The 53,195-nt window shown below is 72.4% G+C and carries 60 protein-coding genes and 1 tRNA gene (2 of these 61 only partly in view); 25 read left to right on the top strand and 36 right to left on the bottom strand.

Annotated features, from left to right (window positions below):
* The 10 genes from ACZ51I_RS26420 to ACZ51I_RS26375 form a co-directional block, all read right to left on the bottom strand.
* On the bottom strand, positions 1-61 hold the start of the coding sequence (locus ACZ51I_RS26420) for a PDR/VanB family oxidoreductase (protein WP_468880383.1). The gene continues 860 nt to the left of window position 1, outside the view; 61 of the gene's 921 nt are visible here — the first part of the coding sequence; the start codon lies at positions 59-61; its stop codon lies beyond the left edge, outside the window.
* Between the two features lie 4 nt (positions 62-65).
* Entirely contained in the window at positions 66-1,526 is a 1,461-nt protein-coding gene (locus tag ACZ51I_RS26415; protein ID WP_468880382.1) for a purine-cytosine permease family protein, read from the bottom strand.
* Complete coding sequence (locus tag ACZ51I_RS26410; protein WP_468880380.1) at positions 1,523-1,834, bottom strand: Rieske (2Fe-2S) protein; 312 nt, start codon at positions 1,832-1,834, stop codon at positions 1,523-1,525. Before ACZ51I_RS26410 ends, ACZ51I_RS26415 begins: the two co-directional genes overlap by 4 nt.
* Complete coding sequence (locus tag ACZ51I_RS26405) at positions 1,831-2,724, bottom strand: iron-containing redox enzyme family protein (protein WP_468880378.1); 894 nt, start codon at positions 2,722-2,724, stop codon at positions 1,831-1,833. Before ACZ51I_RS26405 ends, ACZ51I_RS26410 begins: the two co-directional genes overlap by 4 nt.
* Positions 2,721-3,527: a dihydrodipicolinate synthase family protein gene (locus tag ACZ51I_RS26400; RefSeq protein WP_468880376.1), complete on the bottom strand. Its 807-nt coding sequence runs from the start codon at positions 3,525-3,527 to the stop codon at positions 2,721-2,723. The genes ACZ51I_RS26405 and ACZ51I_RS26400 overlap by 4 nt, the downstream gene beginning before the upstream one ends.
* A 25-nt stretch (positions 3,528-3,552) precedes the next feature.
* Positions 3,553-4,113 (bottom strand): DUF6190 family protein, encoded by a 561-nt coding sequence (locus tag ACZ51I_RS26395; protein ID WP_468880373.1) that lies wholly within the window; start codon positions 4,111-4,113, stop codon positions 3,553-3,555.
* Positions 4,103-5,281, bottom strand: coding sequence for an aminotransferase class I/II-fold pyridoxal phosphate-dependent enzyme (locus ACZ51I_RS26390; protein ID WP_468880370.1), 1,179 nt, complete (start codon positions 5,279-5,281; stop codon positions 4,103-4,105). The genes ACZ51I_RS26395 and ACZ51I_RS26390 overlap by 11 nt, the downstream gene beginning before the upstream one ends.
* A gap of 218 nt (positions 5,282-5,499) precedes the next feature.
* On the bottom strand, positions 5,500-6,201 hold the full coding sequence (locus ACZ51I_RS26385) for a DsbA family oxidoreductase (protein ID WP_468880368.1): 702 nt from the start codon (positions 6,199-6,201) through the stop codon (positions 5,500-5,502).
* A 37-nt stretch (positions 6,202-6,238) separates the two neighbouring features.
* A complete protein-coding gene (locus ACZ51I_RS26380) occupies positions 6,239-7,039 on the bottom strand; it encodes an MBL fold metallo-hydrolase (protein WP_468880365.1) in 801 nt (266 codons plus the stop codon).
* Positions 7,040-7,112: 73 nt separating this feature from the next.
* Positions 7,113-8,051: a DMT family transporter gene (locus tag ACZ51I_RS26375; RefSeq protein WP_468880363.1), complete on the bottom strand. Its 939-nt coding sequence runs from the start codon at positions 8,049-8,051 to the stop codon at positions 7,113-7,115.
* A 122-nt stretch (positions 8,052-8,173) separates the two neighbouring features.
* Between ACZ51I_RS26375 and ACZ51I_RS26370 the strand changes: the two genes are divergently transcribed.
* Positions 8,174-8,842, top strand: a complete 669-nt coding sequence (locus ACZ51I_RS26370) for a TetR/AcrR family transcriptional regulator (protein WP_468880360.1) — start codon at positions 8,174-8,176, stop codon at positions 8,840-8,842.
* On the opposite strand, the gene ACZ51I_RS26365 is transcribed toward ACZ51I_RS26370, so the two are convergent.
* The 4 genes from ACZ51I_RS26365 to ACZ51I_RS26350 form a co-directional block, all read right to left on the bottom strand.
* Positions 8,792-9,514, bottom strand: a complete 723-nt coding sequence (locus ACZ51I_RS26365) for a TetR family transcriptional regulator (protein ID WP_468880357.1) — start codon at positions 9,512-9,514, stop codon at positions 8,792-8,794. The two genes, ACZ51I_RS26370 and ACZ51I_RS26365, sit on opposite strands and share 51 nt — an antisense overlap.
* Before the next feature lie 214 nt (positions 9,515-9,728).
* Complete coding sequence (locus ACZ51I_RS26360; RefSeq protein ID WP_468880355.1) at positions 9,729-10,643, bottom strand: DMT family transporter; 915 nt, start codon at positions 10,641-10,643, stop codon at positions 9,729-9,731.
* A gap of 100 nt (positions 10,644-10,743) precedes the next feature.
* The gene (locus ACZ51I_RS26355; protein WP_468880352.1) at positions 10,744-11,439 is read right to left on the bottom strand and encodes an ArsR/SmtB family transcription factor; all 696 of its coding nucleotides are present in this window, start codon (positions 11,437-11,439) and stop codon (positions 10,744-10,746) included.
* Positions 11,440-11,457: 18 nt separating this feature from the next.
* Positions 11,458-12,153: a TetR/AcrR family transcriptional regulator gene (locus ACZ51I_RS26350; protein ID WP_468880349.1), complete on the bottom strand. Its 696-nt coding sequence runs from the start codon at positions 12,151-12,153 to the stop codon at positions 11,458-11,460.
* Between the two features lie 61 nt (positions 12,154-12,214).
* On the opposite strand from ACZ51I_RS26350, the gene ACZ51I_RS26345 reads away from it, so the two are divergent.
* From ACZ51I_RS26345 to ACZ51I_RS26335, 3 genes are all read left to right on the top strand, one after another.
* Entirely contained in the window at positions 12,215-13,366 is a 1,152-nt protein-coding gene (locus ACZ51I_RS26345) for an acyl-CoA dehydrogenase family protein (RefSeq protein WP_468880346.1), read from the top strand.
* 61 nt (positions 13,367-13,427) lie between these two features.
* The gene (locus ACZ51I_RS26340; protein WP_468880344.1) at positions 13,428-13,715 is read left to right on the top strand and encodes a YiaA/YiaB family inner membrane protein; all 288 of its coding nucleotides are present in this window, start codon (positions 13,428-13,430) and stop codon (positions 13,713-13,715) included.
* A gap of 72 nt (positions 13,716-13,787) precedes the next feature.
* The gene (locus tag ACZ51I_RS26335) at positions 13,788-14,414 is read left to right on the top strand and encodes a TetR/AcrR family transcriptional regulator (RefSeq protein ID WP_468880342.1); all 627 of its coding nucleotides are present in this window, start codon (positions 13,788-13,790) and stop codon (positions 14,412-14,414) included.
* Here the strand turns inward: ACZ51I_RS26335 and ACZ51I_RS26330 are convergent.
* The gene (locus ACZ51I_RS26330) at positions 14,405-14,866 is read right to left on the bottom strand and encodes a MaoC family dehydratase (RefSeq protein ID WP_150159851.1); all 462 of its coding nucleotides are present in this window, start codon (positions 14,864-14,866) and stop codon (positions 14,405-14,407) included. The two genes, ACZ51I_RS26335 and ACZ51I_RS26330, sit on opposite strands and share 10 nt — an antisense overlap.
* A 119-nt stretch (positions 14,867-14,985) precedes the next feature.
* On the opposite strand from ACZ51I_RS26330, the gene soxR reads away from it, so the two are divergent.
* On the top strand, positions 14,986-15,465 hold the full coding sequence (gene soxR / locus ACZ51I_RS26325) for a redox-sensitive transcriptional activator SoxR (protein ID WP_468880338.1): 480 nt from the start codon (positions 14,986-14,988) through the stop codon (positions 15,463-15,465).
* A gap of 6 nt (positions 15,466-15,471) precedes the next feature.
* Here the strand turns inward: soxR and ACZ51I_RS26320 are convergent, their stop codons facing one another.
* From ACZ51I_RS26320 to ACZ51I_RS26305, 4 genes are all read right to left on the bottom strand, one after another.
* The gene (locus tag ACZ51I_RS26320; RefSeq protein WP_468880544.1) at positions 15,472-16,200 is read right to left on the bottom strand and encodes a 3-keto-5-aminohexanoate cleavage protein; all 729 of its coding nucleotides are present in this window, start codon (positions 16,198-16,200) and stop codon (positions 15,472-15,474) included.
* 17 nt (positions 16,201-16,217) lie between these two features.
* Positions 16,218-16,832: a hypothetical protein gene (locus ACZ51I_RS26315; protein WP_468880336.1), complete on the bottom strand. Its 615-nt coding sequence runs from the start codon at positions 16,830-16,832 to the stop codon at positions 16,218-16,220.
* Positions 16,833-17,099: 267 nt separating this feature from the next.
* Positions 17,100-18,437, bottom strand: a complete 1,338-nt coding sequence (locus ACZ51I_RS26310; protein ID WP_468880333.1) for an erythromycin esterase family protein — start codon at positions 18,435-18,437, stop codon at positions 17,100-17,102.
* A 108-nt stretch (positions 18,438-18,545) separates the two neighbouring features.
* A complete protein-coding gene (locus tag ACZ51I_RS26305; RefSeq protein WP_468880330.1) occupies positions 18,546-19,790 on the bottom strand; it encodes an exo-beta-N-acetylmuramidase NamZ family protein in 1,245 nt (414 codons plus the stop codon).
* 155 nt (positions 19,791-19,945) lie between these two features.
* Between ACZ51I_RS26305 and ACZ51I_RS26300 the strand changes: the two genes are divergently transcribed.
* Entirely contained in the window at positions 19,946-20,728 is a 783-nt protein-coding gene (locus ACZ51I_RS26300; protein ID WP_468880328.1) for an SDR family oxidoreductase, read from the top strand.
* A gap of 79 nt (positions 20,729-20,807) precedes the next feature.
* A complete protein-coding gene (locus tag ACZ51I_RS26295; protein ID WP_468880326.1) occupies positions 20,808-21,401 on the top strand; it encodes a TetR/AcrR family transcriptional regulator in 594 nt (197 codons plus the stop codon).
* A 7-nt stretch (positions 21,402-21,408) separates the two neighbouring features.
* Here the strand turns inward: ACZ51I_RS26295 and ACZ51I_RS26290 are convergent, their stop codons facing one another.
* Entirely contained in the window at positions 21,409-22,623 is a 1,215-nt protein-coding gene (locus tag ACZ51I_RS26290; RefSeq protein WP_468880323.1) for an acyl-CoA dehydrogenase family protein, read from the bottom strand.
* A 6-nt stretch (positions 22,624-22,629) separates the two neighbouring features.
* On the bottom strand, positions 22,630-23,649 hold the full coding sequence (locus ACZ51I_RS26285; protein ID WP_468880321.1) for a phosphotransferase family protein: 1,020 nt from the start codon (positions 23,647-23,649) through the stop codon (positions 22,630-22,632).
* A 133-nt stretch (positions 23,650-23,782) separates the two neighbouring features.
* Here ACZ51I_RS26285 and ACZ51I_RS26280 point away from each other — a divergent pair, with 133 nt between their 5' ends.
* Positions 23,783-25,048: an enolase C-terminal domain-like protein gene (locus ACZ51I_RS26280; RefSeq protein ID WP_468880318.1), complete on the top strand. Its 1,266-nt coding sequence runs from the start codon at positions 23,783-23,785 to the stop codon at positions 25,046-25,048.
* A gap of 76 nt (positions 25,049-25,124) precedes the next feature.
* On the opposite strand, the gene ACZ51I_RS26275 is transcribed toward ACZ51I_RS26280, so the two are convergent.
* From ACZ51I_RS26275 to ACZ51I_RS26265, 3 genes are all read right to left on the bottom strand, one after another.
* On the bottom strand, positions 25,125-25,637 hold the full coding sequence (locus ACZ51I_RS26275; protein WP_468880316.1) for a hypothetical protein: 513 nt from the start codon (positions 25,635-25,637) through the stop codon (positions 25,125-25,127).
* 267 nt (positions 25,638-25,904) lie between these two features.
* Positions 25,905-26,816 (bottom strand): MBL fold metallo-hydrolase, encoded by a 912-nt coding sequence (locus ACZ51I_RS26270; RefSeq protein WP_468880314.1) that lies wholly within the window; start codon positions 26,814-26,816, stop codon positions 25,905-25,907.
* 79 nt (positions 26,817-26,895) lie between these two features.
* Positions 26,896-27,255 (bottom strand): winged helix-turn-helix transcriptional regulator, encoded by a 360-nt coding sequence (locus ACZ51I_RS26265; RefSeq protein ID WP_468880312.1) that lies wholly within the window; start codon positions 27,253-27,255, stop codon positions 26,896-26,898.
* Positions 27,256-27,325: 70 nt separating this feature from the next.
* Here ACZ51I_RS26265 and ACZ51I_RS26260 point away from each other — a divergent pair, with 70 nt between their 5' ends.
* Together ACZ51I_RS26260 and ACZ51I_RS26255 are read left to right on the top strand one after the other, a co-directional pair.
* A complete protein-coding gene (locus ACZ51I_RS26260) occupies positions 27,326-27,961 on the top strand; it encodes an NADPH-dependent F420 reductase (RefSeq protein ID WP_468880309.1) in 636 nt (211 codons plus the stop codon).
* 46 nt (positions 27,962-28,007) lie between these two features.
* Positions 28,008-28,943, top strand: coding sequence for an NADP-dependent oxidoreductase (locus ACZ51I_RS26255; protein ID WP_468880306.1), 936 nt, complete (start codon positions 28,008-28,010; stop codon positions 28,941-28,943).
* A gap of 7 nt (positions 28,944-28,950) precedes the next feature.
* Here the strand turns inward: ACZ51I_RS26255 and ACZ51I_RS26250 are convergent, their stop codons facing one another.
* The 3 genes from ACZ51I_RS26250 to ACZ51I_RS26240 all read right to left on the bottom strand — a co-directional run bounded on the left by ACZ51I_RS26250 (position 28,951) and on the right by ACZ51I_RS26240 (position 30,293).
* Complete coding sequence (locus ACZ51I_RS26250) at positions 28,951-29,268, bottom strand: DUF202 domain-containing protein (RefSeq protein WP_468880303.1); 318 nt, start codon at positions 29,266-29,268, stop codon at positions 28,951-28,953.
* Positions 29,265-29,660, bottom strand: coding sequence for a YidH family protein (locus ACZ51I_RS26245; RefSeq protein WP_468880301.1), 396 nt, complete (start codon positions 29,658-29,660; stop codon positions 29,265-29,267). Before ACZ51I_RS26245 ends, ACZ51I_RS26250 begins: the two co-directional genes overlap by 4 nt.
* 63 nt (positions 29,661-29,723) lie before the next feature.
* On the bottom strand, positions 29,724-30,293 hold the full coding sequence (locus ACZ51I_RS26240) for an NUDIX domain-containing protein (protein WP_468880299.1): 570 nt from the start codon (positions 30,291-30,293) through the stop codon (positions 29,724-29,726).
* A gap of 131 nt (positions 30,294-30,424) precedes the next feature.
* Here ACZ51I_RS26240 and ACZ51I_RS26235 point away from each other — a divergent pair, with 131 nt between their 5' ends.
* A complete protein-coding gene (locus ACZ51I_RS26235; protein WP_468880297.1) occupies positions 30,425-32,080 on the top strand; it encodes an FAD-binding dehydrogenase in 1,656 nt (551 codons plus the stop codon).
* Between the two features lie 58 nt (positions 32,081-32,138).
* On the opposite strand, the gene ACZ51I_RS26230 is transcribed toward ACZ51I_RS26235, so the two are convergent.
* The 3 genes from ACZ51I_RS26230 to ACZ51I_RS26220 are packed head-to-tail and all read right to left on the bottom strand — an operon-like array spanning position 32,139 to position 34,625.
* Positions 32,139-32,594, bottom strand: a complete 456-nt coding sequence (locus ACZ51I_RS26230) for an ASCH domain-containing protein (RefSeq protein WP_468880294.1) — start codon at positions 32,592-32,594, stop codon at positions 32,139-32,141.
* A gap of 49 nt (positions 32,595-32,643) precedes the next feature.
* Complete coding sequence (locus ACZ51I_RS26225) at positions 32,644-34,041, bottom strand: GntT/GntP/DsdX family permease (RefSeq protein ID WP_468880291.1); 1,398 nt, start codon at positions 34,039-34,041, stop codon at positions 32,644-32,646.
* A 59-nt stretch (positions 34,042-34,100) separates the two neighbouring features.
* A complete protein-coding gene (locus ACZ51I_RS26220) occupies positions 34,101-34,625 on the bottom strand; it encodes a gluconokinase (protein WP_468880290.1) in 525 nt (174 codons plus the stop codon).
* Positions 34,626-34,780: 155 nt separating this feature from the next.
* Between ACZ51I_RS26220 and ACZ51I_RS26215 the strand changes: the two genes are divergently transcribed.
* The 4 genes from ACZ51I_RS26215 (at position 34,781) to ACZ51I_RS26200 (ending at position 38,956) form a co-directional block, all read left to right on the top strand.
* Positions 34,781-35,482: a FadR/GntR family transcriptional regulator gene (locus ACZ51I_RS26215; protein ID WP_041128413.1), complete on the top strand. Its 702-nt coding sequence runs from the start codon at positions 34,781-34,783 to the stop codon at positions 35,480-35,482.
* A 175-nt stretch (positions 35,483-35,657) separates the two neighbouring features.
* Positions 35,658-37,118 (top strand): amino acid permease, encoded by a 1,461-nt coding sequence (locus ACZ51I_RS26210; protein ID WP_468880287.1) that lies wholly within the window; start codon positions 35,658-35,660, stop codon positions 37,116-37,118.
* Positions 37,119-37,241: 123 nt separating this feature from the next.
* Positions 37,242-38,327, top strand: a complete 1,086-nt coding sequence (locus ACZ51I_RS26205; RefSeq protein ID WP_468880284.1) for an S-(hydroxymethyl)mycothiol dehydrogenase — start codon at positions 37,242-37,244, stop codon at positions 38,325-38,327.
* Entirely contained in the window at positions 38,327-38,956 is a 630-nt protein-coding gene (locus ACZ51I_RS26200) for an MBL fold metallo-hydrolase (protein WP_468880282.1), read from the top strand. The genes ACZ51I_RS26205 and ACZ51I_RS26200 overlap by 1 nt, the downstream gene beginning before the upstream one ends.
* On the opposite strand, the gene ACZ51I_RS26195 is transcribed toward ACZ51I_RS26200, so the two are convergent.
* Positions 38,940-39,866: a pseudouridine synthase gene (locus ACZ51I_RS26195; RefSeq protein ID WP_468880279.1), complete on the bottom strand. Its 927-nt coding sequence runs from the start codon at positions 39,864-39,866 to the stop codon at positions 38,940-38,942. The two genes, ACZ51I_RS26200 and ACZ51I_RS26195, sit on opposite strands and share 17 nt — an antisense overlap.
* 53 nt (positions 39,867-39,919) lie before the next feature.
* Positions 39,920-40,007 (bottom strand) — tRNA-Leu (locus ACZ51I_RS26190).
* 207 nt (positions 40,008-40,214) lie between these two features.
* Between ACZ51I_RS26190 and ACZ51I_RS26185 the strand changes: the two genes are divergently transcribed.
* The 3 genes from ACZ51I_RS26185 to ACZ51I_RS26175 all read left to right on the top strand — a co-directional run bounded on the left by ACZ51I_RS26185 (position 40,215) and on the right by ACZ51I_RS26175 (position 42,845).
* Entirely contained in the window at positions 40,215-41,540 is a 1,326-nt protein-coding gene (locus tag ACZ51I_RS26185) for a M20/M25/M40 family metallo-hydrolase (protein ID WP_468880276.1), read from the top strand.
* 128 nt (positions 41,541-41,668) lie between these two features.
* The gene (locus ACZ51I_RS26180; RefSeq protein ID WP_468880274.1) at positions 41,669-41,902 is read left to right on the top strand and encodes a chaplin; all 234 of its coding nucleotides are present in this window, start codon (positions 41,669-41,671) and stop codon (positions 41,900-41,902) included.
* 139 nt (positions 41,903-42,041) lie between these two features.
* A complete protein-coding gene (locus ACZ51I_RS26175) occupies positions 42,042-42,845 on the top strand; it encodes a chaplin (RefSeq protein WP_468880272.1) in 804 nt (267 codons plus the stop codon).
* Between the two features lie 72 nt (positions 42,846-42,917).
* Here ACZ51I_RS26175 and ACZ51I_RS26170 read toward each other — a convergent pair whose 3' ends face one another.
* The gene (locus tag ACZ51I_RS26170) at positions 42,918-43,106 is read right to left on the bottom strand and encodes a DUF5703 family protein (RefSeq protein ID WP_468880270.1); all 189 of its coding nucleotides are present in this window, start codon (positions 43,104-43,106) and stop codon (positions 42,918-42,920) included.
* Between the two features lie 47 nt (positions 43,107-43,153).
* Between ACZ51I_RS26170 and ACZ51I_RS26165 the strand changes: the two genes are divergently transcribed.
* Complete coding sequence (locus tag ACZ51I_RS26165; RefSeq protein ID WP_468880268.1) at positions 43,154-43,807, top strand: hypothetical protein; 654 nt, start codon at positions 43,154-43,156, stop codon at positions 43,805-43,807.
* A 69-nt stretch (positions 43,808-43,876) separates the two neighbouring features.
* On the opposite strand, the gene ACZ51I_RS26160 is transcribed toward ACZ51I_RS26165, so the two are convergent.
* On the bottom strand, positions 43,877-46,207 hold the full coding sequence (locus tag ACZ51I_RS26160; RefSeq protein ID WP_468880266.1) for a helix-hairpin-helix domain-containing protein: 2,331 nt from the start codon (positions 46,205-46,207) through the stop codon (positions 43,877-43,879).
* A complete protein-coding gene (locus tag ACZ51I_RS26155) occupies positions 46,204-47,181 on the bottom strand; it encodes an aldo/keto reductase (RefSeq protein ID WP_468880263.1) in 978 nt (325 codons plus the stop codon). The genes ACZ51I_RS26160 and ACZ51I_RS26155 overlap by 4 nt, the downstream gene beginning before the upstream one ends.
* 128 nt (positions 47,182-47,309) lie before the next feature.
* On the opposite strand from ACZ51I_RS26155, the gene ACZ51I_RS26150 reads away from it, so the two are divergent.
* Both ACZ51I_RS26150 and ACZ51I_RS26145 read left to right on the top strand, forming a co-directional pair.
* Complete coding sequence (locus ACZ51I_RS26150; RefSeq protein WP_468880261.1) at positions 47,310-48,359, top strand: LLM class F420-dependent oxidoreductase; 1,050 nt, start codon at positions 47,310-47,312, stop codon at positions 48,357-48,359.
* Between the two features lie 433 nt (positions 48,360-48,792).
* Positions 48,793-49,578 carry a ferritin-like domain-containing protein gene (locus ACZ51I_RS26145; protein WP_468880259.1) on the top strand — a complete coding sequence of 262 codons (786 nt, stop codon included), beginning with the start codon at positions 48,793-48,795 and terminating at the stop codon, positions 49,576-49,578.
* 21 nt (positions 49,579-49,599) lie between these two features.
* Here the strand turns inward: ACZ51I_RS26145 and ACZ51I_RS26140 are convergent, their stop codons facing one another.
* A complete protein-coding gene (locus ACZ51I_RS26140; RefSeq protein ID WP_468880257.1) occupies positions 49,600-50,592 on the bottom strand; it encodes a magnesium and cobalt transport protein CorA in 993 nt (330 codons plus the stop codon).
* Between the two features lie 119 nt (positions 50,593-50,711).
* Between ACZ51I_RS26140 and ACZ51I_RS26135 the strand changes: the two genes are divergently transcribed.
* The 4 genes from ACZ51I_RS26135 to mshC all read left to right on the top strand — a co-directional run.
* Positions 50,712-51,401, top strand: coding sequence for a histidine phosphatase family protein (locus tag ACZ51I_RS26135; RefSeq protein ID WP_468880255.1), 690 nt, complete (start codon positions 50,712-50,714; stop codon positions 51,399-51,401).
* 66 nt (positions 51,402-51,467) lie between these two features.
* The gene (locus ACZ51I_RS26130; protein ID WP_468880252.1) at positions 51,468-52,058 is read left to right on the top strand and encodes a DUF3090 domain-containing protein; all 591 of its coding nucleotides are present in this window, start codon (positions 51,468-51,470) and stop codon (positions 52,056-52,058) included.
* The gene (locus ACZ51I_RS26125) at positions 52,022-52,858 is read left to right on the top strand and encodes an SCO1664 family protein (RefSeq protein ID WP_468880542.1); all 837 of its coding nucleotides are present in this window, start codon (positions 52,022-52,024) and stop codon (positions 52,856-52,858) included. The genes ACZ51I_RS26130 and ACZ51I_RS26125 overlap by 37 nt, the downstream gene beginning before the upstream one ends.
* Before the next feature lie 163 nt (positions 52,859-53,021).
* A protein-coding gene (gene mshC / locus ACZ51I_RS26120; RefSeq protein ID WP_468880250.1) for a cysteine--1-D-myo-inosityl 2-amino-2-deoxy-alpha-D-glucopyranoside ligase crosses the window boundary here: on the top strand, positions 53,022-53,195 show its 5' portion. The gene runs 1,056 nt beyond the window's last position; only the first 174 of its 1,230 coding nucleotides appear in the window; it begins with the start codon at positions 53,022-53,024; the stop codon falls past the right edge of the window.

Below are 53,195 nucleotides of genomic sequence, written 5' to 3'. Positions count from 1 at the left end.
GCCCGAGGACGCCCTCGGCCTCCCGGACGACCGACCGGACTGTCAGTCGGACCATGGACATGGCATCACCTCGACGTCCGGGACGGCGGCAGCAGCGGCTCCGGCCACACCCGGCAGAGCACCCCGTACAGCACGGCGGCGACCACGAAGGAGGCCGGCAGACTCAGGTCCACCCCGCCCGTGAGGCGGGTCAACGGGCCGGTGTACAGCGGATTGTTGACCCACAGCACCCCCACGAAGGAGCCGGCCGCGAAGGCCGCCGCGGCCCTCGCGTTGACCCCGCCCGTGTACCAGTACCGCCCGCCGCCGCCCGTGGCGAACGCGCGCAGCGCCTCCGCGTCGTACCGGCCCCGGTGGAGGACGTAGCCCACCGAGAGCACGGCCGCCCACGGGGCCACGACCGTGAGCAGCAGCGTCACGAACGCCGACATCGCGTCCATGGCGTCGTACACCACGGCCCCGAGGTACAGCACGGCAGCCGCGAGCAGCGCGACCACCGTGGTCACGGCGGCCCGCGAGGAGCGCCAGAACACCGAGTTGGCGGACAGCCCGGCCGCGTACAGGCAGAGACCGGCCTGCGGCAGGGTGCCCGCGAAGCCGAAGACGACGACCGCGACCGCGAACCAGCCCGGCACCGCGTCCGTCAGCCCCTGCAGCCACGGCTCGTCGGGCACGGGGAAGAGGGTCGTCACGTACGCGCCGGTGAGCAGCGCCGCGAGACTGCTGAGGAACATCGAGATCCCGCTCGCCCGCACCACCCGGCCGGTGGGGGTGGTGGCCGGCATGTAACGGGTGTAGTCGCCCTGGAACGTGGCGTACGACAGGGGGACGGTCGCGGACGCCGTCGCCGCGAGCAGCCAGGTGTGCAGGGTGCTGTCGAGCGCCAGGGAGCCGTCCGCGTATCCGGAGTACCCCGCGTCGAACCGGGGGGCGAGCACGAGGGCGGTGCCGAGCAGGACCGCGCCGCCGGTGACCGCCGTGATCCGGTACGTGCGGACCAGCGTCTCGTGACCGCGCACGGCGACCAGCGCGACCGCCGCCGCCGTCACGAACATCGCGACGGTCAGCGCGCCCGGACCCGTCGGCGTGGACAGCAGCCGGTGCCCCGCGACCATCACGGCCGTGCCGCCCGTCCACACCGCGATCGCGAAGAACCCGAGCGCCGTCACCACCGTGATGACGTTGCCGACGACCCTGCCCCGCACCCCGAAGTGCGCCCCGCTCGCCACCGGATCGTTCGTGCCGGTGCGGACGCCGAACCGGGCGAGCGGCGCGAGCAGCGCCGTGCCGACGGCGACGCCCACCGCGATCGCGCTCGCCGACGCCCACCAGCCGAGTCCGAAGACCACGGGCAGCGCGCCGAGCACGACCGTGCCGAACGAGAACTGAGCGGACGGCCAGATCCAGCCGAAGTCGGCCGGCGTCGAGGTGCGCTCCGCCTCGGGCACCGGCGCGATGCCGTCGTGGTCGACCGCCGCACGGGGCGGCGTCACGCTGGACGCCGCCCCGGTCGGTGTGGTGGTCATGAGGCGCCCCCGGCGAGCTCCTCGGGACGGTCCTGACCGGGCAGCACGTCGACCACCCGGAGGGCGGCGCAGGCCGCCCCCGAGGTGCGCTCTCCGCTGGTCAGGTCGAAGGTCGTGTGGTGCAGGGGGCAGGTGATCCGCAGCCTGTCCCCGTCGACCCTGCCGTACTTGAGCCGGCCCCCGCGGTGGGGGCAGACGGCGGCCGCGAGGACCTTGCGGCCGCCGACCTCGACCAGGACCAGGTCCTCGGTCACCTGGCGGACGACGGGCTCGCCGGAGCCCCGCCGCCCGGCGGGCACGGCCGTCATGCGACCGTCTCCCGCGCCCGCGCGATCGCCGTCTCGGTGGCCTCGCCGACGATGTCGGAGGCCAGCCGCACGCCCGCCCAGATCTTCGCCAGGTCCGGCTCCTCGAGCGCCCGGATCGCCGTCCGCATGTGGTTGCTGTGGTACGCGTCGATGTACAGGTGCTCGGTGTAGTAGGCGTCGTTGACGATCCCGAGCCGCTTCGCCGCGCGGGCGAAGCTCTGGAAGGCGTACAGGACGCTGGTCTCGAAGTAGGCGTACGCCCCCAGGAAGTACTGGGGAGACGGCGCCCGGCTCGCCAGCCAGTGGAACATGTTGACGTACGCGTAGCACTCCGGGGCCGTCTCGTCGAGGTAGTCCTCGAGCCGCAGGCTCATGCCGAGCTCGGTGAGCAGGTCCCGGTAGAGCTGGGAGTGCGCCTTCTCCTCGTTGCCGCAGCCGAGTTCGTCGATGAGGACCCGGAAGACCGCCATCGCCGAGCGGTACGGCAGCCGGGGGACGACCGGGAGCAGCGACTCGGACTCGGTGAGCCCGTCGAGCGCGAACTGGCGTACGACCACCTTGAACTGGTCGAGCGTCGCGTGCTCGGCGAGGAAGATCGCGCTCTCGGGGAGCGCGGCCTCCTCCTCGGAGAGGAACTCCTTGAGCGCCTGGAGGAGTTCACCGGCCGAGCCGAAGGCGGGGGCGGAGGCCTCGTAGGCCCGCGCCTTCGGCAGGATCCACCGCTCCTCGATCGCGGTCATCGAGCCGTAGTCGCCGAGGTTGGGCACCCGGCGGTAGAGGGAGTGCAGCTCGCGCTGGGCGGTCGCGGCCGGGGCCGCGATCGAGTGCGCGGCGACCGGGACCGGAGAGCCGGCGGCGGGCGCGACGGGGGAGGCGGGGGTGGTGCTCATGCCGCCTTCGCCTCCTCGTGCGTGGTGGGGGAGCTGATCACGCCGCGCTCGTGCAGTTCCTTCTTGACCCACCGGTACCAGTCGTCGCGGAAGACGCCGTACTTCTCGCAGACGGTGTTGATCTCGGCCTGGCGGTCGGGCGTCGGGTCGACGAGCATCGCGTTGCACAGGGCGGGTTCGAGGTTGGCCAGCGGGCCGATGAAGCCCTGGATGCCGTGGGCGTCGACGAGGAGGTTCTCCCAGCCCTCGAAGACCGGGATGCCGGTGCCGGCCTCGGCCATCCTGCGGGTGAAGGCGGCGTCGCCGCTGGACTCCTTGATGCCGACGATCCCGGGGATCTCCTTGCAGATCCGGATCAGCGTCTCGAACTCGATCCGATTGCCCGACAGCGCCTCCTCGTTGTAGAGGAAGATCGGTATGTCGAGGGCCGCGCGGATCGCCCGGTAGTGGTCGACAATCTGGTCCTGCGTCACGTCTGCGCCGAACGGCGTGGTGACGACGACGGCGTCGGCGCCGATCTCGGCGGCGGTGCGCGCCCGGTCGATCACCGAGGCGGTGTCGGGGAGCTGGATCCCGGCGAGCACGGGGAGGCCGTCGGCGTGCTTGACCGTGTACGTGACGACGTCCTGCCACTGCCGGGCGTCGAGCTTCCAGCCCTCGCCGGAGGTCAGGGCCGGCATGAGGCCGGTGACCTCGCCCCGGATGTGGTCCAGGAGCCGGACGACGCTCTGCTCGTCGACGGTGCCGTGCTCGTCGAGGGGGGTGATCAGCGGGACGACGGTCCCGGAGTAGGTGTCAGGCATGAGTGCGGTGCCCTTCGGAATGTCTTCAGAGGGTGTCGGAGTCGACCTTCAGTACCAGCGAGCGCTGGTAGAGGTCCTCCAGGTACGCGGGGAACGAGGGCTCGGCGCCGGTGCCGAGCGGCACGACGGGCAGGCCGTCGGCCGCCTTGAGCAGCCGGGGGCTCGCGGTGTGCAGCACGCCCCCCCGGCCGATGACCTGGGCGAGGAGCAGGCGCTCGTGCGTGGGCAGTCCGTCGAACGCGGGGGTGGTGAAGGCCCGTCGGAGGTCGTCCTCGTCGTACGGGACCCGGTCGATGGCGAGGTCGGTGTGGAGGACGTCCATGAACGGGTAGTAGTCGTCCTGGACTCCCCGCTCGTAGCCCCACACGAGGTCGTCGCAGCGGCCGACCTGCTCCCAGTTCATGACGACCCGGCCGGCGTCCCCCGCGGCGAGACGGCCCGCGAAGAAGGACTTGGCGGCGACCCGGACGGAGTCGTCCTCGCTGTGCATGCCCATGAAGAGCGTGGCGTCGATGAACACCGTGGGGGTGTGATCAGTCGCCTCGGGCGCGCGCCCGGTCGTTTCGGGGGTGGCGTCAGACGGCATAGCGCTCGAGCACCTTCCGCATCCGCTCCATCGCGCCGGCGAACACCTCGGGCTCGCGGGCCAGGGCCAGGCGGACGAAGCGCTCGCCCTTCTCCTTGCTGTTCCAGTAGAAGAAGGTGCCCGGCAGGACGTACACCTCCTCGTCGAAGAGGACGGCCTGGAGCTGGGTGGCGGTCAGGTGCTCCGGCTTGATGCGGAACCAGGCGACGCTGGTGCCGACGACCGGCTCCTGGAACTCCAGGATGGTGCCGTCGAGGGCGGCGCGGGCGGCGTCGCCGTTGGTCTTGATGATGTCGCGGACGGAGGCGAAGCCGTCGGCGATGGAGTCCTCGATGTACTGCGTGACCATGTTGAGGACGAACGGCGAGACGTTCAGGAGGACGCTGGTGTGGAGGTTGTAGACCTCCTCCTGGATGTCCCGGCTGGCGGTGATCATGGCGCACTTGGCGTCCTGGATCGGCCAGGTCTTGCCGGTGTCCTCCATGACCATGTAGGTGACGCCGGACTCCTCCAGGAGCTTGTAGATGTCGACCCGGCCGATGCCCTCGTCGCAGAGCGCGAAGGAGGCGAAGCAGAAGTCCATCACCAGGACCTTGCCGTGGTCCACGCAGTAGCGGACGACCTCGCGGAAGCCCTCCAGCTTCTCGGCGAGCAGGGTGAACCCGGTGGGGTTGTTGGGGTCGACCAGGTAGATGGCGTCGGCGTCGATCGCCTCGACCAGGCGCTCGTAGATGGCGTCCTTGTCGTGCAGCACCGACTCGTCGACCGGCCCGAGCGGCACCTGCATGTTGCGCAGCAGGTCGACCAGGTTGTCGAAGCAGGGCTCCACCAGCTGCACCGACATGCCGCGCTGCTTGAGGAACATGCCGGCGACCATGGTGGAGACGCTGGCGGAGTACGAGAGGAGCGTGCGGTCCATCGCCCGGGCGGTGGGCTGCTGGTGCAGGCGGAAGAAGGCGTCGACGAACTGCCGCTCGAAGTGGGCCTGCTGCTTCGACTCGGACTCGTGCCACAGCTCGGGGAGCCGCGAGACGATCCGCTCCTGCGAGGCGGACTGCCGCTGGTGGGTGTGCGCGTCGGCCAGGTTGAACCGGGTCTTCAGGGCCTCGATCTCGTGCTGGGTGAGGTCGACGAAGGTGCTGACGTCTGCCTTGTCGGTCAACGACATGAAGATCTCCCGCTGTCGATACGAAACTCGTCCGGAATTCCGGCGGCGTGAACGACTGTAGGAGCTTCGAGCGCCCTTGCGAATAACGGCCGGGTCACGCAATTAATAATCATCGCGATGTTCTGCGGGAGAAAAAAGGGAACGACGGCCAGGCATTCCTCGAAAGGAATGCCTGACCGTCGCTCTCGTTATTCGGCCGCTTTTGGCTTCTTTTTGAACTATTCGGTGGCCGCCCGCAGCAGGATGTCCTCGAACACCTTCGGGTCGTCCGAGGCGATCACCGGCCAGCCGATGCCGTACGCGCCCTCCCAGCCCACCTCGATGCCGGGGTTGGCGTGGTCGGATCCGTCGGGCAGGAACAGGTGCGGGCTGCAGTTGATCCGGTCGCTCTTGGACAGCGCGGCCTGGTCGGCGAGCGCCCGGCGGGCCCGTCCGTCGTCCAGCGCCTCGGTGAGCGCGTCGACGTCGACGGCGCCGGTGTCCGCGGCCACGTCCAGGATCACCTTGCGGTGGCTGATGCAGCGGGACTCGGCCCAGAAGGCCTTGCGCAGGCCGAGGTCGAGCTGCTCCGAGGCGTTCAGGCTCTGCTCCTTGGCGGCGAGCACCGCCTCCAGGGCGGGCAGCGTCGTCGAGGGGTACAGCCAGTCCTTCGCCTGCCACAGCTGCCAGCCGGCGGCCGGTTCCAGGCTGGCCATCCGGGCGACCTCGCTGTCCGTGCCGGGGCGCGGGCTCGGGGCGTCGTTCAGCAGCTCCAGCGGGAAGGCGCGCAGGTCGAAGGAGACCTGCTCCTCCAGGCCGAGGCGGGCCCGGGTGGCGTGGAGGCGGTGGATGGCGATGTGCGCGAAGGAACACCAGATGTCGGAGAAGACGGTGACGACTCCGCGCGGCGGGGTCAGATCGGCGGTGGTCGGGTCGGACATGGTTCTCCTCTGTTCGGGTGCGCGGGCGGAGCGGTGCTCAGCCGGCGGCGGACTCGTGGGCGTCCAGCGCCGCCTCGAGGTCGAGGTCGGCGTCCGGCAGCCAGGCGGGCAGGGACGGGATGCGGGCCATCGCGGCGAAGAGCCGGGGTACGGCCGCCTCCTCGACGGTCGGTCCGTGGGCGCTGAGCAGCCGCGCGGGACGCAGCGCGGCCAGTTCGTGCACGGGCCGGAGGAACTTGGCCTCGTCGACGAGCGCGGTCCACGGGGCTATCGCACGGTTCAGGACCTCGAAGCCGTGGAAGAATTCTTCCTCGGAAAGGTCGGTGAAGTCCTGGCGAATTTCTTCGACGACGGTGCCGAAGCTGTCGGAGCTGTAGAGCGTGCCATCGGAGTGGTCGAACACGGCGAGGGTGCCGGGTGAATCGAAAGTGGGCGGCCGGTGAAAACTCAGCTCACGGTCGCCGACTTTCACGCGGCTTCCCGGGTTCGCGGTGACGACCCGTTCCTGCGGAATGCTGAACTCTTCCGATATTCGCGTCAGTGATATCGCGTTGGCGAGCACCTTCGCCTGCGGCGCGGCCTCCAGAATCCGGGCGAGGGCGCCGGTGTGGTCGCGGTCGTCGTGGGTGACGACGACCCAGCGCAGGTCGGCCGGGTCGATCAGGGACCAGAGGGAGTCCAGGAAGCCCTCCCGGTCGACGGGCATGCCGGTGTCCACGAGGAGCGGCTGTCCGGACCGTACGAGGAAGGCGTTCACCGGCTGGTCGCCGAGGCCGGGGATGGGCAGGGCCGAGGGGAGGACGTGGATGTCCGGCCCGGCGCTGTAGGACGTTTGCATGACGCACCTTTCGTGACGCACCAAGCGGGCCGGGCCCCCCGGGCGGGGGGCCCGGGGGAGGCGCCGGCCTCGGTCAGACGAGCTGGATGGTCAGGGAGCCGGCGATCAGCAGGGCGAGGCCCAGGGCGCGCGGCTTGGTCAGGGACCGCTGGGGGAGCTTGAACAGGCCCTTGTGGTCGATCAGCGCCGAGGTCAGCTGCTGTCCCGTCACGGTGAGGGCGATGGTCACGGCCGCGCCGATGGTGGGGATGAGCAGGAAGGTGCCGGTGACGTACGCGGCGGCGCAGGCGCCACCGAGCCAGCCCCACCAGGGCATCTTCTTCAGCGGGGCGATCTTGGGCTTCGGGGTCTTCCGGGTCGCGTAGAGCACGAGCAGGACGACGGCGATGGTGAAGGTCGCCACGGCGAAGCTGATCACGGCGACGGTGATGGGCTCCTTCAGCTGGGCGCGCAGCTGGGCGTTGACCGCGCCCTGCACGGGCAGCACACCGCCCGCCACGATGCCGAGGACGAGCCAGCCGACGCGGCCGGCGCTCGACATCTTGGGGGCGCCGGGAGGGGCCGCGGCCTTCATGCCCCGGATGATCACGACGATGCCTGCGAGGACGGCGAGGGCGCCGAGGACGATGCCGACGCTCAGGTCCTTCTGCTCCAGGCCGAGGAGGCCGAAGAGATCGAGGGCGAGCGAGGCGAACATCTGGCCGGTGACGAAGAGTCCGACGGCGGCGAGGGCGCCGAGCCGCGGGAACAACAGGATGCCGCTGGTGATGTAGAGGGGGCTGGCGAGTCCGCCGAGCAGCTGCCACCACTCCACGTCGGGCAGCTTGCCGAGCGCGCCGAGCGCACCGGCGGCCACCGCGAGCACGACGAGCAGCGTGGTGGCCACGCCGAGCTGGATGGTGGAGGCGCCGTACGGGGTGCCGACGGCCGAGTTGAGCTGGAGGTTCACCGAGGCCTGGACGGCCAGGAGGCAGCCGACCAGCAGGGCCGCGGCGAGGAGCGCGGTGTGCATCTGGATCTCCCTGGGGCGGGATGGCGAGCGGATAAGTGGACACTGAGTCCGTTTAGCATGCCATGCAACATGGCAAACGGACAAGGTGTCCACTTAGCCCCGGGGGAAGTAAGGTCTGGTCCATGAGCGACGACGAGCAGCGAGGTCGTGGAGCCGCCTCCGTGCACCGGGTCGGCGGGCTCCTCGGCGATCTTCAGGCGGTCGACGAACAGCCGGTCGCCCCGCGCAGACGCGCGGACGCGGAGCGCAACCGTGCCCAGATCCTGGCCGCGGCCGAGCAGCTCTTCGCCGAGCAGGACCCGCGGTCGGTCACCATGGACCGGATCGCCAAAGCGGCGGGTGTGGGCCGCGCCACGCTGTACCGGAGCTTCCCCGACCCGTCCTCGGTCGCCGTGGCGCTGCTCGACGAGCACGAGCGCCGGCTGCAGGGGCAGCTCATCTACGGACCGCCGCCGCTCGGACCCGGCGCACCGGCCGGGGAGCGGCTCGCGGCGTTCTACCTGGCGATGCTCGATCTGCTCGAACGGCATCTGCCGCTGGCGCTGGGGGCCGAGACCGGCCCCGCGCGCTTCCGGACCGGCGCGTACGGCTTCTGGCGCGTCCACGTCCGGACACTGCTGGTCGACCACGGGGTCGAGGACCCGGATCCGCTGATCGACATCGCGCTCAGTCCGCTGTCGCCCGAGCTCTTCCAGTTCCAGCGGCACGAGCTCGGCCTGTCGACCGAGCGCGTCGGGCGTTCACTGACGTCCTTCGCCCGCCGGCTGCTGGAGTCGGGTGCCGGGCGCTGACCGCCCCTCCGAGGGCTCCCGCGAAGGGGCCGGGGCCGCCGGGTGGACCAGCCCCGGCAGGATCACCTCCCAGATGCGGCGGAGCCGTTCCTCGGCCGGATCGTGCAGGGCGCCGCTCTCCATGGGCCAGGGCTCGTCGGCCGGCGCGCCCGGCTGCCGCATCTCCAACTCGACCCCGGTGATCACGTAGCCGATCAGCGCCGCCACCGTCGTCGCGTCCACCCCCGGCCGCAGGGCCTTCTCCGCCACCGCGTACCGCGCGAGACGGCCCACCTCGCGCCGCCAGGGACAGTCCTGCCCTGCCTTCGGGCCGGTCGCCTGCAGCTCGCGGGCGAGCCGCTCACCGGCCCGCGCCACAGGGTCGGTCTCGAAGAGCCGGATCAGCGCGTGGGTGGTGATCATCAGCTTGTCGATCGCGGTGCCGCCGACGCCCTCCGTGGACAGGCAGGCCGACTCGACCGTGATCCGGGTGACCGCGCGGGCCCGCCCGCGCACCGCGGTCGCCAGGTCCGACTTGGTCGCGAAGTGGAAGACCAGCGCGCCCGTGGTCACCCGTGCCTCGGCGGCGATCCTCGCCAGGGACGCCCTCTCGTAGCCCACGCGGTCGAACACCCGCGCGGCCGACGACAGGATCTCCTGTCTCGTCCGTTCCGCCCGCTGCTGAATCGCCATGAGTCCCCCGTCGGCTTGCGAGAAGGTGCCGGAGCGTCATGTTCCGGCCTACGCCTGTGAGCGCCTCGAAACTATCCGGCCGAGGAGCGGCGAAACGCCTCCTCTCGCCCGTGCGGCCGGAAGTGGGTGCTTGACATGCCCCTGCCCCCCAGGTCGCGGCCACCCGCCCCGCTCGGACCTCCCTCGAACTGACCGAAACCGGGCGTATGACCTGTCAGGTGGATTCAGCCGTTCCGGCGGCCGCCGAAGCCCGCGCCCGGGAGCGGGATACGGCCACGCCCACGAGGCACAGCGCACCGCCGGCGAGCGTGAGCGGGCCCGGCAGCTCACCGAGGAACACCCAGGCGAGGCCCACGACGAGGGCGGGCACGGCGTACGTCGTCGCGCCCATCCGGCCCGCGGTCGTACGGGCGAGGGCGTAGGCCCAGGTCGTGAAGGCGAGCGCGGTCGGGAACACCCCCAGGTAGACCATGTTCAGAGTCGCCGGCAGCGGCGCCCGGCCCGCCTCCTCCACCAGCTGCCCGGCGAACGGCAGACAGGCCGCCGCCCCCACGAGACACCCGAAGGTCGTCACCTGGAGCGCGCTGCCGTGCGCCAGCGCCGGCTTCTGGGCCACCACCCCGCCCGCGTACGCCACCGCCGCGAGCAGACAGAGGGCCACGCCGAGCACGGAGGCGTGCCCGCCGGAGGCGCCGCCGGACATCGACAGGCCGACCGTCACCGCGCCCGCGAAGGAGACGGCCATGCCCGCCAGCAGCCGGGGCGGCAGCGACTCCTTGAGGAACCGCGCCCCGAGCAGCGCGATCAGGATCGGTCCGATGTTCACCACCATCGCCGCCGTGCCCGCGTCGACCTCCTGCTCGCCCCAGTTCAGGACCACCATGTACACCCCGAACCAGAGCAGCCCCGAGATCACGATCCCCGGCCAGGCCGCCCGCGGCGGCAGCCCCTCCCGCCGGACCAGGAGCACGACGCCGAGGACCAGCGCCCCGGCGAGCAGCCGGCCGAGCGCGAGCGCGCCGGGGGAGTAGGCCGCCCCGGCACTGCGGATGGAGACGAAGGCGGAGGCCCAGAGGACGACGGTGACACCGGCGGCGGCGAGCGCGAGCCGGGAGGTTTGCTTCTGCATGCCCCGACCGTAGGCCGTGGACCGTTCGGCGCCCACCGCACTATCACCCGGGCCGGCCCGGCCTTGCCCGACCTGCCTCGGCCCGCCCCCCCCGGCCCGCTCAGCGCAGTGCCGCCGCCTCGATGCCCAGCCCCGCCCGCAGGGCCGTCTCGCCCTCCGGGGTCACCTTCACCGCTCGCTCGGACCCGATCCGTACGCACCATCCGGTGTCGAGCGCGTGCCGGCACAGGGCGGCGCCCGCGAGGCCCGCGAGGTGCGGGCGGCGCTCGGTCCAGTCGAGGCAGCCGCGCGCGACGGGCCGCCGCCCCTTCCGTACGAGCGGAATGCCCTGCTCGTCGAACCAGGCGAGGCCCCGGTCCGTGAGCGCGAACCCGGTGTCCTGGCGCAGCAGCCCGCGATCCGTCATGGCGTCGGCGATCGCGATCCCGAGCCGGCCCGCGAAATGGTCGTAACAGGTACGGCCGCGGGCCATCGCCCGCCCCGCGCTCGCCGCCCGCAGCGAGCGCGGCGCCGCGGGCACCACGGGCTCGGACCGGGCGGCCAGGTCCTCGACGAGGTGCGCGATCCCGGGGTCGGCGAGGCGGACGTACCGGTGCCTGCCCTGCCGTTCCTCCGCGAGCACCCCGCCCGCGACCAGCTTCCCGAGGTGCTCGCTGGCGGTGGACGGCGCCACCCCGGCGTGCCGGGCGAGCTCCCCGGCGGTCCAGGCCCGGCCGTCGAGCAGGGCGAGCACGAACGCGGCGCGGCTCTCGTCCGCGAAGAGCGCCGCGAGCGCGGCGAGGTCACTGGCTGCCATGAGGCAAGCCTGCCGCACTCACGCTTCGGCGGTGGCCGAAGTCTCGTGCGGGACCCCGGCCCGGCGGCCAGGGAGGGTCTCGTACTGGAGCCGCAGCCCGTCGAGCAGGGCCCGCAGGCCCGTCTCGAAGGCGCCCTCGTCGACCTTCTGGCGGTGCTCCGCGAGGAGGTGCGCCTGGCCGAGGTGGGGGTAGTCAGCCGGGTCGTAGGCCGTCTCGTCGTCGACGAAGCCACGGGCGAAGGAGCCGAGGGCGGAGCCGGTGATGAAGTACCGCATCAGCGCGCCGATGGAGGTGGCCTGGGCCGGGGGCCAGCCCGCGCGGACCATCGCGCCGAAGACGGCGTCGGCGACCTTCAGGCCCGCCGGGCGGCGGCCGGGCCCCTGCGCGAGGACGGGGACGATGTGCGGGTGGTCGGCGAGGGCGGCGCGATAGGAGACCGCCCAGTCGTGCAGGGCCGTGCGCCAGTCCCGGCCGTCGTCCTCCGCGAACATCGACAGATCGATCTTCGCGCTCACCGCGTCCGCGATCGCGTCGAGGATCTCGTCCTTGGTGCGGAAGTGGTTGTAGAGCGACGGCCCGCTCACCCCGAGTTCGGCGGCGAGCCGCCGGGTGGAGAGCGCGGCGAGGCCCTCCGCGTCCACGAGCGCGCCCGCCGTCTCGACGATGCGTTCTCGGCTGAGCAGGGGCTTGCGCGGTCGGGCCATGGCGCACATAGTAGGCCCGCGAGAGAAAAACTAGCAGTGGTAATTAAAGCGTCGAGTGGGGTGGCACCGCATGAATCTGGAACTGAGCGAGGAGCAGGAGGCCGTACGGCGGCTCGCCGAGGACTTCGTCGCCCGGGAGGTCACCCCGCACGCGGTCGCGTGGGACCGCGCCGAGGAGGTGGACCGGGGCATCGTGAAGAAGCTCGGCGCCGTCGGCTTCCTCGGGCTCACGATCCCGGAGGAGTACGGCGGTTCGGGCGGCGACCACCTCGCGTACTGCCTCGTCACCGAGGAGCTGGGGCGCGGCGACTCCTCCGTACGCGGCATCGTCTCCGTCTCCCTCGGCCTGGTCGCCAAGACGATCGCCTCCTGGGGCACCGAGGAGCAGAAGCGGGAGTGGCTGCCCCGGCTCGCCGCGGGCGAGGCCCTCGGCTGCTTCGGCCTCACCGAGCCGGGCACCGGCTCCGACGCCGGGAACCTGGCCACCCGCGCCGTGCGGGACGGCGACGCGTACGTCGTCAACGGCAGCAAGATGTTCATCACCAACGGCACCTGGGCCGATGTCGTGCTGCTCTTCGCCCGCACCGACGACACCCCCGGCCACAAGGGCGTCTCCGCCTTCCTCGTCCCCACCGACACCCCCGGCCTCGCCCGCCGACCCGTGCACGGCAAGCTCGGCCTGCGCGGGCAGGCCACCGCCGAACTCGTCCTGGAGGACGTCCGCGTCCCGGCCGGCGCGATGCTCGGCCCCGAGGGCAAGGGCTTCGCCGTCGCCATGTCCGCCCTCGCCAAGGGGCGCATGTCGGTCGCCGCCGGCTGCGTCGGCATCGCGCAGGCCGCCCTCGACGCCGCCGTGCGGTACGCGGGGGAGCGCGAGCAGTTCGGAAAGCCCATCGCCTCCTACCAGCTGGTCCAGGAGCTCCTCAGTGACATCGCCGTCGACGTGGACGCCGCCCGGCTGCTCACCTGGCGCGTCGCCGACCTGATCGACCGGGGCCAGGACTTCGCCACCGCCGCCTCCAAGGCCAAGCTGTACGCCTCCGAGGCCGCCGTCCGCGCCGCGAACAACGCCCTGCAGGTCTTCGGCGGCTACGGCTACATCGACGAGTACCCGGTCGGGAAGCTGGTGCGCGACGCCCGCGTCATGACCCTGTACGAGGGCACCAGCCAGATCCAGAAGCTCATCATCGGCCGGGCGCTGACGGGGGTCTCGGCCTTCTGAGTACCTCGCTGAGTACGCGGACGGATGTGGTGCCCGCCACATCCGTCCGATGCTGTGCGGCATGAGCGACACACCGGTCAAGCAGCAGAACACCGCGGCCTACTACCTGCAGGCCGTCATCTCCTTCGGGATCGCGATCGCGGCCGTCGGCATCGGCGTCTTCCAGCTCGACGCCAGCGCCTGGGTGCGGGCCTTCCTCGCCATCTCCGTCCTCTACCTCACGACCTCGGCCTTCACCCTCGCCAAGGTCGTCCGCGACCGCCAGGAGGCCGGCCAGATCGTCAGCCGGGTCGACCAGGCCCGCCTGGAGAAGCTCCTCGCCGAGCACGACCCCTTCCAGAAGCTCTAGATCCGACACTAAGCGCTTGCTCACCCTCGTTGTATGGTGTTCGTCCTGACGGGGTCCGAGAAGGGGTGTGGGATGAGCGCGGCGGAGGAGACGCCCGGGGGCGAGGACGTGCCCTGGGGCGAGGTCACGCCCGAGGCGGCCCGGCGGCTGCTCGTGGCCGCCGTCGAGGCGTTCGCCGAGCGCGGGTACCACGCCACCACCACCCGGGACATCGCGGGCCGCGCCGGGATGAGTCCCGCCGCGCTCTACATCCACTACAAGACCAAGGAAGAGCTGCTCCACCGGATCAGCCGCATCGGTCACGACCGGGCCCTGGAGATCCTCCGGGCCGCGGCCGACGGCGAGGGCACCGCCGCCGAGCGTCTCGCCGACGCCGTCCGCTCCTTCGTCCGCTGGCACGCCGAGCGCCACACGACCGCGCGCGTCGTCCAGTACGAGCTCGACGCCCTCGGCCCCGAGCACCGGGCCGAGATCGTGGAACTGCGCCGCGAGTCCGACGCGGCGATCCGCCGCATCATCGACGAGGGCGTGGCGGCGGGCGAGTTCGTGGTGCCGGACGTGCCCGGCACCACGGTGGCCGTGCTCTCCCTCTGCATCGACGTCTCGCGCTGGTTCAACGCGCAGGGCCGCCGGACGCCCGACGAGGTCGGCGCGCTCTACGCCGACCTCGTCCTCAGGATGGTCGGCGCTCAGAAGTAGTAGCGCGAGACCGACTCGGCCACGCACACCGGCTTCTCGGAGCCCTCGCGTTCCACGGTCACCGCCGCCGTCACCTGCACGCCGCCGCCCGCCTCCTCGACCTTCGTGAGCACGGCGGTGGCGCGCAGCCGCGAGCCGACCGGGACCGGGGCGGGGAAACGCACCTTCTCCGTCCCGTAGTTGAGGCCCATCTTCATGCCCTCGACCCGCAGCACCTGCGGGACGAACAGCGGCAGCAGCGACAGCGTCAGATAGCCGTGGGCGATCGTCGTGCCGAACGGACCCGCGGCGGCGCGCTCCGGGTCCACGTGGATCCACTGGTGGTCCCCGGTCGCCTCCGCGAAGAGGTCGATCCGCTTCTGGTCGATCTCCACCCAGTCGCTGTGCCCCAGCTGTTCGCCCACGCCCGCGCGCAGCTCCTCGGCGGAGGTGAAGATCCTCGGCTCGGCCATGTTCCTCGTCCCTTCTGGTACGGCATACCTGATGGTCGGTATCTAAGCGCTTGCTCAGCATGTGGGGTGCGAGGGCCGCTGTCAACGGCCGCCGACCCCGGGCCAGTAGGGTTCGCCGGGTGCCGCAGATTCCAGAGAAGATCCATGAACTCACCGTCGGCCAGCTCTCCGCCCGTAGCGGGGCCGCCGTCTCCGCCCTGCACTTCTACGAGGCGAAGGGGCTCATCAGCAGCCGCCGCACCAGCGGCAACCAGCGCCGCTACGGCCGCGACACGCTCCGCCGGGTCGCCTTCGTCCGGGCCGCCCAGCGGGTCGGGATCCCCCTGGCCACCATCCGGGAGGCCCTCGCCCAGCTCCCTGAGGAGCGCACGCCCACGAACGAGGACTGGGCCCGGCTCTCCGCGGCCTGGCGCACCGAACTCGACGAGCGCATCAGGCAGCTGGGCCGGCTCCGCGACCATCTGACGGACTGCATCGGCTGCGGCTGCCTGTCCCTGGAGACCTGCGTCCTGTCCAACCCCGACGACCGCTTCGGGGAGCGGATGGCGGGCTCCCGCCTCCTCCCGGTGCGCAGTCCGGCGGCAGAGCCCACGGAGTAGGGCACCTCACGGCCGCACGTGCGCGACCGCCGCCTTCACCAGGTGGGCGTTGGAGCGCGCCGCCGTGCCGTCCGGCAGGAGCAGGGTGTCCTCCAGGCCGATCCGGGCGTCGAGCCCGAGCCGGCGGGCGAGCCGCAGCACCGGCCAGGCGCCGCCCTCCTCGCCGTGGAGCAGCACCGGGACCCCCGGCGGGACGGTGAGCGCCGCGAGCAGGGCGCGGGCCGTGGCCACGGGGTCGCCGGCCGGGCCCGTGGCCACGGCCTTCGCGAGGACCCGCCCCACCTCCGGCGCCAGCGGCGAGCGCGCGAAACGGTCCGGGCCGTCCGTGCCCCACCACAGCGCGGCCTCGACCGCGATCCCGCGTTCCAGGAGCGCCGCCGCCACCTCCTCGGCGCCCGGCTCGTGCCAGTCGACCGTCACCCGGTCCGGGAGCGCTTCCCAGGAGCGGATCCGCTCCGTGCGGCGGTCCGGATCGGGCTCGGCGGAGGCCGCCGTCGTCACGCGGACCGTGCCACCGGCCGCCGCCCCGACGGCCGCCCGGATCTCCGTCAGGACCGGCGTGAGCACGCGGGGCGAGAGGGACGTGCCGCCGCACGGCGTGCGGGGGTGCACCCGCACCTCCCCGGCCCCGGCCGCCACCGCCCGCGCCGCCGACTCCCCGAGGGACTCCGGTGACATCGGGACCGCCGCCGAATCCCCGGGCCCACGCGAGCCGTTGAGGCACACCTGGAGCAGCGCGCGGGAGGCGCTCCTCACGCCGCCGAGGCCAGCGGCAGGCGCCGGGACCCGCGCGCCCGGGCCAGCGCTCCCGAGGTCAGTACCGCCCGCGGGACGCCCACCCCGCAGTCCCCGCACACCGGACCGAGCCACGGCTCGGACGCGTGACCCGGTCCCGCCCACTCGATCCGCGGCCCCGCGCAGACCGGACACGCCTCGCCCGGCCCCCGCTCCAGGGCGGTGATCAGCCGCCGCAGCACCTCCGGCAGCGGGTCCGAGGGGTGCACCGCCGGGTCACCGCAGCGGACCACGCCGTTCCCGCCCCAGACGCGCCGGTGCCAGTCGTCGAGAGCGCCGAGCCCGCGCAGCCCCCTGTGCTTCTCGCGCCGCCGCCGGGCGGCGAACCGCTCCTCGTACGCGAGCCACACGGCCCGCGCCTCCTCCAACTCGTCGAGCGCCGCCACGAGGCGCCCGGGGTCGAGCTCCCGGTCCTCGGGACCGAACCTGTGCCTGCGGCACAGATGGTCCCAGGTCGCGCGGTGTCCGTAGGGCGCGAACCTCTCCAGACACTTGCGCAGCGAGTACCTGCGCAACGCCGTGTCGTACCCCGGATCGCGCACCTGTCTCGCGAGACTCCGGAAACCGGCCATGCTTCGCCACCTCCGCCGCTGGTCCTTCCGCGCTATCAGAGGGACGAACGGGAGCGCCGCCGTGTTCCATCGAAATCCCGATGGCAGCCATCAGCGGGCTCGACGAGGCGTCCGTCACCCACCGGAACCAGGGCGTCCGGTGGGGTTCAGCGGCCGGCCCGGGCCGCCGACACCACCAGCCGGGCCGGTTCGGGGCGGCGGATGTCGCCGTGCGAGCGGACCACGTCGGCCACGTCCACGGGCGCCGTCCAGACGTGCGACGGCGTGTCAGCGCAGCCGTGCCGCCGAGATCCGCGGGAAGTGGATCAGCAGGTCGTACGCGGTGGAGAGCCGCACGGGCGCAAGGGCGCCCGGCCAGGGGAACGCCGTCCCGATGTGCCGCGCCGGCCGGGGCACCCCCAGCCAGTCCCGCGCGGCCGGAGCCGTACGCCTCATGTCCAGGTAGAAGGGGCCGGGCGCGACCTGGTCCAGGGTGTGGGCGCTGCTGTCGGGGCCGAGCGGCGCGACGGTGAACGCCCGGATCGGCTCGCCGGGGGCGCCGGTGTCGTGCGCGTTGAAGGAGCCCTGGCCGAAGGAGGCGCCCACGCTCACGTAGTCCCGGCCGAGGGCGTCCCGCAGGAAGGCGCCCTGGGGCCGCGGGTACTGCCCCGGGTCGGGCGTCTCGTAGCCCACGTGCCCGTTGTGCGCGGAGAGCACCATCCGGTCGCCGGTCCGGCGCTGCCACCACACGGTGTTCTCCGCCATGATCCGGTCGCGGTAGAGCATCGCCGCGGCGACCCCCTCCGGCGTCGTCAGGTCGTGGGCGTACTCGGTGCCGACCTGGGCGATCGCACGCGCGTGCTGCACCGCCCAGAGGTGCGCCTCCCGCGCTCCGGGGGCCCTGCCGGGGCTCTGCCGCTCCAGGAGGGCGAGGGCGCGGTTCACGTCGGCCGCCAGCCGCTGCCGCTCGGCGCGCGGCCGCTCCATGTACCCCTTCATCCAGGCCTCCACCCCGCCCGTGGGCCGGGAGTCCCGGTACAGCTCCCGGAAGCGGGGGAGGAGAGCCGGACGCACGCGGGCGACGTACGAGGTGACGGCGTCGAAGAGGTTCGGGCCGGCGTAGCCGAGGTCGTTGCCCATGAAGCGGACCTGGTGTCCGGGGTGGAGCTGGTTGTGCCGCCGCATCCACCGGAAGAGGTCGAGGTACTCCTCGGTGTTCCAGAGGCGGTACGACTCCTGGAACTCGTCCCGCATGATCGCCCGGATGTCGCCGTGCCCGGTGCGGACCCACGCGTCGACGAGGAGCCCGGTGGACCAGTTGGCCTCCAGGGCGAAGGTGGTGAAGCCCCGTGACTCCACGAGGTGTTCGAAGATCCGGTGCTTCGCGGCGAAGAACTCGGCCGAGCTGTGGGTGGCCTCGCCGAGACCGACGACCGTGGCCGAGCCGATCATCCGGTCGAGCGGGCGCAGATCGGTCAGGGGCCGGGCGGAGCGGGCGAGTTCCCGCGCGGGGTCGGGGCCGGGCGGGGCCGCGGCGGCCCCCGCGGCGGGGGCGAGGGAGCCCAGGCAGGCGGCGAGGAGGAGCCCGACGAGCGGCAGGCGACGGCGTCGTAAGGAGAGGTTCATGGAGCCAGCGTGGTCGCGGGGGCGCCCGGGGAACATCCCGCCCGCCCCCGTCCCGGACGGGGGTAACCCCCACCCCTGTCCGGGGACGGCGGTCCGGTGGTCACGCCCTCAGCGGTACAGCAGGTACTCCTCGCGCACCGCCCGGAAGGCCGCCAGGTCCGGCTCCCACGCGCCGACGACCTCGTCCACGCCCGCGCCCGCGTCGATCAGGGTCCGCACCCGGGCCGAACCGGTCAGCTTGTCGATCCAGTGGTCCGGTCGCCAGGCGAAGCCGGACCACGAGCTCCGGGCGGTGACCAGGAGCCCGATCCCCGTCCGTACCGGGTCGAAGCTCTCGGGGTCGTGGACGTGCAGCTGCACCCCGCCCACCGTCTTCCCCTGGAACTTGGAGAAGGTCGGCGCGAAGTAGGCCTCGCGGAACCGGACCCCGGGCAGTCCGAGGGCGTTCGCCGCCTCCGCCCACCGCCGGTCGATCCCCTCGGCGCCGAGGAGTTCGAAGGGGCGGGTGGTGCCCCGGCCCTCGGAGAGGTTCGTACCCTCGAACAGACAGGTGCCGGAGTAGACGAGCGCGGTCTCCGGCGTCGGCATGTTCGGGCTGGGCGGCACCCACGGCAGTCCGGTGGCGTCGAAGAACTCCGACCGTCGCCATCCCGTCATCCGTACGGTGTCCAGGGCGACGGGCGTGGTCAGGAACTCGGCGTTGAAGAGGCCGGCCAGCTCGGCCACCGTCATGCCGTGCGCCTGCGCGATCGGCTCCCGCCCGACGAACGTCGCGAACGCCCGGTCGAGGACGGGGCCGAGCGCCGCCCGCCCGGTCACCGGGTTGGGCCGGTCCAGGACCACGAACCGCTTCCCGGCGAGGGCGGCGGCCGCCATGCAGTCGTACAGGGTCCAGATGTACGTGTAGAAGCGGGCGCCGACGTCCTGGATGTCGAAGACGACGCTGTCGACCCCGGAGGCGGTGAAGACGTCCGCGAGCTGCTGCCCGCTCTTCAGGTACGTGTCGTAGACGGGCAGTCCGGTCGCCGGATCGTCGTACCGCCCCTCGGAGCCGCCCGCCTGGGCGGTGCCCCGGAAGCCGTGCTCGGGGCCGAAGACGGCGACCAGGTCCACCCGCCCGTCGGCGTGCATGACGTCGACGATGTGGCGCGCGTCCCGGGTGACGCCGGTCGGGTTGGTGACGACGCCGACCCGTTCGCCCGCGAGGCGCGCGTACCCGTTGGCGGCGAGCCGCTCGAAGCCGGTCCACACGCGGCCGTGACCGGGCGCCGCGGCGGCGGGCACGGCGGCGGTGGCCGCCACCGCTCCCAGGGCGCCTCCGGCGGCCAGCAGACTCCGTCGCGACGGGCTCATGCGGGACCTCCCTCGGAGTGACATGGCCACGCACGCTAGCGCCCCTGACCGCTCCGGGGAACGAGGCGTGCGGAACGGGTCTTCCGCCGCTCCATACCGACCGGTTAGTCTGTGCCGGTCTTCCCAGCGCGTCGTCACAGCCGAGAGGTGGGTCCATGACAGCGGACACGAACGAACTCCAGGGCGCCGGCGTCGTCGTCACCGGCGCGGGCGGCGGCATCGGCGCCGCCCTCGCCCGCCGCTTCGCCGCCGAAGGGGCCAGGGTCGTCGTCAACGACCTCGACCCCGGACGCACCAAGGCCGTCGCCGAGGAGATCGGCGCCGTTCCCGTCCCCGGCGACGCCTCCGCCGTCGTCGACGAGGCCCGTGAGGCCCTCGGCGGCACCGTCGACGTCTGGTGCGCGAACGCCGGACTCTCCTCGCCCGGCGACGCCTTCGCCGACGAGGACGTCTGGGCCGCCGCCTGGGACGTCAACGTCATGGCCCACGTCCGCGCGGCCCGCGCCCTCCTCCCGGAGTGGCTGGAGCGCGGCAGCGGCCGCTTCGTCTCCACCGTCTCCGCCGCCGGACTGCTCACCATGATCGGCGCGGCGCCGTACAGCGTCTCCAAGCACGGTGCGTACGCCTTCGCCGAATGGCTCTCCCTCACCTACCGCCACCGCGGCCTCAAGGTCCACGCCATCTGCCCGCAGGGCGTCCGTACGGACATGCTCACCGCCGCCGGATCCGCCGGCGACCTCGTCCTCGCCCCCACCGCCATCGAGCCCGAGGACGTCGCCGACGCCCTCCTCGACGCCATCGGCGCCGACCGCTTCCTCGTCCTGCCCCACCCCGAGGTCGCCGGCTACTACCGCAACCGCGCCACCGACCCCGAGCGGTGGCTCGGCACGATGAACCACGTCCAGCGGACCTGGGAGACGGGGACCCGTCAGCCGTGACCCGCGGCGGATGGGAAGATCTACGGGCGGGATCGCGTTCCCGTGACCGAAAAACGATCACCAAGGAAGGCGGCGGAGCATGGCCAGGACGACGGACGGGAGCGGCACCCCGGTCCCCCAGAGGCTCCTCGCCGCCGCCACCCGGCTCTTCGCGGAGCAGGGCTACGACCGCACCTCCGTCCAGGAGATCGTCGAGGCCGCGGGGGTCACCAAGGGCGCGCTCTACCACTACTTCGGCTCCAAGGAGGACCTCCTCCAGGAGGTCTACTCCCGGGTGCTGCGCCTCCAGCAGGAGCGGCTCGACGCCTACGCGGACGCCGACGCGCCCATCGAGGACCGGCTGCGCTCCGCCGCCGCCGACGTCGTGGTCACCACCATCGAGAACCTCGACGACGCCGCCATCTTCTTCCGCTCCATGCACCATCTGAGCCCCGAGAAGAACAAGCAGGTGCGGTCCGAGCGGCGCCGCTACCACGAGCGCTTCCGGGCCCTGGTCGAAGAGGGCCAGCGGGCCGGGGTGTTCTCCACCGCCACCCCCGCCGACCTGGTCGTGGACTACCACTTCGGCTCGGTGCACCACCTGTCCACGTGGTACCGCCCGGACGGCCCGCTCACCCCCGGGCAGGTGGCCGGCCACCTGGCCGACCTCCTGCTCCGCGCGCTCCGGCCGTAAGCGGCCGCTACAGGTACTTCTTCAGCTCCTGGCGCGCCAGCGACCTCTGGTGCACCTCGTCCGGGCCGTCCGCCAGCTTCAGCGTCCGCGCCGCCGCCCACAGTTCGGCCAGCGGGAAGTCCTGCGACACCCCGCCCGCCCCGTGCGCCTGCACGGCCTTGTCGATGATGTCGACGACGGCGCGCGGGGTCGCGATCTTGATGGCCTGGATCTCGGTGTGCGCACCCCGGTTGCCCACGGTGTCCATGAGCCAGGCCGTCTTGAGGACGAGGAGCCGCAACTGCTCGATGGTGACCCGGGCGTCGGCGATCCAGTTCTGCACGACGCCCTGCTGGGCGAGCGTCTTGCCGAAGGCGGTACGGGAGACGGCGCGCCGGCACATCAGCTCGACCGCCCGCTCCGCCATGCCGATGAGCCGCATGCAGTGGTGGATGCGGCCGGGGCCGAGCCGGGCCTGCGCGATGGCGAAGCCGCCGCCCTCCTCGCCGACGATGTTCGCGGCCGGGACCCGGACCCCGTCGAAGAGCACCTCGGCGTGGCCGCCGTGGTAGTGGTCCTCGTACCCGTACACCCGCATCGCGCGCCGGACCTCGACGCCCGGGGTGTCGCGCGGCACGAGGATCATCGACTGCCGGCGGCGGACGTCCGGCCCGTCGGGGTCGGTCTTGCCCATCACGATGAAGATCCGGCAGTCGGGGTTCATCGCCCCGGAGATGTACCACTTGCGGCCGTCGACGACGTACTGGTCGCCGTCCCGCCGGATCCGGGTCTCGATGTTGGTCGCGTCGGAGGAGGCGACCTCGGGCTCGGTCATGGCGAAGGCCGAGCGGATCTCGCCCGCGAGGAGCGGCTCCAGCCACTGCTTCTTCTGCGCCTCGTCGCCGAACTGGGCGAGCAGCTCCATGTTCCCGGTGTCCGGGGCGGCGCAGTTGAGGGCGGTCGGGGCGAGGTGCGGGCTGCGGCCGGTGATCTCGGCGAGCGGCGCGTACTGGAGGTTGGTGAGCCCCGCCCCGTACTCCTCGTCGGGGAGGAAGAGGTTCCACAGGCCCTGCCGCTTGGCCTCCGCCTTGAGGTCCTCCACCACCGGCGGCGAGTCCCAGGGGGAGGCGAGCCGCGCACGCTGCTCCTCGGCGACGGCCTCGGCCGGGTAGACGTGCTCGTCCATGAAGGCGAGGAGTTTCGCCCGCAGTTCCTCGGTGCGGGCGTCGAACGCGAAGTCCATGACGGATCAGCCTTCCTGAAGGGTGGTGAGGCCGTGCTCGATGAAGACGGGGACGAGTTCGCCGATGCGGTCGAAGCCGGCGCCGACCGTCTGCCCGAGGGTCCACCGGTAGTGGATGCCCTCCAGGATCACGGCGAGCTTGAACCAGGCGAAGGCCGTGTACCAGGCGAGCCCGGAGGTGTCGCGGCCCGAGCGGGCGGCGTACCGCTCGACGAGCTCGGCGGCGCTCGGGTGCCCGGGAGCCGTGGCGGTCGTGGAGATGGGGGAGTTCGGCAGGTCGAGCGGCGTGCTGTACATGACGAGGAGGCCGAGGTCGGTGAGCGGGTCGCCGAGGGTGGACATCTCCCAGTCGAGGACGGCCCGGATCCGGTCGTCCTCGCCGACGAGGACGTTGTCGAGCCGGTAGTCGCCGTGGATCACCGTCGGCGCGGGAGACGCGGGCAGCGATCGGCCGAGAGCGGCGTGCAGCTCGTCGATCCCGGAGAGTTCACGGCCGCGCGAGGCGTCGAGCTGCTTGCCCCAGCGGCGGAGCTGCCGGTCGAGGAAGCCCTCTGGACGCCCGAAGTCCCCGAGCCCCACCGCCTCCGGGTCGACGGCGTGCAGGTCGACGAGGGTGTCGACCAGGCCGAGGAGGGCGGCGCGGGTGCGTTCGGGGCCGAGCGGGGCGAGCTGACGGGCCGAGCGGTACGGCGTGCCCTCGACGAACTCCATGACGTAGAACGGCGCGCCGAGCACCGACTCGTCCTCGCAGAGCAGGACCGTGCCGGGGACGGGCACGTCCGTCGTGTGCAGGGCGCTGATGACGCGGTGCTCGCGCCGCATGTCGTGGGCGGTGGCGAGCACGTGCCCGAGCGGGGGCCGGCGGACCACCCAGCGGCCCGTGCCGTCGGTCACGACGTACGTCAGGTTCGACCGGCCGCCCTCGATCAGCCGGGCGTCGAGGGGGCCGGACACCAGACCGGGCCGCTCGCGGTCGAGGAATCGGCGCAGCTGCTCGGGGTCGAGTCCTGGCGGGGCGGAACTCATACGTGCGTACCTCCGGATCGGCTTCGGTCGGCATTCATGATGACCGACCAGTCGGTATGTCGTCCAGAGGGGCGGGCGGGAAAGCGCGTCACGCGCTCTGGTGGCAGATCGCATGCCTGAATATGGTTCACATATGGATGCGAAGCTGATCGTCGACGAAGTCCGGCTCACCCCGATCCTCATCTCCGACCCGCCCCTCCTCAACACCCAGGGGGTCCATCAGCCCTTCACGCCCCGGCTGGTGGTCGAGGTGATCACCGGGGGAGGGGTGAGCGGGCTCGGCGAGACCTACGGCGACGGCGTCTACCTGGACGTCGCCCGGGGGCTGGCCGAGACGCTGCCGGGTCGCTCGATCACGGAGGTGAACGCCCTCTTCGCCCTGGCGAAGGAGACCGGAAGCGCGTCCGCCCCCCGCACGGACTCGGCCGTCGACGCCGCGGGCCTGCGCGGGGTCCGTACCGCCGAGAAGCTCCGCCTCTCCGTGGTCTCCGCCTTCGAGACCGCCTGTCTGGACGCGCTCGGCAGGACCCTCGGCCTGCCCGTCCACGCCCTCCTCGGCGGAAAGGTCCGCGACGAGGTCGAGTACAGCGCGTACCTCTTCTACAAGTGGGCCGGTACGGACGACTGGGGCGCGGCCCTCGACCCCGCCGGGATCGTGGCGCAGGCCCGCCGCTTCGACCGGGAGTACGGCTTCCGCTCCTTCAAGCTCAAGGGCGGTGTGTTCGAGCCCGAGCGGGAGATCGCCGCGATCCGGGCGCTCGCCGGGGCCTTCCCCGGCCGTCCGCTCCGTCTCGACCCCAACGGCGCCTGGTCCGTGGAGACCTCGCTCGCCGTCGCGCGCGAACTGAAGGACGTCCTGGAGTACCTGGAGGACCCGGCGAGCGGCACCGCCGCCATGGCCGAGGTCGCCGCCCGCACCGACGTGCCGCTCGCCACGAACATGTGCGTCACCACCTTCGAGGAGGTCCCGGAGGCCTTCGCCAGGGACGCGGTACGGATCGTCCTGTGCGACCACCACTACTGGGGCGGCCTCCACCGCACCCGCGAACTGGCCGCGCTCTGCCGCACGTTCGGCGTCGGCCTCTCCATGCATTCCAACACCCACCTGGGCATCAGCCTCGCCGCCATGACCCAGGTCGCCGCCACCCTGCCGGGGCTCCACCACGCCTGCGACACCCACTACCCGTGGCAGACGGAGGACGTCGTCACCCCCCGGCCCGTCTTCCGGGCGGGCCGCCTCACGGTCTCGGACGCCCCCGGCCTCGGCGTCGAACTGGACCGCGAGGCCCTGGCGGCCCTGCACGCCCGCTGGCAGGAGGACGACGGCACGTACCGGGACCGCGACGACGCGTCGGCGATGCGCGCGGTGCATCCGGACTGGACTCCGGGCCGCTGGTAGCCCCCGCCCACAGCCGTGGGCGGGCAGACGTCAGGCCGGGTCGGAGCGGCGTCCGGCCCGGACCTCACGTCCGGATCTACTTCTTGCAGAGGGCCGACGCCAGGATGGCCGCCGCTCCCGCGTTGTAGCCCTTCTCGTAGTTCGGGTCCAGCGCGACCGCCCCCTGCTTGGGCGGTTCCTTCTTGCAGTCCTGCTTGGTGTCGGCGACACCCTGCCGGTAGCCCATGCGGTACTGGTCCTGGGCGTCCTTCTGCTGGCTCTCCTTGACCGTGCCGCAGGTGGTCTCGGGAACACCGGACTGGAGTGCCGTGACCGTGCCCGCGGGGAAGAAGTCCGAGATCGCGAACCCGCCGCCGGCATTCACCTTCAGACTCGCGGTGTGGGTGTTGTTGCTCTCGAGGAAGACCGTCTTCCCGGGCTTCCAGCCCTTGCCCGAGACGTCGAACTTGCCTGCCGTCTTGCTCTCCTTCACCGTGCACGTGGCCGACGGAGCCGCCTGTGCGGAACTCATGGTGAGCGCCACGGAACCGAGGAGCAACGAGGAGATCGTCAGCGGAGCCAGCACGGCCGCGCGGATTTTTCTGTTCACTTCTCTTCCCTCCGGTGGCGGGCCCGCGCTTCGGGCACGAGCCCGAGAGGATGAACCCACGGATGGGAACAGCGGTGCACCGGGCAACCGCGTCTCCACAACGCCTGCCGGCTTCACCCCGAGGAGGCGGTCCACTGAGGAGTCTCCTGAGGGGGACCGTCCACGGTCCCGTCCTCCTACGGCTGCCACCCCATCCGTAGCGGCCCTGAGGGACCTCACGTGTTTCCATCGTCTCGCTCCCCACCGGACCTGTCGATTCGGACCCGGCTACGCGTGACAGGCCACCGGCACCCCGCCGTTCATCGCCGCCATGTCCCCGAACACCGTCACCGGATCCAGCGGCGACCCCTCGGGGAGCCCCTCCAGCTCCGCGTACGCCCGGTGCAGGTTCGCCACGAGCCGCTCGCTCTCCCGCCACGCGGCGAACTCCCCGAGCTCCGCCCGCCGCGCCGTCTCCAGCGGCGTCATCCCCTTCGCGTACCCCTCCTCGGCCAGCTCCCGCACCCACAGCAGGTACCGCTCCGTGGTGTCGTACGCCGAGGGGTCGGTCACCCGCCCGTGCCCCGGTACGACCGTCGGTGCGTCGAGCGAGCGCAGCAGCTCCAGCGCGCGCAGCGAACCGGCGAGCGAACCCATCGGCAGGAACGGCGTCCCGCCGTGGAAGACCAGATCCCCGGTGAACACCACGCCCTGCGCGGGGAGATGGACGATCGAGTCGCCCGTGGTGTGCGCGGCGCCCGGGTGCAGCAGCCGCACCTCGATCCCGCCGACGTACAGCGTGAGCCGCTCGCTGTACGTGACGGAGGGCGGCAGGATCTCGACCCGGCCGAAGTCGGTCCGGGGCCACAGCAGATGGAGCTGGTGCCCGGCCGCGAGCTGCTCGGACCGGCAGTTCTCGTGCCCCACGATCCGCGCCTCCGGGGCGAACACCCCGTTGCCGTAGGTGTGGTCGCCGTGGTGGTGGGTGGAGACGATGGTCCGCGGCGGAGCCAGCCCCTCGGCGAGCACCGCCTCGCGCAGCAGCCGCGCCCGGCGCTCGGTGGCGGCGGTGTCGACGAGCAGCGACTCGTCCGCGTCGCCGATGAACCCGGCGTTGTTCAGGCACCAGCCCCCGTCGGGCTGGACGAAGGCGTGCACGTGCGGAGCGAGCGTGACCACATAGGGATCTGTGGCAGACAAAGGGATTCCCCCGGATGAGAGCCCGACTGGACAGGGGAAGAGTGCCAGCCGCCGCCCACCGCCGAAAACCCGGAACTCCTCAGTCCGCCTCGTCTCCGTCCCAGCCCTGCGCCGCCACGAACGCGTCCCCGTACTCCGCCGACCAGCGCCCCAGCGCCTCGATCGGCCCGAGCAGCGAACGCCCCAGCGGGGTCAGCGCGTACTCGACCCGGGGCGGCGTCTCCTCGTACGCCCGTCGCTCCACCAGCGCGTACCCCTCCAGGCGCCGCAGGGTCTCCGTCAGCACCTTCGCGCTGATCCCGCCGATCGCCGTCCGCAGCTCGCCGGGCCGGCGCGGCCCGTCCGCGAGCGCGTACACGACGACCCCGTTCCAGGTGTTCGCGAGCAGGTCGAAGCCGAGCCGCGCCCGGCAGTCCGCGAGGACCCGGTCGGGAACCATTCGGTAAGTCGCCCCCCGCCTACGGTCGTTCATGTCAGCACGCACAACGGTACGTGAGGGAGGACGCCCCATGCGGGTGGGAGTACTGGGTACGGGAGCGATGGCCCGGGCCCTCGGCGGAGGATGGGTCAGGGCCGGCCACGAGGTGCTCGTCGGTGGCCGGGACGCGGAACGGACCGCCGCGCTCGCCGCGAGCACGGGAGCCAGGCCGGGCACCCTCGCCGAGGCGGCCCGCTTCGGCGAGGCGAGCCTTCTCGCCCTGCCGTACGACGCGGTCCTGCCGGCCCTCGGGACGGCGGGCCCCGCCGACTCGTACGGCGGACGGATCCTGATCGACTGCACCAACGCGGTCGGCCCCGGACCGGTCCTCACCACAGGCGCGGGCCCCGGCGCGGCCCGCACGCTCGCCGCCGCCACGGGCGCCCGGGTGGTCAAGGCCTTCAACCACGTGACGCCGGCCGTGTGGAGCCGTACCCCGCCCGTCTTCGCCGACGGACCGCTCGCCGTCCCCCTCTGCGGGGACGACGAGGAGGCCCTCGCGTTCGTCGCCACGCTCGCCGCCGACCTGGGCTGCGCCCCCTTCGTCGCCGGCCCGCTGGCCCACGCGGACCTCCTGGAGGCGGCCACCGCGTTCCTCATCGGCCTCTGGACCTCGGGCCGCGACCCGCGCGCCATGCTCCCGCCGCCGGAGGCACTCGGCGGCTGACGCCCCCCGCTTGCGGGCCGGCCCGGCCGCACCGAGGGTCGGGGGTATGAAGGCGATCAGCTACCGCCGGTACGGCGGCCCCGAGGTCCTGGAGTACGGCGAGCTGCCCGAGCCCAAGATCGGACCGGACGCGGTCCTGGTCGAGGTGCGGGCGGCCGCCGTCAACCCCGTCGACTGGAAGTGCCAGGCCGGATACCTCGACGGCATGCTGGACGCCGTCTTCCCGGTGATCCCCGGCTGGGACGTCTCCGGCGTCGTGGTCCGGCTCGGCGTCTCCGTCCCCGAGTTCTCCGTGGGCGACGAGGTCATGGGGTACGTCCGCGAGGACTTCCTCTCCCGGGGCACCTTCGCCGAGTACGTCGCCGCCCCCGCCCGCACCCTCGCCCGCAAGCCCCGCACCCTCGGATTCGAGGAGGCCGCGGCCCTCCCGCTCGCCGGCCTCACCGCGTACCAGGTGCTCCGCCAGGGCCAGGCGCTCGCGGTGCGCCCCGGCGACACGGTCCTCGTGCACGCGGCGGCCGGCGGGGTCGGGTCCATGGCCGTGCAGATCGCCCGGCACCTCGGCTGCCGGGTCATCGGCGCGGCCAGGGAGGCGGGCCTCCAGCGGGTCGCGGAGCTCGGCGCCGAGCCCGTCCGCTACGACGAGGAGACGTTCACCGACCAGGTCCGCGCCCTCGCCCCGGAGGGCGTCGACGCCGTCCTCGACACCATCGGGGGCCCCTTCCTCAAGCTCTCCGCCCGCCTCCTCTCCCCGCGCGGGCGGCTGGCCTCGATCGCCGACGGCGAGGTGCTCGCCCTCGGCGGCCGCTACTTCTGGGTCCGACCCGACGCCGCCGACCTCGCGGCTCTCGCCGACCTGGCCGACGCGGGCGTCCTCACCGTACGGGTGGCCAGGGCGTTCCCCCTGGAACAGGCGGCCGAGGCCCAGCGCGCCAACGCGGCGGGCGGCCTGAACGGCAAGGTCGTGGTGACCGTCCCGTAGCGCGGTCTCACCAGATCACGGCCGCCCCGAAGACGGCGAGCGCGATCGTGCACACGGCCGAGAGCAGCGCGCCCCGCCGGGACAGCGCGAGCGGCCGGGCCGCGCCCAGGGAGCGGATCCGGCGATGGGCCACGGCCAGGAAGGCGACCCACACCAGGGACGAGAGCGCGAGCCCGGTCAGTCCCCTCGACGTGATCTCGTCGCTGACGGTCAGCTTCACGGCGAGCACCGCGACGACCGTGCACGACAGGGTCGTACGCCGCCACGCGAGCCGGGTCCGCTCCGGCTGGAGCCCCGGATCCCGGGCCTCGGCGGCCGAGCTCACCGCCCGGCCCAGCCGAAGACCACGAGCACCACCATCGCGAGCGCCACCGCGGCCACCGCGAAGCTGAGCACCGCCGGGAACCGGGACACCGGCAGGTCCTCGCCGCGCCGCATCGCGCGCTCGCAGCGCACCCAGTGGTTCACCGCCCGCAGGGCGCACAGCACCCCCGCCGCGAGCAACGCGAGCGCGAGCCCGACGCGCACGCCCCAGCGCAGGTCCGGCAGGAACTGGTCGACGGCGAAACCGCCGCCGACCAGGGCGAGCGCGGTCCGGATCCAGGCCAGGAAGGTCCGTTCGTTGGCGAGGGAGAAGCGGTAGTCGGGGGTCTCGCCCTCGTCCCGGATCCGCTGCGGCGCGAACCACAGCCGCAGGCTCTGCACGAAATCGCTCACCCGTGCACCCTAGCCGCCGGGTGCTGGGCCCGACGGATACCCGGCCCGCCGCCCGTCCGCCCGCTATCCCTCCGCCTGCTCCCCGTCCGCCCGGTCTCCGTCGGTGCGCTCCCCGTCCGTGCGCTGACCGTCCGCCCGCAGCCGTTCGTACGCGGCGAGGCCGTCCGGCACCCATTGCCAGACGCCGAGGCGCTCCTCCAGCTCCGCGTCCGTGAGGAAGCCGTGCCAGGCGACCTCCTCCACCTGCGGGCTGACCGGCAGTTCGCAGCGGACCTCGTAGACCGCCGACCACCATTTGCCGGCCACGCCCCCGGAGTCGTACAGGAACCGCAGCACCGGCTCGGGGCGGGGCAGCCCGGAGACCCCGAGCTCCTCCTCGGCCTCCCGCAGCGCCGCCTCGTCGTAGGACTCGCCCGCGCCGACGACCCCGCCGACGAACATGTCGTACATCGAGGGGAAGACCAGCTTCGTCGGCGTCCTGCGGTGGACGAAGACCCTGCCCTCCGCGTCCCGGACCCGGATGAAGACGCACCGGTGGATCAGGCCCCGCGCGTACACCTCACCGCGCGGGGCCTGTCCGATCACCCGGTCCTGCTCGTCGACGACGTCGAGGATCTCGTCAGCAGCGCTCATGGCGCCATGAAATCACTGCCCCCGATCCCGTCGGCCTCGCCGACCCGGCCCATCGGCGAGCAGGGCATGCCGGGGTTCTTCGGAGCTCCGGACGGTTGACTCGATACATTCGTGTATCCAAGATGCGATCCATGTCCTATGACGCTGATGTGATCGTGATCGGGGCGGGCCTCGCCGGCCTCGCCGCCACCGCCGAGCTGGTCGACGCCGGCCGCTCCGTGATCCTCCTCGACCAGGAACCCGGGCAGTCCCTCGGCGGTCAGGCCCACTGGTCCTTCGGCGGGCTGTTCCTCGTCGACTCGCCCGAACAGCGCAGGATGCGCGTCAAGGACAGCCACGCCCTGGCCCTCCAGGACTGGTTCGGCACCGCCGGCTTCGACCGCGCCGAGGACCACTGGCCGAGGAAGTGGGCCGAGGCGTACGTCGACTTCGCCGCCGGCGAGAAGCGCGCCTGGCTCCACGCGCGGGGGGTGCGCTTCTTCCCCGTCGTCGGCTGGGCCGAGCGCGGCGGCTACGACGCGAACGGCCACGGCAACTCCGTACCCCGCTTCCACATCACCTGGGGCACCGGCCCCGGCCTCGTCGCCCCCTTCGAGCGCAAGGTCCGCGAAGGCGCCGCCCGCGGCCTCGTCGACCTCCGCTTCCGCCACCGCGTCACCGGACTCGGCCGCACCGCCGGAGCCGTCGACACCGTCTCCGGCGAGATCCTCGCCCCCTCCACGGCCGCGCGCGGCACCGCGTCGAGCCGCGAGGTCACGGGCACCTTCGAACTCCGGGCCCAGGCCGTGATCGTCACCTCGGGCGGCATCGGCGGAAACCACGACCTCGTCCGCGCCCAGTGGCCGGCCCGGCTCGGCACCCCGCCCGCCAAACTGCTCTCCGGCGTCCCCGCCCACGTCGACGGGCTCATGCTCGGCATCGCCGAGAAGGCCGGCGCCCACCACATCAACCGTGACCGGATGTGGCACTACACCGAGGGCATCGAGAACTGGAACCCCATCTGGGCCCGGCACGGCATCCGCATCCTGCCCGGCCCCTCCAGTCTCTGGCTGGACGCGACCGGCAAGCGGCTGCCCGTCCCGCTCTTCCCCGGCTTCGACACCCTCGGCACCCTCGAACACATCACGCGGACCGGCCACGACCACACGTGGTTCGTCCTCGACAAGCGCATCATCGGCAAGGAGTTCGCCCTTTCCGGCTCCGAACAGAACCCCGACCTCACCGGCAAGTCCGTCCGTGACGTCCTCGGCCGCGCCCGCGCCGACGTCCCGGCACCCGTCCAGGCCTTCATGGACAACGGCGTCGACTTCGTCGTCGAGAAGGACCTCTCCGCGCTCGTCCGGGGCATGAACGCGCTCACCGGCGAACCGCTGATCGACGAGGCCGCCCTGCGCCGCGAGATCACCGCGCGCGACCGCGAGATCGCGAACCCGTTCACCAAGGATCTCCAGGTCACGGCGATCCGGGGCGCCCGCAAGTACCTGGGCGACAAGCTGATCCGTACGGCGGCGCCGCACCGCATCCTCGATCCGAAGGCGGGCCCGCTGATCGCCGTACGCCTCAACATCCTCACCCGCAAGTCCCTGGGCGGCCTGGAGACGGACCTCGACTCACGCGTCCTGACGGAGAGCGGCGCGCCTCTGGAGGGCGTGTACGCGGCGGGGGAGGCGGCGGGCTTCGGCGGCGGCGGAGTCCACGGCTACCGCTCCCTCGAAGGCACCTTCCTCGGCGGCTGCGTCTTCTCGGGCCGCGCGGCCGGCCGGGCGGCGGCGAGGGCGGTCGGCTGACGGCGGGCTCGACGGCCCGCTGACGGACTCGGCGGTCAGCAGGCGGCGGCCTCGCCGGTCAGCCGACGATCGGGGAGGCCGCGTCCACCACCGGAAACCGCTCCACCACCCGGAACCGCTCCACCACCAGCATCGTCCCGTCGTCCACGGTGAAGTCCGGGTCCCCGAGCCCCTCCCGCATCTCCTCGCTGTGCCAGAAGCGCTCGTGGGCCTCGCGCCACTCCGCGACCGACCGGTACCCCTCGCCCTCGTCGAGGGCGAGGCGCAGGTCCGCCTCGCCGAGGGGCAGGATCCGGACCTCCGTCACCTCGACCACCGCGACCTCGCGGCCGTCCGAGTCGATCAGCGCCGAGCGTTCGCCCGCCTCGGGCAGCTCCTCGTTCTCGACCTCGTACTCCACGAGGAGCCCGGTCGTGGCGACCTTCTCGCCGGAGAGGACGGCGGCGACGAGCCGGTCCCGGAGCAGACCGGGGAAGGCGAGGAGCAGGGGCTTGAGCGCGTGAGGGCCGGTCATGGCCGACAGTCTGTCAGCCACGACCGGCCCTCACCGCTGATCCCCGGCGCTACAGCACAAGTGAGAGCAGCAGCACGAAGCCGATGCCGACGACCGAGATGATCGTCTCCATCACCGACCAGGTCTTGATCGTCTGGCCGACGCTCATGCCGAAGTACTCCTTCACCAGCCAGAACCCGGCGTCGTTGACGTGGCTGAAGAAGAGCGAACCGGCACCGATGGCGAGGACGAGCAGCGACACCTCACCGGTCGACATGCCCTCGGCGAGCGGGGCCACCAGGCCGGCCGCCGAGATCGTCGCGACGGTGGCCGAGCCGGTCGCGAGCCGGATCGCGACCGCGATCAGCCAGGCGAGCAGCAGGGCCGGGATCGACCAGCTCTTGGAGAGGTCGAGGATCATCTGGCCGACGCCGAGGTCGATCAGGGTCTGCTTGAAGCCGCCGCCCGCGCCGACGATCAGCAGGATGCCGGCGATGGGAGCGAGGGACTTCTCGACGGTCGAGTTCAGCCGCTCCTTGGTGAAGCCGGCCGCGCGGCCCAGCGTGAACATCCCGACCATGACGGCCGCGAGCAGAGCGATCAGCGGGGAGCCGATCACGTCGGTGACCTTCTGCACGCCGCTCTCGGGGTCGTCCACCACGATGTCGACGAGCGCCTTGACCAGCATCAGGACGACCGGCAGCAGGATGGTCGCGACGGTGACGCCGAAGCCGGGGCGCTTCTCCAGGTCCTCGGAGGGACGCGCGGGGATCATCTTCTCCGGGGCCTGGATGTCCACCCAGCGGGCGGCGTACCTGGAGAAGACCGGACCGGCGATGATCACCGTCGGTATGGCGACGACGAGCCCGAGCGCGAGGGTCACGCCCAGGTTGGCGCCGACCGCGTCGATCGCGACGAGCGGGCCGGGGTGCGGCGGGATGAGGCCGTGCATCACGGACAGACCGGCCAGGGCGGGGATGCCGATCCGCATCAGCGAGTAGTTGCCGCGCTTGGCGACCATGAGCACCACCGGGATCAGCAGCACGATGCCGACCTCGAAGAAGAGCGGCAGGCCGATGACGGAGGCGATCAGGACCATCGCCCACGGCATGGCCCGCTTGCCGGTCCTCGCCAGGATCGTGTCGACGATCTGGTCGGCGCCGCCGGAGTCGGCGAGGAGCTTGCCGAGGATCGCGCCGAGCGCGATGAGCACGCCCACACCGGCCACGGTGTTGCCGAGTCCGGTGCTGAACGACTTGACGGTGTCCGCGAGCGGGGCGCCCGCGAAGGCGCCGAGCGCCAGCGAGCCGATGGTCAGCGCCAGGAACGCGTGCAGCTTGAACCTGGTGATGAGCAGGACGATGACGGCGATGCCGGCGAGCACGGCGATCCCGAGCTGGGCGTTGCCGGCCGAGGTGATCGGTTCGGCGGCGTCCGCTGCCAGGATCTCGACGCTGAGACTGGTCACGGTGGTGTCCTTCGTACGGGCAGGTGGGGGACGGGGGCGGTGCGTGGGTACGGGGGAGGTCAGCCGGCCAGGCCGCGCAGGGCGGCGACGGCGCGGGCGGTGATCTCCTCCGGGGTGCCGGAGACGTCGACGGCGACGCCGGCCTCGTCGTCCTGCAGCGGCTGCAGGGTGGCGAACTGGGAGTCGAGGAGCGCGGCGGGCATGAAATGGCCCTTGCGCGCGGCCATCCGCGCCTCGATCAGCTCCCGGTCACCGGTCAGATGCAGGAAGACGACGCCGGGAGCGGCGGCACGCAGCCGGTCCCGGTAGACCCGCTTGAGCGCCGAGCTGCTCACGACCCCGCCGCGTCCGGCCCGGCCGTGGGCCCACTCCCCGATGGCGTCGAGCCAGGGCCCCCGGTCCGCGTCGTCCAGCGGGACGCCGGCGGACATCTTGGCGACGTTGGCCGGCGGGTGGAAGTCGTCGCCCTCGGCGTACGGCAGGCCGAGCGCCTCCGCGACCAGCGGACCGATGGTGGTCTTGCCGGTCCCGGCGACGCCCATCACGACGACGACCGGGGGAGCGGAGAGGGGGGTGGTGCTCATGGGGGTGCCTCGCTGTCTTCTTCGACATCGATTCGATGAATCCGTCGCGCTCATGAAACCCATTGGGTACGACGTATTCAAGGGGCTGTGACATAAAAGTCGTACTTTTAGTTCCAGCTGGGATCGCCGGGACGCCCGCGCATAGGCTGATCACCATGACGACACCGGCCCAGGGGCTCCACTCACACGTCCTGGCCACCCTGGGTCTGGCGATCACCGCCGGGGAGTACCCGCCGGGCACCGTGCTGCGCACCGACGAGCTCGCCCAGCGCTTCGACGTCTCCCGGACCGTCGTCCGCGAGGTCGTCCGGGTCCTGGAGTCCATGCACCTCGTCGAGTCCCGCCGCCGCGTCGGCGTCACGGTGCTCCCCACGGCCAGCTGGAACGTGTACGACCCCCAGGTCATCCGCTGGCGGCTCGCCGGCGCCGACCGCCCCCGCCAGCTCCGCTCGCTCACCGTGCTCCGCTCGGCCGTCGAACCCGTCGCCGCCGGCCTGGCCGCCCTGAACGCCACCCCGGAGCAGTGCCGCGAGCTCACCGAACAGGCCCTCGGCATGGTCGCCACCTCACGCGGCCGTCGCCTGGAGGAGTACCTCGTCCACGACATCGCCTTCCACCGGGTCGTGCTCAACGCCTCCGGCAACGAGATGTTCGCCCGCCTCGGCGACGTCGTCGCCGAGGTCCTCACCGGCCGCACCCACCACCACGTGATGTTCGAGGACCCCGACCCCGCCGCCGTCACCCTCCACGTCCAGGTCGCCGAGGCCGTACGGGAGCGGGACGCGGCCCGCGCCGAGGAGCTCACCCGCCAGATCGCGGTCGGCGCCCTCCAGGAACTGGACGTCCTCGCCCCGTAGGGACCCTCACGCGCGCGTGAAGCTCTGAACTAGCTCAAATATGGGCGTTCAGTGACATGCGCCACAGTCAGTCGGGCGCTGTTGCCATGAGGATGTGCGCTGGCCGTGCCGGGGAGACCCCCCACCAGGTGCGGCCGGGCACCGCACCTCCCCCCTCACGAAGGCGAACACCTCCATGACTGACCGCGTCACCGCGGCCGAGCCGCTGTCCGCCGCACCGGCGAACCCGGCCGCCGTCCCCCACGTCGACGCAGGCGACGCCGGATACCGCAAGGACCTCAAGTCCCGGCACATCAACATGATCGCCATCGGCGGCGCCATCGGCACCGGCCTCTTCCTCGGCGCCGGCGGCCGCATGTCCCAGGCGGGCCCGTCCCTCTTCATCGCGTACGCCGTCTGCGGTGTCTTCGCCTTCTTCGTGGTGCGCGCCCTCGGCGAGCTGGTGCTCTACCGCCCCTCGTCCGGCGCCTTCGTCTCCTACGCCCGTGAGTTCATGGGCGAGAAGGGCGCCTACACGGCCGGCTGGCTGTACTTCCTCAACTGGTCGACCACCGCCGTCGCCGACATCACCGCGGCCGCCACCTACGCCCACTTCTGGGCCATGTTCAGCGACGTCCCGCAGTGGGTCCTCGCCCTGATCGCCCTCGCAGTCGTCCTCGCCGCCAACCTCATCTCCGTGAAGTACTTCGGCGAGATGGAGTTCTGGTTCGCGATCATCAAGGTCGCCGCCCTGGTCGCCTTCATGCTCGTCGGCATCTTCCTCGTCGTCACCTCGCACGACGTCGGCGGCCACACCCCGGGCCTCGCCAACATCACCGACAACGGCGGCATCTTCCCCAACGGCATGATGCCGATGCTGCTGCTCATCCAGGGCGTCGTCTTCGCCTACGCGTCCGTCGAGCTCTGCGGCGTCGCCGCCGGCGAGACCGAGAACCCCGAGAAGATCATGCCGAAGGCGATCAACTCGATCATGTGGCGCGTGGGCCTCTTCTACGTCGGCTCCGTGGTCCTGCTCGCGCTGATCCTCCCGTACACCGCGTACTCCGGCGACCAGAGCCCCTTCGTCACCGTCTTCGACAAGCTCGGCATCCCGGGCGCCGCCGGCGTCATGAACCTCGTCGTCCTCACCGCCGCCCTCTCCAGCCTCAACTCGGGCCTCTACTCCACCGGCCGCATCCTGCGCTCCATGTCGCTCGCGGGCTCCGCGCCCAAGTTCACCGGCGTCATGAACAAGGGCGGCGTCCCCTACGGCGGCATCCTGCTCACCGCCGGCTTCGGCATCCTCGGCGTGGCCCTCAACTACGTCATGCCCGGCGAGGCCTTCGAGCTGGTCCTCAACTTCGCCTCGATCGGCATCATCGGCACCTGGGCCATGATCATGGTCTGCTCGCTGCTCTTCTGGCGCAGCGCCAAGGAGGGCAAGGTCACCCGCCCCGGCTACAACCTGCCCTGGGCCCCGTACACCCAGATCGTGACCCTGGGCTTCCTCGCCTCCGTGCTCGTCCTCATGTGGATGGACGGCGGCGTCGGCCGCACCACCGTCGCCTGTCTGCCGCTCATCGCGGCGGCGCTCGTCGGAGGCTGGTTCCTGGTCCGCCGCCGGGTCCGCACCACCTCCGCGACGTCCCAGGTCTGAGCCTCCCCCCACGGGAGACGGCGAGACCCCCGCAGGCACGGCCTGCGGGGGTCTCGCCTTTTGTCAGGAGATAGTGGTACGCAAGAGCCTTACAAGATCCGGTCGGAGGAAGGGAAGTTCGCGATGCCGCAGCACGTCCAGGGGGTCATCGCCCCCGGCAGGAACCAACCGGTACGCGTCGAGACCATCGTGATCCCCGACCCCGGCCCCGGCGAGGCCGTCGTGAAGATCCAGGCCTGCGGCGTCTGCCACACCGATCTCCACTACAAACAGGGCGCGATCAACGACGAGTTCCCCTTCCTGCTCGGCCACGAGGCCGCCGGAATCGTCGAGTCCGTCGGCGAGGGCGTCACCGACGTGACCCCCGGCGACTTCGTGATCCTCAACTGGCGTGCCGTCTGCGGCACCTGCCGAGCCTGTACGCGCGGCCGCCCCTGGTACTGCTTCGCCACCCACAACGCGAAGCAGAGGATGACCCTGCTCGACGGCACGGAGCTCTCCCCGGCCCTCGGCATCGGCGCCTTCGCCGAGAAGACCCTCGTCGCCGCCGGCCAGTGCACCAAGGTCGACCCGGCCGTCGCCCCCGAGGTCGCGGGCCTCCTCGGCTGCGGTGTGATGGCCGGCATCGGCGCCGCGATCAACACCGGGAACGTGGGCCGCGGCGACACCGTCGCCGTCATCGGCTGCGGCGGCGTCGGCGACGCGGCGGTCGTCGGCTCCCGCCTCGCCGGAGCCGCGAAGATCATCGCCGTCGACATCGACGACCGGAAGCTGGACAAGGCCCGCGAGATGGGCGCCACCCACACGGTCAACTCCCTCGCCACCGACGCGGTCGAGGCGATCCGCGATCTCACCGGCGGCTTCGGCGCGGACGTCGTCATCGAGGCCGTCGGCCGCCCCGAGACGTACGAACAGGCCTTCTACGCCCGTGACCTCGCCGGCACCGTCGTCCTCGTCGGCGTCCCCAGCCCCGAGATGAAGCTCGAACTCCCGCTCCTCGACGTCTTCGGCCGCGGCGGCTCGCTCAAGTCCTCCTGGTACGGGGACTGTCTGCCGTCCCGCGACTTCCCGATGCTCATCGACCTGCACCAGCAGGGCCGCATCGACCTCGCCGCCTTCGTCACCGAGACCATCGGCCTCGGCGACGTCGAGAAGGCCTTCGCCCGCATGCACGAGGGCGACGTCCTCCGCTCGGTGGTGGTCCTCTGATGGCCGCCCGCATCGACCACCTCGTCACCTCCGGCACCTTCAGCCTCGACGGCGGCACCTGGGACGTCGACAACAACGTCTGGATCGTCGGCGACGACACCGAGGCCCTCGTCATCGACGCCGCCCACGACGCCGGGGCGATCCTCGCGGCGCTCGACGGCCGCGCCCTGCGCGCCATCGTCTGCACCCACGCCCACGACGACCACATCGACGCCGCCCCGGCCCTCGCGGCCGCCACCGGGGCCCGCATCCTGCTCCACCCGGCCGACCAGCCGCTGTGGAAGCTCACCCACCCCGACCACAGCCCCGACGGCGAACTCGCCGACGGCCAGGTCCTCACCATCGCCGGCACGGACCTCACGGTCCTCCACACCCCCGGGCACGCCCCCGGAGCGGTCTCCCTGTACGCCCCCGACCTGGGTACGGTCTTCACCGGCGACACCCTCTTCCAGGGCGGCCCCGGCGCGACCGGACGGTCCTACTCGGACTTCCCGACGATCGTCGGCTCGATCCGCGAGAAGCTCCTCACCCTGCCGCCGGAGACGGTCGTCCGCACCGGCCACGGCGACACCACCACGATCGGGGCCGAGGCCCCGCACCTCCAGGAGTGGATCAACAGGGGCCACTGAGCCGCAGCCGGCTCTCGAACCTCCTGGCGTCACCCGTGAACGGGTCGGTGAACTCCAGCCTCCGCGCGAGCAGTCGCAGCGGACGCGCGAAGTCCTCCGGCCCGTCCTCGCGCACCACCGGATAGACCGGATCGTCGAGGATCGGCAGCCCCAGGCCGTTCATGTGCACCCGCAGCTGATGGGTCCGCCCGGTCACGGGCACCAGCCGGTACCGCCCGAGCCCTCCCGCGTGCCCGAGGAGCTCCACCCGGCTCTCCGCGTTCGGCTCGCCCGGCACCTCCCGGGCGGCCATCACCCCACGCTCCTTCTCGATCCGGCTCCGCACGGTCACCGGCAGTGCCACCGCCGGGTCGTACGGCGCCACCGCCTCGTACTCCTTGCGCACGGCGCGATCCCGGAACAGCGTCTGGTACGCGCCCCGGTCCTCAGGCCGTACGACGAAGAGCACGAGCCCGGCCGTCAGCCGGTCCAGCCGGTGCGCGGGCTGGAGGTGCGCGAGCCCCAGGTCACGCCGGAGCCGGGCGAGCGCGGTCTCCGTCACATGCCGCCCCCGGGGCATCGTCGCGAGGAAGTGCGGCTTGTCCACGACCACGATCCGCTCGTCCCGGTGCACGACGCCGACCGCGAAGGGCACGACCGTCTCGGCGGGAAAGTCCCGGTGGAACCAGAGGTACCGCCCCGCGGTGTACGGCTCGTCCGCGCCCACGGGGCCGTCGGACCCGACGAAACGCCCCTCCCGCACCATCCCCTCGACCCGCCCGGCCCCGACGGCGGCCCCGTACCGCTCGACCAGGTACTCCCGGACGGTCTTCCAGGCCCCTTCGGGGTCCTCCGGCAACCGCACCCGCACGGGATCGATCCCGTACCGCTGGGGGAGCGGGGAAGAGGGAGCCTTCGTTCTGCGTCGCACCGGGTCCTACCGCTGGGAACAAGAAAGGCCCCACATCATGTGGGGCCTTCCGCTGGTGTCCGAGGGGGGACTTGAACCCCCACGCCCGATAAAGGGCACTAGCACCTCAAGCTAGCGCGTCTGCCATTCCGCCACCCGGACAAGGTGTCTGTCTTTCGGGCTGCTCGGCCCTTCCGACGAGGAAAACCATAGCAAACATTCGGAGTGGCCGATCACCGCCCCGTCCGGCCCCTGTCATGTGACAGCCGCATGTCGGCCGACGGGCGCCCTTGGGCCCCGAGGGGCCCACGCGGGAGGATGGGGGCGACCACCAGTCATCACGTGGGGCACGTAGTGGGAGGAAGCAGCGTGAGCGAGTCGAACACGGGCCGGAGCGTCAGCGGCGAGGAGGAGGTCGTGGACCTCTGTCGCGACCTCATCCGCATCGACACCAGCAACTACGGCGACCACTCGGGCCCGGGAGAGCGGGCGGCGGCCGAGTACGTCGCCGAGAAGCTCGCGGAGGTCGGGCTCGAGCCGAAGATCATCGAGTCGCACAAGGGGCGGGCCTCCACCGTCGCCCGGATCGAGGGCGAGGACCCCTCGCGGCCGGCCCTGCTCATCCACGGCCACACGGACGTCGTCCCGGCCAACGCCGAGGACTGGACCCATCACCCCTTCTCCGGCGAGATCGCCGACGGCTGCGTCTGGGGCCGCGGGGCCGTCGACATGAAGGACATGGACGCGATGACCCTCGCGGTCGTCCGGGACCGGCTGCGCACCGGCCGCAAGCCCCCGCGCGACATCGTCCTCGCCTTCCTCGCCGACGAGGAGGCCGGCGGCACGTACGGCGCCCGGCACCTGGTCGACAAGCACCGCGACCTCTTCGACGGGGTCACGGAGGCGATCGGCGAGGTCGGCGGCTTCTCCTTCACCGTCAACGAGAACCTGCGGCTCTACCTGGTCGAGACGGCCCAGAAGGGCATGCACTGGATGCGGCTGACCGTCGAGGGCACGGCCGGTCACGGCTCCATGACCAACGACGACAACGCCATCACGGAGCTGTGCGAGGCCGTCGGCCGCCTGGGCCGCCACCAGTGGCCGGTGAGGGTCACCAAGACCGTGCGGTCCTTCCTGGACGAGCTCTCCGACGCCCTCGGCACCCCGCTCGACCCCGAGGACATGGACGGCACCCTCGCCAAGCTCGGCGGCATCGCCAAGATGGTCGGCGCCACCCTGCGGAACTCGGCCGCCCCCACCATGCTCGGCGCCGGATACAAGGTGAACGTGATCCCCGGCCAGGCCACGGCGCACGTCGACGGCCGCTTCCTGCCCGGGTACGAGCAGGAGTTCCTGGCCGACCTCGACCGGATCCTGGGACCCCGCGTGAAGCGCGAGGACGTGCACGGCGACAAGGCTCTGGAGACCAGCTTCGACGGCGCCCTGGTGGACGCCATGCAGCTGGCGCTGCGCGCCGAGGACCCGATCGCCCGCGCCGTTCCGTACATGCTCTCCGGCGGCACCGACGCCAAGTCCTTCGACGACCTCGGGATCCGCTGCTTCGGCTTCGCCCCGCTCCAGCTGCCGCCGGAGCTGGACTTCGCCGGCATGTTCCACGGCGTGGACGAGCGGGTCCCGGTGGACGGCCTCAGGTTCGGCGTCCGTGTCCTGGACCGCTTCCTCGACGCCTGCTGAATTCGTCCGCGTGTTTGCACGTGACCGGAAAGAGTGAATGGACTCGGGTGCTCGTAGCCCCCATCATTCCCCCTCGTTACAGGTGGTGCGGTCCGCGGCTGGGGCCGCATTGCCAACTAGGAGGAACAATGATCAAGAAGGTCGTCGCTGCCGCGGCTGCCACCGGCGGTCTCGTTCTCGCGGGCGCGGGCATGGCCGCCGCCGACGCGGGTGCCCAGGGTGCCGCTTTCGCCAACACCGGCGTGCTCACGGGCAACGTCGTCCAGGTGCCGCTTCACATCCCCGTGAACCTGTGCGGCAACACGGTCTCCGTGGCCGGCCTGATGAACCCCGCCTTCGGCAACACCTGCATCAACGCCTGACGTTGTGCCTCGCCCGTGAGGGTGTGAGCCGGGCCGGCCCTGGAGTGCGTGCCATGCACTCCGGGGCCGGTGGCCATTTCCGCCCCGGGCCGTCCGCCCGGTGGCACTCTTTCGAAGCCGAGCAGGCAGGGAACAAGCTATGCGACAGGTCACGCGCAAGGGCCTCATCACCGTCGCGGCCGCGGGAGGCGTTTTCGCCGCCGTCGGCGGCGGCTACGCGCACGCCGATTCCGGCGCGAGCGGTACGGCCATGAATTCCTCGGGCATCGCGTCCGGAAATACCGTTCAGGCCCCGGTGCACGTCCCGGTGAACCTCTGCGGAAACACCGTCAACGTCGTCGGAGTGCTGAATCCGGCCTTCGGCAACAGGTGCGCCAACACGTCGCCGTCCGGTGGCGGCTCCTCCGTCGGCGGACACACGAGCAACTCCTCGGGAGTGGGCTCCGGCAACAACGTCCAGGCCCCCGTCGACGTGCCGGTGAACGTGTGCGGCAACAACGTCACAGGCGCCGGCCTGGGCAACGCGGTCATGGGCAACGACTGCGCGAACGATGAGGACACGGGGTACGGCGAGGAGGAGCCGGGCAACCCCGGCAACCCCGGGAACCCCGGCAACCCCGGGAACCCGGGCAACCCCGGCAACCCTGGTAACCCTGGAACCCCGGGCAACCCCGGCACTCCTGGGCACCCCGGTAACCCTGGAACCCCCGGTCACCCGGGCACGCCCGGAACGCCTGGAACTCCCGGCCACCCGGGTACCCCGGGCACTCCCGGCGGCGAAGTGGGGCCGAACACTCCGGGTGCGCAGGTCGTCACTCCGCCGCGGGCCGTCGAGGAACTCGCCGAGACCGGTGCCGGTCCGCTCGGCGTGATCGTCCCCGCGGGCGCCGGGCTGCTGCTCGCCGGCTCGCTGATCTACCGCCGCGCCCGCAGCGCCGCCTGAGCCGCCGCGGTCACGCACCACGCACAAGGGGCCCCGCACACCGCGGGGCCCCTTCTCGTCGGCCGGTTCTCGCTACCAGGTCGCCCGGACCTGGCGGATGATCCGCCGCTTCAGCCGCACTCTCCGGCTCCCGTCCCGGTGCAGGCTCAGACGGTCCAACTCCCAGTGTCCGTACTCGGCATGGTCGGTCAGCAGCCGCGTCGCCTCCTTGCGGGAGACACCGCGCGGCACGTACACATCGACAAATTCGTATTCCGCCATCGCATCTATTGTGCGGGCACCGGCCCGGTACGGATAGCGTCTGTCCCATGTCTGATGCTGCGCAGCCCACCGCTGCCGAGGTACGCGCCGCCGCCGAGGCGGTCAAAGCCGCACTGGACCGTCACCTCGCGGCGGTCGAACGCCGCACGGGAGACGACGACACGGCCGTCTACGAGGCCTTCAACGCTCTCGCCGCGGCCGCCGAGACGTACGACGAACTCCTCTACGACCGCTACGACGAGGTCACCCCCTTCGAGATCCCCGGACCCGACGGCAAACTGCCGCCGTACGCCGGACCTGACGAACCTCACGCCCTCAGCCTCCTGATCCGCCGCGACTACGCCGTGGCGGAACCACAACGCCTGCTCGCCCAGGCCCGGCGCCTCGCCGAGCTCGACGGCGACGCGGACACCGGCGCGGCGGCCAGGGCCGGCGTCTCGCCGCTCGCCGCGCTCGGCGTGCTCTTCGGGGAGTACGAACCGGACGAGATCGCCTCCCGGCACAAGGAGTTCGGCCTGGAGGAGGGGGACTCCACGCTCTGGGTCACTGCCGCCGAGGAACTCCCGGAACCGGGGGAGTGGCTGGCCGCCCCCTTCGACCACGCCGATCCCGAGCGGATCGTCTGCCGTTTCGACGTGAGCTCCGTCTTCGACGAGGAGGAGGACGAGGAAGAGCCCGCGACGCCCGGCGCGGACGCCTGACGAGACGGGGAGTGAGGGCCGGGGGACATCGCGCAGGACGTCCCCGGCCCTCCGTTTGGTCCCGCCGCCCTACTCCTCGTCGGCGGCCAGCAGGGCCTCCAGGAGCGGCCGTAGGCGCGTCGTGCGCTCCGGGGCCAGGCCCTCGGACACCGCGCGGGGCAGTGCCTGGTCCACGCCGTGCACGACCGACAGGTGGCGCTCCGCCCGGCCGAAGGCCGTGTACACCCACGGCCGGCTCAGGCCGCCCGCCGCGTCCCCCGGCAGCACCACGACCACCGCGGGCCAGCGCGTCCCGGCCGCCTGGTGCGCGGTGAGCGCCCAGCCGTGCCGCAGCGCCGACTCCACCCGCTCCTTCGGCACGAGCAGCTCGTCGTCCCCGCAGCGCAGCCGCAGCCCCTCGGCGTCCGCCGCGAGGACCGTGCCCGTCACCGTGCGCCGCGGCGCGGGCGCGTACGCGACGCGGTCACCGGGGTCGAAGCCGCCGAACCGGCCGGGCCCGGGGTTGAGCCGCTGCTTCAGGGCGGCGTTCAGCGCACGCGTACCGGCGGAACCGCCGTGGCCCACCGTGACGACCTGCGTCTGCTCGGACGGCACCCCGATCGCCCGGGGCACCGAGTCCGCCACCAGCTGGACCGTACGGTGCACGGCCTCGCCCGCGTCCCGCACCGGGACGATCACGACCTCCTTGCCGGGGGCCTCGACCTGGTTCAGCTCGCCGACGCCGATGCCCGACACCAGCTCGCCGAGCGGTCCCGGATCGGGGACCCGGGAGGCGATCCGGGGACAGACCCGGGCCGCGAGCACGTCCGCGAAGACCCGGCCCGCCCCCGGCGCCCCGAGCACCTCCGGATCGCCGCTCAGCACCAGCCGGCAGCCGTCCGGAAGCGACTCGACGAGCAGCGCGCCCGTCTCCACGTCCAGCTGGGGCGCGTCGAGGACCACGAGCAGATCCAGGGCGAAGGCGCCGTGCTCGTCCCGGCCCGGACCGGCCGCGCCGGAGAGCAGGGCGGCGACCGTCACGGCCTCCGCCCCGGCCGCGCCGAGCGCCTGGCGCCCGCCGTCCGCGTGGACGGCCACCAGGGTCCGCAGCCCGCGGTCACGGGCCGCGGCGGCGAGCGCCACCGGCTCGGCGCGCGAGGCCTCTCCGCCGGTGTGCAGGACGAGGCCGTGCGCCCCGACGGCGCGCTCCAGCTCGCTGCCCTCCCAGGCGTCGGCCGTCGCCGTCCTGACGAGCCGGGCCAGACCGTCCGCGAGGCTCTCCTCCGCCAGCGCGTACCGGTCGAGCCCGAGGAGCACGGGAGCGGCCGGCTCCTGCTCCGTGGTGGCGGCCGCCTCCTGGATGTCCTCGGCGTCCTCGGCATCCTCGTCGCCCTCGGGCTCCTGCGCCGGCTCCTCCTCCTGGAAGACGAGGACCGCGCCCTCGGAGACCGCCGCCTCGACCGCCTGCTCAGGATCGGGCACCGCGTGCCGGGCGAGTCCGGCGCGCACGGTCTGGATCTCCAGGGCCGTGTGCCCCTGGAGGGCGGCCCGCTCCAGGAGCCACACGGTCAGGGCGACCGCGCGGCGCGGGTCACCGGGGCCGCAGGCGGGGCCGAGCAGCGCCCGCGCGAAACCGTCGGCCTGCTCGGGCCGGACCCCGGGCACCGCGAGCAGCTGCCAGGGGTCCTCGCGCAGCGCCGTGGCCGCGCCCTCGCCGAGCTCGGCGGCGACCTGGCCGGCCAGCGTCTCCGGAGCGCCGCCCTCGGCGAGGACCTCGCGGACGGCGGCCGTGATGCCCGGCGCCGGAGCCGCGGGCCGCTCGGGAGCGGGGGGCCGCACGGTCACCGTCGGGGCCGTCTCGGCGGCGGGACGGCGGGGCGCGGGCTCGGGTGCCTCGTAGAACGCGGAGCCCGTGGCGGCGCCGCCCTCGACGGCCCGGACGGCCGCGAGGAGGTCGGCCGCGGTGCCGCTCAGCTTGGCGCCGCTCGCCACCGGGCCGCCCTTCTCGGCCTTCCGGGCCTCGATCCTGGCCCGCAGCTCCTGCTGGGCGGCCAGCTCGGCCTGGGCGGCGCTCAACCCGGCCGCGTCGCCCCCTTCACCGGCCTCCGGCTTCGCGGCGCCCTCGGCCTCTTCGGCGGTGCGCGCCTCTCCGCCCGGACCAGCCCCGTCCGACCCGTCCGGCTCGCCCGCCGAAGCGGGGCCACCCGGCTCTTCGCCGGCCGCGTCCGGTCCGTCGGCCGAACCCGGCCCCTCTGCCGCGTCCGCTTCCACGGGCGTCCCCGGCCCGGTCGGCGGCTCCTCGGCGGAATCCCGGCTCTCGGCCGCGGCGGGCCCCGAGGCGGGGGTCCCGGAAGACTCCTCCCGCAGGTGCTCGGCGGGCTTCACGGCCTCGGGCGCGGTCTCCCCGGAAGGCTCGGTCACAAGGTGCTCCAGTCGTGATCCGGATAGCGGTGCACGGGCGCCGACACATCGTCCAGCGCCCGACAGATCTCGTCAGGAAGACTAAGGGCCTCCACTGACAGCGCGGTCGCGAGCTGCCGCGACGTGCGCGCGCCGACGATCGGCGCGGTCACCCCGGGCCGGTCCCGGACCCAGGCCAGCGCCACGTGGAGCGGGGTCGTCGCGAGCCCCTCGGCCGCCGTCGCCACCGCGTCCACGATCCGGCTCGCCGCCTCGTCCAGGTACGGCTCCACGAAGGGCGCCATCGTCTCGGAGGCGCCCCGCGAGTCCGTCGGCGTGCCGCTGCGGTACTTCCCCGTCAGGACCCCGCGTCCCAGCGGCGAGGAGGGCAGCAGGCCTATGCCGAGGTCCCGCGCGGCCGGCAGTACCTCCCGCTCGACGCCCCGCTGGAGCAGCGAGTACTCGAGCTGCGCGCCCGCGAGCCGGGTCCGGTCGCCGCCGAGCTGCCAGGTGCCGGCCTTGGCGAGCTGCCAGCCGCAGAAGTTGGCCACGCCCGCGTACCGCGCCCGGCCGCTGCGTACGGCGATGTCGAGGGCCTGGAGCGACTCCTCCAGGGGCGTGTACGGATCGAAGGCGTGCAGCAGCCACAGATCCACGTGGTCGGTGCCCAGGCGCGCGAGGGAGGCGTCGAGCGCGGCGAGCAGATGCCCGCGCGAGCCGTCCGTGCGCCGGTCGGGGTCCGGGACGCTGCCCGCCTTCGTCGACAGGACGAGCTCCTGACGGGGCACCAGGCGCTCCATCAGGCGCCCGAGCAGATACTCCGCCTCGCCCCCGCCGTACACGTCGGCGGTGTCCACGAGGGTGCCGCCCGCGTCCCAGAACGCCTTCAACTGCTCGGCGGCGTCGTGCTCGTCGGTGTCCCGGCCCCAGGTGAGGGTGCCGAGTCCGATGCGCGACACACGCAGGCCGGTCCGTCCGAGATGCCTCTGCTCCATGGCGCGAGATTACTGGCCAGGGCACCACGCGGAGAGAGCCTGTGGACAACCGTGTCCTGACGGGAGACACGCACGCGCGCTAGAGTCCGGCCCACAGAGACGTTACCGATGGGTAAGGGGTGCGTGGAATGCGGCTCGGCATCAACCTCGGCTACTGGGGCGCCGGCATGGACGGCGACAACCTCGCCGTCGCCCAGGAGGCGGACCGCCTCGGCTACGACGTCTGCTGGGCCGCCGAGGCCTACGGCTCCGACGCCCCCACCGTCCTCGCCTGGGTCGCGGCGAAGACCGAGCGGATCGACGTCGGCTCCGCGATCATGCAGATCCCGGCCCGCCAGCCCGCCATGACGGCGATGACCGCGGCCACCCTCGACTCGCTCACCGGCGGCCGCTTCCGCCTCGGCCTCGGCGTCTCCGGACCGCAGGTCTCCGAGGGCTGGTACGGCGTGAAGTTCGACAAGCCGCTCGCCCGGACCCGCGAGTACGTAGAGATCGTCCGCAAGGCCATGACCCGGGAGCGGCTCAGCTACGACGGAGAGCACTGGACCCTGCCGCTCCCCGACGGTCCCGGCAAGCCCATCAAGCTCACCGTCCACCCGCAGCGCGAGCACATCCCGCTCTACATCGCCGCGATCGGTCCGAAGAACCTGGAGCAGACCGGTGAGATCGCCGACGGCGCCCTGCTGATCTTTCCCTCCGCCGAGCACCTGGAGGAGACCGCGCTCCGGCACCTGCGCGCGGGCCGCGAGAAGGCCGGTCTGACCATGGACGGCTTCGACGTCTGTCCCACCCTGCCGCTCGCCCTCGGCGACGACGTGAACGCACTGGCCGACGTGTTCCGCCCGTACACCGCGCTGTACGTCGGCGGCATGGGCAGCCGCAAGCAGAACTTCTACAACCAGCTCGCCCAGCGCATGGGGTACGAGAAGGAGGCCGCCGAGATCCAGGACAAGTACCTGGCGGGCGACAAGACCGGGGCCGCGGCCGCCGTGCCCCACTCCCTCATCGACCAGACCACGCTGCTCGGCTCCGTCGAGCGGATCGCCGAGCGGATGACGGCCTACGCGGAGGCCGGGGTCACCACCCTCACCCTCGCCCCGGCCGGCTTCACCCTGGACGAGCGGGTGGCGGCCCTGCGGGCGGGCGTCGACGCGATGGAGCGGGCCGGACTGGCCTAGGGCGTGTTTCGAAAGTCCCGTCTGCGCGGCGGCGCCTGGCACGCCCGCTCGCCGCGTTGTCGGGATCGCCCTCGTACGCCCAGTACGAGGGCGACCCTCCGCCTTGCGATCGCACGCACCAGACACCGCCGCGCCCGCCCTCCGGGCGGACGACGCCACTTTCGAAACACGCCCTAAAGGTGTCTCGTCGATCACGCCGGGCTCGTCGGCAAGACACCCCCAGGAATTCCTGCGGCCGTGGTGGGGGCTCGGGGGTCTTCCCCGCCACGGCCGTCACGCAGCTCAACGCGCCACCGGGTCCCCGGTTACGCCCTCGGGCCTCACTCTTTCGGCCGAGTAGTCACGCCGTCCTGTTGCCCACCGCCCCGGACCGGACTTGACTCGTGCTCCCCGGACGTACCGGAGTGCGAACGTCCGCACGGAGGTGGCGGCGATGCTCACGGCCAAGGGCCTGTTCCAGGAAATCATCGACAACGACGAGTCCTTCCGGCTCTTCTGCTCCATCGCCGCGAGCGGCGAGTCCCAGGGCGGCTGGGAGAACGCCCGGATCGCGGCCCTCGTCCCGCCCGGCATGCGCTCCCTCGCGCCCAAGATCACCCGGCACGGCGCCGACGAGGACAAACACGGCCGGATCTTCCACGCGCTGATGAAGAAGCGCGGCCTCGAACCCGTCCCAGTCCCCCCCGACACCGACTACACGATGCTGCTCGAACAGCGCGGCATCGGCCTCGCGCACGAGAAGCTCCGTGCCGACCGCCCGCTCACCGAGCAGGACGTCATCGTCTACCTCGCCCACAGCCGGGTCACCGAGCAGCGCGCCGCCGACCAGATGGACATGCTCGTCACGTACTTCGGGGACCACCCCGAACTGGGCAAGGCCATCCACATGATCGACAACGACGAGACCAATCACCTCGCCTACTGCCACGAGGAGCTGCTCCGGCTCGCCCGCCAGGGCCACGGCCGGCTCATCCAGCGGACCCTGCGCGAGTCCGCCCTCGGCGAGATCCAGGTCTACCGTGACGTCAGCCTCGCCGTGATGCGCCACATGGGCCGCATCCTGCGCTGGCCCAAGCCCAAGGCGGCCGCCCTCGTCGCCGGGATCCACGCCATGTACGCGTACGAGCGCGCGGCCGGCTGGCACAAGATGACCGACCTGCGCATGCCCGACCGGCTGAACGCCCTCGGTGGCCCCGCGACCCCCGCACCCGCCTTCTGAGCACGCCCGGCGCGGAGGGCCTCACATCCAGCCGCGCCGCTTGAAGACCCGGTACAGGCCGACCACGATGCCCGCCATGAGCACGATCACCGCCGGGTAGGACCAGGTCCACCTCAGCTCCGGCATGTGGTCGAAGTTCATCCCGTATATCCCCGCGACCATCGTGGGGACCGCGGCCATGGCCGCCCACGCCGAGATCTTCCGCATGTCGTCGTTCTGCCGCACGCCCATCTGCGCGAGATGGGCCGACAGGACGTCGGACAGGAGCCGGTCGAGGCCTTCCACCTGGTCGTTCGAGCGCAGCAGATGGTCGTTGACGTCCCGGAAGAACGGCTGCGAGCGCTCGTTCACGAACGGCACCGAACCGGCCGTCAGCCGGGCCATCGGGCCGGCCAGCGGACCGCTCGCCCGCCGGAACTCCAGAACCTGCCGCTTCGCGGTGTAGATCCGTTCCGCGGTGTTGGCCGGATTGCCCCCAGTGGGCGCGAAGACGTCCGCCTCCAGCTCCTCCAGGTCGACCTGGAGCTCACCCGCCACATCGAGGTAGTGGTCCACGATCGCGTCGCTCACCGCGTACAGCACCGCCGTCGGCCCGTGCTTCAGGACCTCCCGATCGGCCTCCAGACGCCGGCGGACCCGGTCGAGGGGCGCACCCTCGCCGTGCCGGACCGTCACGACGAACGAGTCGCCCATGAACACCATCAGCTCGCCCGAGGACACCCGGTCGCTCTCCGGCTCGTACACGATCGGCTTGAGCACCACGAAGAGCGAGTCGTCGTACACCTCCAGCTTGGGCCGCTGATGCGCCTTCAAGGCGTCCTCGACGGCCAGCGGATGCAGCGCGAACTCAGAGGCGACATGGTCGAACTCCGCTTCCGAGGGCTCGTGCAGCCCCACCCACAGAAACGCGTCGCCCGTCGCCCGCGCCTCCTCCAGGGCGTCGGAGAGGTCGGCGGGTCCGTCCATACGGCGCCCGTCCCGGTAAATGGCAGAGTCGACGATCACGCCGCGCATTCTCCCCCCGAACGCGCTCTCCATGCACCCGCGTGCCGCACGCGCACCCCCGGGGGGCGTCCGGTCGCTCATGCCGCGGGCCCGGCCCGAACGGCGGAACACCGCCTAGGCTGGCCCGCATGGCCACGCTGATCCTCGTCCGGCACGGACGCTCCACCGCCAACACCTCCGGGGTCCTCGCCGGGCGCACGCCCGGGATCGCGCTCGACGAGCGCGGGGCCGCCCAGGCCGCCGCCCTTCCGGGGCGCCTCGCGGACGTGCCGCTCGCCGCGGCCGTCTGCAGCCCCCTCCAGCGCTGCCGGGAGACCCTGCGGCCGCTCCTGGAGGCCCGCCCCGGCCTTCCGCTCCACGTCGAGGACCGGATCAGCGAGTGCGACTACGGCGACTGGTCCGGCCGCAAGCTGGCCGAGCTGAACGACGAACCGCTGATGGAGATCGTCCAGGCGCACGCCTCCGCCGCCGCCTTCCCCGGCGGCGAGTCCATGCGCGCGATGCAGGACCGTGCCGTCGAGGCCGTACGCGACTGGAACGCCCGGATCGAGGCCGAACACGGCGAGGACGCCACGTACCTCATGTGCTCCCACGGGGACATCGTGAAGGCGATCGTCGCCGACGCGCTCGGGCTCCACCTCGACCTCTTCCAGCGCATCCACGTCGACCCCTGCTCGGTCACCGCCATTCGCTACACCCGCCTGCGCCCCTTCCTCCTCCGCCTCGGCGACACCGGGGACTTCGCCGGCCTCGCCCCCCGTGAGCTCCCCGACAGCGGTGGGGCCGCGGAGGTGGGTGGTGGTGCGGGCGCACCGTGATCCCCACGCGCAGTAGGGTGGACGCGCCGCTGTAGTACGACTGTCGAGACGCAAGGAGCCGGGAACGTGTCCCGTCAGGTGTTCCTCTACGACCCACCGGAGCGTTTCGTGGCCGGCACGGTCGGGCTGCCTGGCCGCCGTACGTTCTTCCTCCAGGCGTCCGCCGGCGGCCGGGTCACCAGCGTCGCCCTGGAGAAGACCCAGGTCGCGGCCCTCGCCGAGCGCATCGACGAACTCCTCGACGAGGTCGTCCGCCGCACCGGGGGCAACGCGCCCGTGCCCGCCGTCGCCCCCGCGGAGATCACGGACACCGCTCCCCTCGACGTGCCCGTCGAGGAGGAGTTCCGGGTCGGGACCATGGCCCTCGCCTGGGACGGCGAGGAGCAGCGCATGATCGTCGAGGCGCAGGCGCTCGTCGAGCTCGACGCGGATTCCGAGGAGGACCTCGCCGAGGCCGAGGAGCGGCTGCTCCAGGACGAGGAGAACGGCCCGCCGATGCTCCGCGTCCGGCTCAGCGGGGCCCAGGCGCGGGCCTTCGCCAAGCGGGCACTGGACGTCGTCAACGCCGGCCGCCCGCCCTGCCCGCTGTGCAGCCTGCCGCTCGACCCCGAGGGCCACGTCTGCCCGCGCCAGAACGGATACCGCCGCGGAGCATGAGCAGCCCCGAGAACCCGCGCGACACGGAATTGCTCGCGCGTGGTGAGCTGACCGTGCGCGGCCGGGTCCGTGAGGCGTCCAACGCCGTGCTGTACTGCTCCGTCGTCCACGAGGGCCGGGAAGCGGCCTGCGTCTACAAGCCGGTCGCGGGGGAGCAGCCCCTGTGGGACTTCCCCGACGGCACCCTGGCGCAGCGCGAAGTCGCCGCGTACGAGATCTCCGAGGCCACCGGCTGGGGCCTGATCCCGCCGACCGTGCTCCGCGACGGGCCGTACGGCGAGGGCATGGTCCAGCTGTGGATCGAGGCCGACCCCGGGGCCCGGCTCCTGGCCCTCACCGAGGACGACGAGGCGGGCGAGGGCTGGAAGGCCGTGGGGCCCGCGCAGATCGCCGAGGACCGCACCGCGCTCCTCGTCCACGCGGACACCCCCGAACTGCGCCGGCTCGCCGTCCTGGACGCCGTCATCAACAACGGCGACCGCAAGGGCGGGCACCTGCTCCCGGCTCCCGGCGGACGCCTGTACGGCATCGACCACGGGGTGACCTTCCACGTCGACGACAAGCTGCGCACCCTGCTGTGGGGGTGGGCGGGCGAGGAGCTGCCCGCCGAGACGGTCGGCGTGCTCGACGCGCTCGACCGTTCCCTGGCCCCGGGAGCCCCGCTCGCCACCCGACTGGGGGAACTCCTGACGGGCGCCGAGGTCGCGGCCGTGCGCGCCCGCGTGGAGTCGCTGCGCGCCACCGGACGGCACCCGGAGCCCTCGGGACAGTGGCCCGCGATCCCCTGGCCGCCCGTCTGAGGTCCCGGCCACACCCGCGCCGAACGGTTTCGGCCACATCCCCGCGAGCGGCTCGCACCCCTGGGGGGTATGCACGCACGCCTCCGACCCGCAAGAGCGCCTAATCGGTCAAGATCCCGGATCCGGTTCGTATCCGGAACTGGTGTCCGGTTACGCTCGGGTCATGCATGCCTGGCCCGCTTCTGAGGTCCCCGCCCTTCCCGGCAAGGGCCGCGACCTCCGGATCCACGACACCGCGACCGGCGGACGAGTCACCCTCGCCCCCGGCCCCGTCGCCCGTCTCTACGTCTGCGGCATCACGCCGTACGACGCGACCCATATGGGTCACGCGGCGACC

The organism is Streptomyces sp. NPDC034084, assembly GCF_055575535.1.
Note: the sequence above shows the minus strand (reverse complement) of the source record. Positions and strands in the feature narration are given on the sequence as shown.

What these genes read in the sequence shown, in the direction of transcription:
- ACZ51I_RS26415 (WP_468880382.1), bottom strand. Translation starts at nt 1,526, where the DNA reads ATGACCACCACACCGACCGGGGCGGCGTCCAGCGTGACGCCGCCCCGT.
- ACZ51I_RS26410 (WP_468880380.1), bottom strand. Translation starts at nt 1,834, where the DNA reads ATGACGGCCGTGCCCGCCGGGCGGCGGGGCTCCGGCGAGCCCGTCGTC.
- ACZ51I_RS26405 (WP_468880378.1), bottom strand. Translation starts at nt 2,724, where the DNA reads ATGAGCACCACCCCCGCCTCCCCCGTCGCGCCCGCCGCCGGCTCTCCG.
- ACZ51I_RS26400 (WP_468880376.1), bottom strand. Translation starts at nt 3,527, where the DNA reads ATGCCTGACACCTACTCCGGGACCGTCGTCCCGCTGATCACCCCCCTC.
- ACZ51I_RS26395 (WP_468880373.1), bottom strand. Translation starts at nt 4,113, where the DNA reads ATGCCGTCTGACGCCACCCCCGAAACGACCGGGCGCGCGCCCGAGGCG.
- ACZ51I_RS26390 (WP_468880370.1), bottom strand. Translation starts at nt 5,281, where the DNA reads ATGTCGTTGACCGACAAGGCAGACGTCAGCACCTTCGTCGACCTCACC.
- ACZ51I_RS26385 (WP_468880368.1), bottom strand. Translation starts at nt 6,201, where the DNA reads ATGTCCGACCCGACCACCGCCGATCTGACCCCGCCGCGCGGAGTCGTC.
- ACZ51I_RS26380 (WP_468880365.1), bottom strand. Translation starts at nt 7,039, where the DNA reads ATGCAAACGTCCTACAGCGCCGGGCCGGACATCCACGTCCTCCCCTCG.
- ACZ51I_RS26375 (WP_468880363.1), bottom strand. Translation starts at nt 8,051, where the DNA reads ATGCACACCGCGCTCCTCGCCGCGGCCCTGCTGGTCGGCTGCCTCCTG.
- ACZ51I_RS26370 (WP_468880360.1), top strand. Translation starts at nt 8,174, where the DNA reads ATGAGCGACGACGAGCAGCGAGGTCGTGGAGCCGCCTCCGTGCACCGG.
- ACZ51I_RS26365 (WP_468880357.1), bottom strand. Translation starts at nt 9,514, where the DNA reads ATGGCGATTCAGCAGCGGGCGGAACGGACGAGACAGGAGATCCTGTCG.
- ACZ51I_RS26360 (WP_468880355.1), bottom strand. Translation starts at nt 10,643, where the DNA reads ATGCAGAAGCAAACCTCCCGGCTCGCGCTCGCCGCCGCCGGTGTCACC.
- ACZ51I_RS26355 (WP_468880352.1), bottom strand. Translation starts at nt 11,439, where the DNA reads ATGGCAGCCAGTGACCTCGCCGCGCTCGCGGCGCTCTTCGCGGACGAG.
- ACZ51I_RS26350 (WP_468880349.1), bottom strand. Translation starts at nt 12,153, where the DNA reads ATGTGCGCCATGGCCCGACCGCGCAAGCCCCTGCTCAGCCGAGAACGC.
- ACZ51I_RS26345 (WP_468880346.1), top strand. Translation starts at nt 12,215, where the DNA reads ATGAATCTGGAACTGAGCGAGGAGCAGGAGGCCGTACGGCGGCTCGCC.
- ACZ51I_RS26340 (WP_468880344.1), top strand. Translation starts at nt 13,428, where the DNA reads ATGAGCGACACACCGGTCAAGCAGCAGAACACCGCGGCCTACTACCTG.
- ACZ51I_RS26335 (WP_468880342.1), top strand. Translation starts at nt 13,788, where the DNA reads ATGAGCGCGGCGGAGGAGACGCCCGGGGGCGAGGACGTGCCCTGGGGC.
- ACZ51I_RS26330 (WP_150159851.1), bottom strand. Translation starts at nt 14,866, where the DNA reads ATGGCCGAGCCGAGGATCTTCACCTCCGCCGAGGAGCTGCGCGCGGGC.
- ACZ51I_RS26315 (WP_468880336.1), bottom strand. Translation starts at nt 16,832, where the DNA reads ATGGCCGGTTTCCGGAGTCTCGCGAGACAGGTGCGCGATCCGGGGTAC.
- ACZ51I_RS26310 (WP_468880333.1), bottom strand. Translation starts at nt 18,437, where the DNA reads ATGAACCTCTCCTTACGACGCCGTCGCCTGCCGCTCGTCGGGCTCCTC.
- ACZ51I_RS26305 (WP_468880330.1), bottom strand. Translation starts at nt 19,790, where the DNA reads ATGAGCCCGTCGCGACGGAGTCTGCTGGCCGCCGGAGGCGCCCTGGGA.
- ACZ51I_RS26300 (WP_468880328.1), top strand. Translation starts at nt 19,946, where the DNA reads ATGACAGCGGACACGAACGAACTCCAGGGCGCCGGCGTCGTCGTCACC.
- ACZ51I_RS26295 (WP_468880326.1), top strand. Translation starts at nt 20,808, where the DNA reads ATGGCCAGGACGACGGACGGGAGCGGCACCCCGGTCCCCCAGAGGCTC.
- ACZ51I_RS26290 (WP_468880323.1), bottom strand. Translation starts at nt 22,623, where the DNA reads ATGGACTTCGCGTTCGACGCCCGCACCGAGGAACTGCGGGCGAAACTC.
- ACZ51I_RS26285 (WP_468880321.1), bottom strand. Translation starts at nt 23,649, where the DNA reads ATGAGTTCCGCCCCGCCAGGACTCGACCCCGAGCAGCTGCGCCGATTC.
- ACZ51I_RS26280 (WP_468880318.1), top strand. Translation starts at nt 23,783, where the DNA reads ATGGATGCGAAGCTGATCGTCGACGAAGTCCGGCTCACCCCGATCCTC.
- ACZ51I_RS26265 (WP_468880312.1), bottom strand. Translation starts at nt 27,255, where the DNA reads ATGGTTCCCGACCGGGTCCTCGCGGACTGCCGGGCGCGGCTCGGCTTC.
- ACZ51I_RS26260 (WP_468880309.1), top strand. Translation starts at nt 27,326, where the DNA reads ATGCGGGTGGGAGTACTGGGTACGGGAGCGATGGCCCGGGCCCTCGGC.
- ACZ51I_RS26255 (WP_468880306.1), top strand. Translation starts at nt 28,008, where the DNA reads ATGAAGGCGATCAGCTACCGCCGGTACGGCGGCCCCGAGGTCCTGGAG.
- ACZ51I_RS26240 (WP_468880299.1), bottom strand. Translation starts at nt 30,293, where the DNA reads ATGAGCGCTGCTGACGAGATCCTCGACGTCGTCGACGAGCAGGACCGG.
- ACZ51I_RS26235 (WP_468880297.1), top strand. Translation starts at nt 30,425, where the DNA reads ATGTCCTATGACGCTGATGTGATCGTGATCGGGGCGGGCCTCGCCGGC.
- ACZ51I_RS26230 (WP_468880294.1), bottom strand. Translation starts at nt 32,594, where the DNA reads ATGACCGGCCCTCACGCGCTCAAGCCCCTGCTCCTCGCCTTCCCCGGT.
- ACZ51I_RS26220 (WP_468880290.1), bottom strand. Translation starts at nt 34,625, where the DNA reads ATGAGCACCACCCCCCTCTCCGCTCCCCCGGTCGTCGTCGTGATGGGC.
- ACZ51I_RS26215 (WP_041128413.1), top strand. Translation starts at nt 34,781, where the DNA reads ATGACGACACCGGCCCAGGGGCTCCACTCACACGTCCTGGCCACCCTG.
- ACZ51I_RS26210 (WP_468880287.1), top strand. Translation starts at nt 35,658, where the DNA reads ATGACTGACCGCGTCACCGCGGCCGAGCCGCTGTCCGCCGCACCGGCG.
- ACZ51I_RS26205 (WP_468880284.1), top strand. Translation starts at nt 37,242, where the DNA reads ATGCCGCAGCACGTCCAGGGGGTCATCGCCCCCGGCAGGAACCAACCG.
- ACZ51I_RS26200 (WP_468880282.1), top strand. Translation starts at nt 38,327, where the DNA reads ATGGCCGCCCGCATCGACCACCTCGTCACCTCCGGCACCTTCAGCCTC.
- ACZ51I_RS26180 (WP_468880274.1), top strand. Translation starts at nt 41,669, where the DNA reads ATGATCAAGAAGGTCGTCGCTGCCGCGGCTGCCACCGGCGGTCTCGTT.
- ACZ51I_RS26175 (WP_468880272.1), top strand. Translation starts at nt 42,042, where the DNA reads ATGCGACAGGTCACGCGCAAGGGCCTCATCACCGTCGCGGCCGCGGGA.
- ACZ51I_RS26170 (WP_468880270.1), bottom strand. Translation starts at nt 43,106, where the DNA reads ATGGCGGAATACGAATTTGTCGATGTGTACGTGCCGCGCGGTGTCTCC.
- ACZ51I_RS26165 (WP_468880268.1), top strand. Translation starts at nt 43,154, where the DNA reads ATGTCTGATGCTGCGCAGCCCACCGCTGCCGAGGTACGCGCCGCCGCC.
- ACZ51I_RS26155 (WP_468880263.1), bottom strand. Translation starts at nt 47,181, where the DNA reads ATGGAGCAGAGGCATCTCGGACGGACCGGCCTGCGTGTGTCGCGCATC.
- ACZ51I_RS26150 (WP_468880261.1), top strand. Translation starts at nt 47,310, where the DNA reads ATGCGGCTCGGCATCAACCTCGGCTACTGGGGCGCCGGCATGGACGGC.
- ACZ51I_RS26145 (WP_468880259.1), top strand. Translation starts at nt 48,793, where the DNA reads ATGCTCACGGCCAAGGGCCTGTTCCAGGAAATCATCGACAACGACGAG.
- ACZ51I_RS26140 (WP_468880257.1), bottom strand. Translation starts at nt 50,592, where the DNA reads ATGCGCGGCGTGATCGTCGACTCTGCCATTTACCGGGACGGGCGCCGT.
- ACZ51I_RS26135 (WP_468880255.1), top strand. Translation starts at nt 50,712, where the DNA reads ATGGCCACGCTGATCCTCGTCCGGCACGGACGCTCCACCGCCAACACC.